At 34.7% G+C, this 55,960-nt stretch carries 49 protein-coding genes and 1 tRNA gene; 13 read left to right on the top strand and 37 right to left on the bottom strand.

Annotation, left to right across the window (positions count from 1 at the left end; genetic code table 11):
* Positions 1-24: 24 nt before the first annotated feature.
* From ACH2BV_RS06080 to aspS, 19 genes are all read right to left on the bottom strand, one after another.
* Positions 25-1,458: an MBOAT family O-acyltransferase gene (locus ACH2BV_RS06080; RefSeq protein ID WP_395049836.1), complete on the bottom strand. Its 1,434-nt coding sequence runs from the start codon at positions 1,456-1,458 to the stop codon at positions 25-27.
* 89 nt (positions 1,459-1,547) lie between these two features.
* Entirely contained in the window at positions 1,548-2,918 is a 1,371-nt protein-coding gene (locus tag ACH2BV_RS06075) for an NADH-quinone oxidoreductase subunit N (protein WP_395049835.1), read from the bottom strand.
* A 54-nt stretch (positions 2,919-2,972) separates the two neighbouring features.
* Positions 2,973-4,412 (bottom strand): NuoM family protein, encoded by a 1,440-nt coding sequence (locus tag ACH2BV_RS06070; RefSeq protein WP_395049834.1) that lies wholly within the window; start codon positions 4,410-4,412, stop codon positions 2,973-2,975.
* A 13-nt stretch (positions 4,413-4,425) separates the two neighbouring features.
* On the bottom strand, positions 4,426-6,297 hold the full coding sequence (gene nuoL, locus ACH2BV_RS06065) for an NADH-quinone oxidoreductase subunit L (RefSeq protein WP_395049833.1): 1,872 nt from the start codon (positions 6,295-6,297) through the stop codon (positions 4,426-4,428).
* Positions 6,298-6,303: 6 nt separating this feature from the next.
* Positions 6,304-6,624, bottom strand: coding sequence for an NADH-quinone oxidoreductase subunit NuoK (gene nuoK, locus ACH2BV_RS06060; protein ID WP_395049832.1), 321 nt, complete (start codon positions 6,622-6,624; stop codon positions 6,304-6,306).
* A gap of 1 nt (position 6,625) precedes the next feature.
* Positions 6,626-7,165, bottom strand: a complete 540-nt coding sequence (locus ACH2BV_RS06055; protein ID WP_395049831.1) for an NADH-quinone oxidoreductase subunit J — start codon at positions 7,163-7,165, stop codon at positions 6,626-6,628.
* Complete coding sequence (locus tag ACH2BV_RS06050; RefSeq protein ID WP_395049830.1) at positions 7,165-7,710, bottom strand: NuoI/complex I 23 kDa subunit family protein; 546 nt, start codon at positions 7,708-7,710, stop codon at positions 7,165-7,167. Before ACH2BV_RS06050 ends, ACH2BV_RS06055 begins: the two co-directional genes overlap by 1 nt.
* 98 nt (positions 7,711-7,808) lie before the next feature.
* Positions 7,809-8,861: an NADH-quinone oxidoreductase subunit NuoH gene (gene nuoH / locus ACH2BV_RS06045; protein ID WP_395049829.1), complete on the bottom strand. Its 1,053-nt coding sequence runs from the start codon at positions 8,859-8,861 to the stop codon at positions 7,809-7,811.
* Positions 8,854-9,903 (bottom strand): 2Fe-2S iron-sulfur cluster-binding protein, encoded by a 1,050-nt coding sequence (locus ACH2BV_RS06040; RefSeq protein WP_395049828.1) that lies wholly within the window; start codon positions 9,901-9,903, stop codon positions 8,854-8,856. Before ACH2BV_RS06040 ends, nuoH begins: the two co-directional genes overlap by 8 nt.
* A 98-nt stretch (positions 9,904-10,001) precedes the next feature.
* A complete protein-coding gene (locus ACH2BV_RS06035) occupies positions 10,002-10,874 on the bottom strand; it encodes a hypothetical protein (RefSeq protein ID WP_395049827.1) in 873 nt (290 codons plus the stop codon).
* Positions 10,871-11,287 (bottom strand): hypothetical protein, encoded by a 417-nt coding sequence (locus ACH2BV_RS06030; protein WP_395049826.1) that lies wholly within the window; start codon positions 11,285-11,287, stop codon positions 10,871-10,873. Before ACH2BV_RS06030 ends, ACH2BV_RS06035 begins: the two co-directional genes overlap by 4 nt.
* A 38-nt stretch (positions 11,288-11,325) precedes the next feature.
* On the bottom strand, positions 11,326-12,693 hold the full coding sequence (nuoF, locus tag ACH2BV_RS06025; RefSeq protein WP_395049825.1) for an NADH-quinone oxidoreductase subunit NuoF: 1,368 nt from the start codon (positions 12,691-12,693) through the stop codon (positions 11,326-11,328).
* Position 12,694: 1 nt separating this feature from the next.
* Positions 12,695-13,225: a complex I 24 kDa subunit family protein gene (locus tag ACH2BV_RS06020; RefSeq protein WP_395049824.1), complete on the bottom strand. Its 531-nt coding sequence runs from the start codon at positions 13,223-13,225 to the stop codon at positions 12,695-12,697.
* 50 nt (positions 13,226-13,275) lie between these two features.
* Complete coding sequence (locus ACH2BV_RS06015; protein ID WP_395049823.1) at positions 13,276-14,514, bottom strand: NADH-quinone oxidoreductase subunit D; 1,239 nt, start codon at positions 14,512-14,514, stop codon at positions 13,276-13,278.
* A gap of 18 nt (positions 14,515-14,532) precedes the next feature.
* Positions 14,533-15,057 carry an NADH-quinone oxidoreductase subunit C gene (locus tag ACH2BV_RS06010; RefSeq protein WP_395049822.1) on the bottom strand — a complete coding sequence of 175 codons (525 nt, stop codon included), beginning with the start codon at positions 15,055-15,057 and terminating at the stop codon, positions 14,533-14,535.
* 4 nt (positions 15,058-15,061) lie between these two features.
* On the bottom strand, positions 15,062-15,610 hold the full coding sequence (locus ACH2BV_RS06005) for an NADH-quinone oxidoreductase subunit B (protein ID WP_395049821.1): 549 nt from the start codon (positions 15,608-15,610) through the stop codon (positions 15,062-15,064).
* Positions 15,611-15,691: 81 nt separating this feature from the next.
* The gene (locus tag ACH2BV_RS06000) at positions 15,692-16,057 is read right to left on the bottom strand and encodes an NADH-quinone oxidoreductase subunit A (RefSeq protein ID WP_395049820.1); all 366 of its coding nucleotides are present in this window, start codon (positions 16,055-16,057) and stop codon (positions 15,692-15,694) included.
* 219 nt (positions 16,058-16,276) lie between these two features.
* A complete protein-coding gene (locus tag ACH2BV_RS05995) occupies positions 16,277-16,471 on the bottom strand; it encodes a cold-shock protein (RefSeq protein ID WP_007137066.1) in 195 nt (64 codons plus the stop codon).
* A 125-nt stretch (positions 16,472-16,596) separates the two neighbouring features.
* Positions 16,597-18,348, bottom strand: a complete 1,752-nt coding sequence (aspS, locus tag ACH2BV_RS05990) for an aspartate--tRNA ligase (protein ID WP_395049819.1) — start codon at positions 18,346-18,348, stop codon at positions 16,597-16,599.
* Positions 18,349-18,505: 157 nt separating this feature from the next.
* On the opposite strand from aspS, the gene ACH2BV_RS05985 reads away from it, so the two are divergent.
* The gene (locus ACH2BV_RS05985) at positions 18,506-19,507 is read left to right on the top strand and encodes a TlpA family protein disulfide reductase (protein WP_395049818.1); all 1,002 of its coding nucleotides are present in this window, start codon (positions 18,506-18,508) and stop codon (positions 19,505-19,507) included.
* Between the two features lie 325 nt (positions 19,508-19,832).
* On the opposite strand, the gene ACH2BV_RS05980 is transcribed toward ACH2BV_RS05985, so the two are convergent.
* The 7 genes from ACH2BV_RS05980 to ACH2BV_RS05950 form a co-directional block, all read right to left on the bottom strand.
* The gene (locus tag ACH2BV_RS05980) at positions 19,833-20,678 is read right to left on the bottom strand and encodes a class I SAM-dependent methyltransferase (RefSeq protein ID WP_395049817.1); all 846 of its coding nucleotides are present in this window, start codon (positions 20,676-20,678) and stop codon (positions 19,833-19,835) included.
* Positions 20,679-21,270: 592 nt separating this feature from the next.
* Entirely contained in the window at positions 21,271-22,188 is a 918-nt protein-coding gene (locus tag ACH2BV_RS05975; RefSeq protein ID WP_395049816.1) for an alpha/beta hydrolase, read from the bottom strand.
* Positions 22,189-22,314: 126 nt separating this feature from the next.
* Positions 22,315-25,797, bottom strand: coding sequence for an efflux RND transporter permease subunit (locus ACH2BV_RS05970; RefSeq protein ID WP_395049815.1), 3,483 nt, complete (start codon positions 25,795-25,797; stop codon positions 22,315-22,317).
* Between the two features lie 10 nt (positions 25,798-25,807).
* Complete coding sequence (locus ACH2BV_RS05965) at positions 25,808-26,947, bottom strand: efflux RND transporter periplasmic adaptor subunit (RefSeq protein WP_395049814.1); 1,140 nt, start codon at positions 26,945-26,947, stop codon at positions 25,808-25,810.
* A gap of 23 nt (positions 26,948-26,970) precedes the next feature.
* Complete coding sequence (locus tag ACH2BV_RS05960) at positions 26,971-28,311, bottom strand: TolC family protein (RefSeq protein ID WP_395049813.1); 1,341 nt, start codon at positions 28,309-28,311, stop codon at positions 26,971-26,973.
* Entirely contained in the window at positions 28,311-28,907 is a 597-nt protein-coding gene (locus ACH2BV_RS05955) for a TetR/AcrR family transcriptional regulator (protein ID WP_395049812.1), read from the bottom strand. The genes ACH2BV_RS05960 and ACH2BV_RS05955 overlap by 1 nt, the downstream gene beginning before the upstream one ends.
* Before the next feature lie 96 nt (positions 28,908-29,003).
* Positions 29,004-29,543: a YceI family protein gene (locus ACH2BV_RS05950; protein WP_395049811.1), complete on the bottom strand. Its 540-nt coding sequence runs from the start codon at positions 29,541-29,543 to the stop codon at positions 29,004-29,006.
* 162 nt (positions 29,544-29,705) lie between these two features.
* On the opposite strand from ACH2BV_RS05950, the gene ACH2BV_RS05945 reads away from it, so the two are divergent.
* The 3 genes from ACH2BV_RS05945 to ACH2BV_RS05935 all read left to right on the top strand — a co-directional run bounded on the left by ACH2BV_RS05945 (position 29,706) and on the right by ACH2BV_RS05935 (position 32,764).
* Positions 29,706-30,680, top strand: a complete 975-nt coding sequence (locus ACH2BV_RS05945) for a polyprenyl synthetase family protein (protein WP_395049810.1) — start codon at positions 29,706-29,708, stop codon at positions 30,678-30,680.
* A gap of 15 nt (positions 30,681-30,695) precedes the next feature.
* Complete coding sequence (locus tag ACH2BV_RS05940) at positions 30,696-31,049, top strand: hypothetical protein (protein ID WP_395049809.1); 354 nt, start codon at positions 30,696-30,698, stop codon at positions 31,047-31,049.
* 107 nt (positions 31,050-31,156) lie between these two features.
* Entirely contained in the window at positions 31,157-32,764 is a 1,608-nt protein-coding gene (locus tag ACH2BV_RS05935) for a family 16 glycosylhydrolase (protein ID WP_395049808.1), read from the top strand.
* Between the two features lie 44 nt (positions 32,765-32,808).
* Here the strand turns inward: ACH2BV_RS05935 and ACH2BV_RS05930 are convergent, their stop codons facing one another.
* Positions 32,809-34,140, bottom strand: a complete 1,332-nt coding sequence (locus tag ACH2BV_RS05930; protein WP_395049807.1) for an alkaline phosphatase D family protein — start codon at positions 34,138-34,140, stop codon at positions 32,809-32,811.
* Between the two features lie 3 nt (positions 34,141-34,143).
* On the bottom strand, positions 34,144-34,692 hold the full coding sequence (locus ACH2BV_RS05925; protein ID WP_395049806.1) for a hypothetical protein: 549 nt from the start codon (positions 34,690-34,692) through the stop codon (positions 34,144-34,146).
* 117 nt (positions 34,693-34,809) lie between these two features.
* Between ACH2BV_RS05925 and ACH2BV_RS05920 the strand changes: the two genes are divergently transcribed.
* Both ACH2BV_RS05920 and odhB read left to right on the top strand, forming a co-directional pair.
* Positions 34,810-37,584, top strand: a complete 2,775-nt coding sequence (locus tag ACH2BV_RS05920; RefSeq protein ID WP_395049805.1) for a 2-oxoglutarate dehydrogenase E1 component — start codon at positions 34,810-34,812, stop codon at positions 37,582-37,584.
* 76 nt (positions 37,585-37,660) lie between these two features.
* A complete protein-coding gene (gene odhB, locus ACH2BV_RS05915; RefSeq protein WP_395049804.1) occupies positions 37,661-38,896 on the top strand; it encodes a 2-oxoglutarate dehydrogenase complex dihydrolipoyllysine-residue succinyltransferase in 1,236 nt (411 codons plus the stop codon).
* Positions 38,897-38,942: 46 nt separating this feature from the next.
* Here the strand turns inward: odhB and ACH2BV_RS05910 are convergent, their stop codons facing one another.
* The 5 genes from ACH2BV_RS05910 to ACH2BV_RS05890 all read right to left on the bottom strand — a co-directional run bounded on the left by ACH2BV_RS05910 (position 38,943) and on the right by ACH2BV_RS05890 (position 46,031).
* Positions 38,943-39,644 carry a hypothetical protein gene (locus ACH2BV_RS05910; RefSeq protein WP_395049803.1) on the bottom strand — a complete coding sequence of 234 codons (702 nt, stop codon included), beginning with the start codon at positions 39,642-39,644 and terminating at the stop codon, positions 38,943-38,945.
* A gap of 32 nt (positions 39,645-39,676) precedes the next feature.
* Positions 39,677-40,114: a retropepsin-like aspartic protease gene (locus ACH2BV_RS05905; RefSeq protein ID WP_395049802.1), complete on the bottom strand. Its 438-nt coding sequence runs from the start codon at positions 40,112-40,114 to the stop codon at positions 39,677-39,679.
* Complete coding sequence (locus ACH2BV_RS05900; protein ID WP_395049801.1) at positions 40,111-42,732, bottom strand: CHAT domain-containing protein; 2,622 nt, start codon at positions 42,730-42,732, stop codon at positions 40,111-40,113. Before ACH2BV_RS05900 ends, ACH2BV_RS05905 begins: the two co-directional genes overlap by 4 nt.
* A gap of 143 nt (positions 42,733-42,875) precedes the next feature.
* Positions 42,876-44,840 (bottom strand): PKD domain-containing protein, encoded by a 1,965-nt coding sequence (locus ACH2BV_RS05895; RefSeq protein WP_395049800.1) that lies wholly within the window; start codon positions 44,838-44,840, stop codon positions 42,876-42,878.
* Between the two features lie 207 nt (positions 44,841-45,047).
* Positions 45,048-46,031: a hypothetical protein gene (locus tag ACH2BV_RS05890; protein WP_395049799.1), complete on the bottom strand. Its 984-nt coding sequence runs from the start codon at positions 46,029-46,031 to the stop codon at positions 45,048-45,050.
* A gap of 338 nt (positions 46,032-46,369) precedes the next feature.
* Here ACH2BV_RS05890 and ACH2BV_RS05885 point away from each other — a divergent pair, with 338 nt between their 5' ends.
* From ACH2BV_RS05885 to ACH2BV_RS05855, 7 genes are all read left to right on the top strand, one after another.
* Positions 46,370-46,954, top strand: coding sequence for an RNA polymerase sigma factor (locus ACH2BV_RS05885; protein WP_395049798.1), 585 nt, complete (start codon positions 46,370-46,372; stop codon positions 46,952-46,954).
* Positions 46,955-46,956: 2 nt separating this feature from the next.
* On the top strand, positions 46,957-47,679 hold the full coding sequence (locus tag ACH2BV_RS05880) for a tol-pal system YbgF family protein (RefSeq protein WP_395049797.1): 723 nt from the start codon (positions 46,957-46,959) through the stop codon (positions 47,677-47,679).
* Between the two features lie 130 nt (positions 47,680-47,809).
* Positions 47,810-48,577: a TatD family hydrolase gene (locus tag ACH2BV_RS05875; RefSeq protein WP_395049796.1), complete on the top strand. Its 768-nt coding sequence runs from the start codon at positions 47,810-47,812 to the stop codon at positions 48,575-48,577.
* Between the two features lie 62 nt (positions 48,578-48,639).
* The gene (locus ACH2BV_RS05870) at positions 48,640-49,776 is read left to right on the top strand and encodes a 1-acyl-sn-glycerol-3-phosphate acyltransferase (RefSeq protein ID WP_395049795.1); all 1,137 of its coding nucleotides are present in this window, start codon (positions 48,640-48,642) and stop codon (positions 49,774-49,776) included.
* Positions 49,766-50,794, top strand: coding sequence for an asparaginase (locus ACH2BV_RS05865; RefSeq protein WP_395049794.1), 1,029 nt, complete (start codon positions 49,766-49,768; stop codon positions 50,792-50,794). Before ACH2BV_RS05870 ends, ACH2BV_RS05865 begins: the two co-directional genes overlap by 11 nt.
* Before the next feature lie 62 nt (positions 50,795-50,856).
* Positions 50,857-50,941, top strand: a tRNA-Ser gene (locus ACH2BV_RS05860).
* A gap of 77 nt (positions 50,942-51,018) precedes the next feature.
* Positions 51,019-51,714 (top strand): porin family protein, encoded by a 696-nt coding sequence (locus ACH2BV_RS05855; RefSeq protein WP_395049793.1) that lies wholly within the window; start codon positions 51,019-51,021, stop codon positions 51,712-51,714.
* On the opposite strand, the gene ACH2BV_RS05850 is transcribed toward ACH2BV_RS05855, so the two are convergent.
* From ACH2BV_RS05850 to ACH2BV_RS05835, 4 genes are all read right to left on the bottom strand, one after another.
* A complete protein-coding gene (locus ACH2BV_RS05850) occupies positions 51,715-52,314 on the bottom strand; it encodes a hypothetical protein (RefSeq protein ID WP_395049792.1) in 600 nt (199 codons plus the stop codon).
* A gap of 12 nt (positions 52,315-52,326) precedes the next feature.
* Complete coding sequence (gene rpoN, locus ACH2BV_RS05845; RefSeq protein ID WP_395049791.1) at positions 52,327-53,802, bottom strand: RNA polymerase factor sigma-54; 1,476 nt, start codon at positions 53,800-53,802, stop codon at positions 52,327-52,329.
* A 19-nt stretch (positions 53,803-53,821) separates the two neighbouring features.
* A complete protein-coding gene (asnS, locus tag ACH2BV_RS05840; RefSeq protein WP_395049790.1) occupies positions 53,822-55,255 on the bottom strand; it encodes an asparagine--tRNA ligase in 1,434 nt (477 codons plus the stop codon).
* 144 nt (positions 55,256-55,399) lie between these two features.
* Positions 55,400-55,960, bottom strand: a 561-nt coding sequence (locus tag ACH2BV_RS05835) for an MMPL family transporter (protein ID WP_395049789.1), incomplete at its 5' end; no start/stop codon positions are given.

The following is a 55,960-nucleotide window of genomic DNA, read 5'->3' as shown; positions in this document are numbered from 1 at the left end:
CAACTACTATTATAAATTTTTGCATTAGAATTGAAAATAAATAAATTCTTTATAATCGGCATAAGTTCCCAAAGCGATAATTGCCAAGAGACATAAAGTCATTTTTAATCCGCTGTATTTTCCTGAAATGGGTTCTATTTTGTATCGGTTGTTCCATTCGACCAAGACAAAAGCGAAAACCAATAGCAGTATTTCGTAACTGTATCTTTGGTTTTGCAGAAATTGTGATGTGAAAGTTCCATTCGTAAAAATTTGTCCAATGTAATCAAATGCAATATTGATGGTTTTTGCCCTGAAAAATATCCAAGCCAAGCACGACAAGGTGAAAGTGGCAAGAATGCTAAAAAATACTTTTATGGAATTCAAATCCCAATGTAATTCGGCTGTTTCCATATTAGTTCGGTTGGTTCCCATTAACAATGAAGGCAAAAAATACAAGGCGTTGATGAAACCCCAAGCCAAGAATGTCCAATTGGCTCCGTGCCAGAAACCGCTCACGACAAATATGATGAATACATTGCGGACTTGTTTCCATTTGCTTCCACGGCTTCCGCCAAGAGGAATGTACAAATAATCCCGAAACCAAGACGACAACGAAATGTGCCAACGACGCCAGAATTCTGCTATATCCCTGGAAAAATATGGGTAGTTGAAATTGCGCAATAAGTCCAATCCAAACAATTTGGACATTCCCAGAGCCATATCCGAATAACCCGAAAAGTCACCATAAATTTGGAAAGCAAAATAAACTGCACCCAGAATCAAGGACAAGGAATTCATCGATGTGTAATTGTCAAAAATGGCATTAGCATAGGTAGAACAAGTGTCCGCAATAACCACTTTTTTGACCAATCCCCAAATAATTTGGTAAACGCCTTCTTTTGCTTTTTCGAAATCGAAGTTTCTTATTCGTTTTACTTGCGGCAATAAGTGGGTTGCTCTTTCGATAGGACCAGCCACCAAAAGTGGAAAATAACTAACGAACAAGGCATAATCAATAACATTTTTCTCGGAGTGTATTCTTTTGTAATAAATGTCAATCACATAGGACAAACCGTGAAAAGTATAGAAAGAAATTCCAACCGGAAGAATTACGTTCAGTAAAAGCGGACTGGAATGTATCCCAATAGTATTCAACGCTTCCGAGAATGAAAATGCAAAAAAGTTGTAGTATTTGAAAATTCCCAAGAAACCAAGATTGAAAACGATGCTCAACCAAAACCAAAATTTCCGAGATCTTTCTTGTTCACTTTTTTCTATCTGGATTCCAGTGAAATAACATAAAAGGGTTGAAAAGAGCAGTAAAAAAAGGAAGCGCCAATCCCAGCAGGAATAAAAATAATAACTTACCACAACCAGAAATGCGTTTTGTGCGGTTTTGGTTTTACTAAAAACAAACCAATAGAGTAAAAAAACTATGGGTAGAAAAATAGCAAATATTAGCGAGTTAAAAAACATATTTTGGTTGTCTGAGGTGTTTTATAATGAATACAAAAACCACCAAAATTGCTCTTGATGGTTCTTTATAATTTATTTTATATTTAAGATTATACCAATAAATCCAATACCACAGAAGGAAACAATCCTAAAACGATATTCAAAAGAATGGCAACGACACCTACTGCATAAAATACAAACGGCGTTTTCGCTGGTTCTTCATTTGGCTCTTTACCATACATCGCCAAGATCAATTTGAAATAATAGCCCACACTTATGATAGAGTTAATTACAGCTGCGATAACCACCACTAAATAACCTGCTTGAATGGTTTGGCTAAACAAAACCAATTTGGCAAAAAACCCTGCAAAGATTGGAATTCCAGCCATTGAAAGTAAAGCTGCCGTAAGAACTGCCGCCATTACTGGATTATTTTTACCCAATCCGTTGAAGTTAGCAATATCTTCGTTGTTCCTGTTTTTGCAAACGTATAAAATCACGGCGAAAGCAGCAATTCCAGACAATGAATAGGCTGAAGCATAATATAATAAATTACCGGCAGAATTGCTGATACTCAACAATGTCATCAACATAAAACCAGCGTGTGAAATTCCGGAGAAAGCCAACATACGTTTTACGTTGTTTTGTTTCAAAGCCATTATATTTCCAACTGTCATCGAAGCAATTGAGAGTACAATAATGATATTGATAAACGCAGCAGAAAGGTCAGCATTCATCGCAGTTAGTAATTTGTAAAGCGTTGCCACGGCAATCACTTTTACCAAAGTACTCATTGTAGCTGTTGTCAAAGTTGGTGAACCTTCGTAAACATCTGGTGCCCAAAAGTGAAAAGGGACAGCCGCAATTTTGAAAAGCATTCCAATGGTAACCAATGAAATTCCTATTGGAAACCAAATTGGTAATTCGGCGGAGCGAGACCAATCGGTGATTTCGGCAACGTCAAAAGTTCCCATTGCTCCATAAATTAAGCAAATTCCGAACAATATAATCCCTGAAGCGAAAGAACCCATCAAGAAGTATTTCATTCCGGCTTCGTTACTTTTAACATTCATTCTGTTACTTGCGGCAAGTATATATAAGGAAATAGACAAAACTTCAATTCCTAAAAAGAACATTGCCAAGTTCCCAAAAGAAACCATAGCAACTGCTCCGGCCAACAAAAATATTTTTATGGCAATGAAATCGGAGATTTTAGTTTGATGATCTTCGTAGAAATCGTGAGCCAAAGCCACCAAGAAAACAGTCAGGACAATAAACAAAGCAGAAAAGGCAGATGAAAATTTGCTCACCACAATCATATTATTGTAGTAACTCGCCGGAGTGTTAAATTCCGTATAGGTAATTCCAAGAACGGCCAATAATCCAATAATCGTTATGGGAACAATGGCTTTTCTAAAATTTAAAATTTCAAATAAAAGAGTTAAAACTCCAAGTGCCGTGATTGCTATTAATGTGTTCATTTATATGTTTTGTTTTAGACCTGACAGGTTATCAAAACCTGTCAGGTCCTTTAGCTAATTTCTATTTATATGTACTAAAATATTTTCGAGACTTGGCGTAATCAAGTCAATAATTGGTTTTGGATACATTCCAAAGAAGAATAAAACAGCGATGATTGTTATCAAAGACAAGCCTTCGTTGAAAGTTATGTCTGCAAATAATCTTGCATTGGTTTCGCCCAACATCACGTGTTGGAACATTTTTAACATATAATAAGCACCCAAAATTATGGTTGTTCCTCCAAGAAGTGCAAACCAAATATTTATTTGAGAAAGGCTGTACAATACTGTAAATTCTCCCACAAAGTTAAAAGTCGATGGCAAAGCTACCGAGGCCAAAACCAAGATCATAAACATCGAAGTGAATTTTGGAGATTGCGCACGAATACCGCCCATTTCTGAAATGTTTCTTGTTTCGTATCTTCTAAAAATGATTTCGGCAACCAAGAACAAACCAACCACAACAAATCCGTGAGCTATCATTTGTAAAACCGCACCACGAAATCCGTCAAGTGTTAAAGTATAAGAACCTGCTGCTATTAATCCAACGTGTGCCAAAGACGAATAAGCCAATAATTTTTTCAAGTCTTTTTGGCGTAAAGCCACGATAGAACCATAGATTACACCAGCAATTCCAAGTATAATAAATACGTCCATATATTCTTTTGCAGCCAATGGTGCAATTGGCAATTGCCAACGAATAACGCTGTACAATCCCATTTTTAGCATAATTCCCGAAAGTAACATTGTTCCAACAGTTGGTGCTTTTTGGTATACTTCTGCCTGCCAAGTATGGAAAGGAATCAATGGAATTTTGATGGCATACGCCAAGAAGAAAGCCAAGAATATCCAGAATTGTTCGGTTGACGATAATTTAAGTTGTGTCAAATCATTAATTAAAAAGCTTCCTGCTTTTTGGTATAAATAAATGAAAGCTACCAGCATAAACAACGAACCGGCCAGTGTGTAAATGAAAAATTTCACCACTGCTTTTTTGCGTTCTTCGGCATCACCATTCCCCCAAATTAAAGCGATGAAGTAAATTGGAATCAAAGATAATTCCCAGAAAATGTAGTATAAAAGTCCGTCAGAGGACAGGAAAGTTCCCGCCATCGCAAAGGTCATAAACAAGATTAATGCGTAGAAAGCTTTCGGATTTTTATAGGTATTTCCAAAAGAAGAATAGATTATAATTGGTGTCAATGCGGTTGTCAACAAGAGCATTGCCAAGGCCAATCCGTCAGCTTGTAAAGCAAAAGAAATATTTGGTTTTGCTATCCAAAGTTTTGCATAGTTTATTTCTTGCCCTAAATAGTATTGACTCAGCAAACAAATTGCACCAGCAAAAGCAGTCAAGCCAAAAAGAAAGGCCACTTTTGGAGCCCATTTATCTCCCGAAAAATAAGTAGCAAATGCGCCAACAAGAAGAATAATTAATAGTGTAGTTACATCCATTATGTAAAAATTATTATAAAAATAAATAAGTTATTATGGCAATAACGCCTATGACAAAAGCGAAAAGATACAATCCAACACTTCCGTTGTGCACTTTTTTTCCTTGTAAAGCGATTTCGTTCGTTACTTTCCCTAATCCAAAAACCATTGCTGATAAAGTGGTTTCCACAGAATCTCTAAAGAAACTAGAAAGCACATTGACCGGTTTTACGAAAATGGCATCGTAGACTTCGTCAACATAATATTTGTTGTATAATACTTTCGAAACACCGGTTATTTCGGCATCTTCACTTGGAATAGTATTGTCTTTCAAGTATTTTTTATAGGCAATTCCAATTCCTATAAGGGCACCAATTGTGGCAATTGCCATCAACACATATTCGGTTGTACCAAATGAATGTTCTTCTTGAGCCACTTTCGAAAATAATGGAGCTAAATATTCATTCAACCAACTGTGTCCCGGCAAGCTGATGATTCCACCAAAGAAAGACAAGATTGCCAATATAATTAAAGGCAAAGTAATCAAACCTGGACTTTCGTGTAAATGATGTTTTTGCTCTTCGGTCCCTCTGAAAGAGTTGAAAAAGGTCAGATAAATTAATCTAAACATATAGAAAGCCGTCATTATTGAAGCAATCGAACCAATAACCCATAAAGTTATGTTTGCGTGAAAAGCAGTCATTAAGATTTCGTCTTTCGACCAAAATCCTGCCAAGGGGAATATTCCAGAAATAGCTAATGCGGCAATCAACATTGTCCAAAATGTTATCGGCATCGCTTTTTTCAAACCACCCATTTTTCGCATATCTTGTTCTCCTTGCAAACCGTGAATCACCGAGCCAGAACCCAAGAACAGACAAGCCTTGAAGAAAGCGTGCGTGATTACATGGAAAACGGCAACTTCATAAGCGCCCAATCCTAAAGCCAAGAACATTAATCCCAGTTGTGAAACGGTAGAATAAGCCAATACTTTTTTGATGTCATTTTGAACTAAGGCAATCGTTGCGGCAACCAAAGCAGTAGCAGCACCGACAATCGCTATGATATTTTGAACACTTGGAGCCATATCAAACAGGAAGTTCAATCGGGTAACCATAAAAATCCCTGCGGTAACCATTGTCGCAGCGTGAATCAATGCCGAAACCGGCGTTGGTCCAGCCATTGCATCAGGCAACCAAGTATATAATGGAATTTGTGCCGATTTACCCGCTGCTCCAATGAATAATGCTAAAGCAGCCAATGCAATCCATAAATCATTGATGTCAGTTGCGGTAGTAATTATGTTTTTTAGAGAGGTAAAATCCAAGGTATTGAATAAAGAACCCACAATAAAAATTCCGATCAAGAAACCTAAATCTCCAATTCTGTTCATAATGAAAGCCTTTTTGGCGGCATCATTGAAGTCTTGATTTTTATACCAAAATCCAATCAACAGATAGGAGCAAAGACCTACGCCTTCCCAACCAATGAACATCATTAACAAGTTGCTTCCAATTACAAGCGTAATCATAAAGAAAATGAACAGGTTCAGGTAAGCAAAAAACGAATGCATTTTCTCGTCATCGTGCATATAACTGATGGAATACAAATGAATCAAAGACCCAATTCCGGTTACGAATAATAGCCAAATCAATGACAATTGGTCTATAAGAAATCCAAAACTTACTTCGAATCTTTGAATCGAAATCCAATCGAACAAGTTGATTACAACCGGTTCTTGACTTGCATTTCCAAATAAATATAAAGTTATCGCAAATGAAACTGCAACGGAAAGTGTTCCCACAATTCCCACGATGCTTTTGCCTGCTTTTTTACCCAGAAAAACATTAAATAAAAATCCTAAAAAAGGAGCTAATAGCAAAACTAAAACTAAACTTGTATCCATTGAAGATTATCCTTTTAAGTTTTTTAATTTCCCAACATCAATTGTACCTAAATTCCTGAAAATTGATACTAAAATTGCCAATCCTACGGCAACTTCGGCAGCAGCAACAGCCATAGAGAAAAACACAAAAATTTGTCCTTGTGCATCTTGATGATAGGTCGAAAACGCCACAAACAATAGGTTGACGGCATTTAACATTATTTCGATCGACATAAATACGATGATTGCATTTCGTCTGTACAACACTCCAAAAACGCCAATACAAAAAAGTATTACGCTAAGGAAGATGTAATTTTCGATACCCACTTGATTCAAAATATTATTCATATTATTTCTCTAATTTTTCTTTTTTAGACAATAGAACCGCGCCAATCATTGCTACTAAAAGCAATACTGAAGCAAATTCGAAAGGAACCATATATTCGTTCAACAGCACTTTGCCCAATACTTTTATAGATTGGAAATCTTCACCGGTAGTAGTATAGTCTCCAACAATTGGTTTCGAATTGATAAAAACAGCTATCAATACCAGACACATCAAGCAGAACAAAACAATTGCCCCCAATCGAGTAACTCTTGGTTTATGCACTTCATTTTCCTTGTTCAAATTCATCAACATCACCGTAAATAAAAACAAAATCATGATGGCCCCAGAATAAACAATTACGTGAACGATTGCCAAGAATTGAGCATTTAGCAACAAATAATGACCTGCAATTGAGAAGAAACAAATCACTAAATAGATTGCGCTATGTATCGGATTTTTGCTGTAAATTGTTAAAAATGCAGTTGCTAATGTAACAACAGATAGAATACAAAATAAAATTTGTATTGGTGTTGCATTTGCTAAATCAGGAATATGTATCATTAGTTAGCGTTTTTAAGTTGGGCATTTTTCATTGCGATATCCAAAGGCATTACTAATTTATCTTTTCCAAAAATGAAATCTTCCCTATTATAACTAGCAGGAACTAATTCTTTAGAAATTGTCAAATAAATAGCATCTTTCGGACAAGCTTCTTCACACAATCCACAAAAGATGCAACGCAACATATTGATTTCATATATAGAAGCATATTTTTCTTCACGGTACAAATGTTTCTCATCGGCAGTGCGTTCCGCTGCCTTCATCGTGATGGCTTCGGCAGGACAGGATAAGGCACATAAGCCACAAGCAGTACAGTTTTCACGACCTAGTTCATCTCGTTTCAACATATGCTGACCGCGATAAACAGGGCTCATTTCACGCACTTGTTCAGGATAATGAATCGTGGCTTTTTTTCTAAAAAAGTGCTTAATAGTAATCCACAAGCCTTTGAATATGGCTATAAGATACATTCGTTCGAAAAAAGTCATCTCCTTATTAGAGACTACCTTTTTTCTTCCGGAAAGTGATATTTCTTGTATTGACATTTCTTATTTTTTTTTGAAGCTTAATCCTGCTATCCGTTTCAATCCAAGCAAAAAAGCTTGGGATTTTCTCTTCTATCAGGGCTAGTGTATTTTCTTTATTAAAAACCTAAATAAGCCATTATTTCTACTCTCAAAAGAACAATTCCTGTAATTATGATATTAAAAATCGAAAGCGGGATCAAAATTCTCCAACCCAAATGCATCAATTGATCATATCTAAATCTTGGAATAGTCCAACGAACCCACATATAAAAGAAAATAAAACCACATAATTTTATGAATAAGGCTAAAACTCCTATAAGATTGGCAATGTTCACTCCCCAATTTTCAACAGCCCAACTCATTCCAGGATAATTATATCCTCCGAAGAATAAAACTGCCAAAATAGTTGATGAAACAAACATATTTGCATATTCGGCAAATAAATAGAAACCCATTTTCATTGATGAATATTCAGTATGATATCCACCAATTAATTCGGTTTCACATTCTGGTAAGTCAAAAGGAGTTCTGTTGGTTTCTGCAAAAGCACAAATCAAGAATATGATAAACGATAACGGTTGGTAAAAAACATTCCAGTGCATTCCGGATTGTTGTATCGAAATTTCTTTCAAACTCAATGTTCCTGTCATCATTAATAAAGCCACGACAGATAATCCCATTGCAACTTCATAAGAAACCATTTGTGAAGCTGCACGAACTGCTCCAATTAATGAAAATTTATTATTTGAAGCCCAGCCACCAATCATAATTCCGTAAACTCCAACTGATACAACGCCAAAAACATATAAAACAGCTATATCAATATCAGTAGCTTGAAGTAAAATGTCTCTTCCAAAAAGGTGAAATCTATCCCCCCAAGGAATCACGGCACTAGTCATCAAAGCGGTTCCCATTGCAATTCCGGGTCCTACTAGAAATAAAAATTTGTTAGGAGTATTTGGAGAAAACTCTTCTTTGGCAAACAACTTTAAACCATCGGCGAGAGGTTGAAATAATCCTCCCCAGCCCGCACGATTTGGACCAACCCTATCTTGAAGATAAGCGGCAACTTTTCTTTCAGCCCAAGTAGAGTACATTGCCATTAGCATTGTAAAGGAAAATACCACAAGGATTACAACACTCTTTTCGATTATAAATGTACTATCCATTTTTATTAGAATTTACTGGGTTACCATCTATTTTTTCGTTGTAATCAATCTCGGCCATACTTATTTTTTTCCGGTCTTGTTCTCTACCTAATAGAATAGTTTCTTCGGTATTGATTTGAACAGTTTCTAATTTACCAAAGTATTTGTTTTGATTTATAACCGAATCTTTTTCAAATTCTCTTGGCCCTTCAATAATCCAATCATTCACATCTTTATGGTCAAAACGACAACTGTTACAAATGAATTCATCTACTTCGTGGAACTCGTCTTTTCTTCCAGTAACTCTTTGAATTTCGTCACCAAACATCCAAACAGTTGTTTTTCCGGAGCAAGTTGGGCAATCTCTGTGTGCGTCGTAAGGCTTGTTGAACCAAACTCTAGATTTGAATCTAAAAGTTTTGTCAGTCAAAGCTCCAACGGGGCAAACATCAATCATATTTCCTGAAAACTCATTATCGATGACACTTGAAACACAAGTTGAAATATTCGAATGATCGCCTCTATCCATCACTCCGTGAACTCGGTCGTCCGTTATTTGATCGGCAACCATCACACATCGATAGCAAAGAATACAACGATTCATATGCAATTGAATATTCGGGCCAATATCTTCCGGTTCGAAAGTTCTTTTTTCTTCTATATAACGGCTTTCTGATTTTCCGTGTTCGAAGCTTAGATTCTGCAGGTCGCATTCTCCAGCTTGGTCACAAATAGGACAATCCAAAGGGTGATTGATCAATAAGAATTCCGTCACTGATTTTCTTGCTTCTTGTACTCTTGCCGAAGATTTGCTGTTCACTTCCATTCCCTCCATACAGCCGGTTACGCAAGAAGCCATTAATTTTGGCATTGGTCTTGGGTCGGCTTCACTTCCTTTGGCAACTTCAACCAAACAACAACGACATTTTCCGCCGCTTCCTTTTAGTTTAGAATGATAGCACATTGCTGGCGGAACTACTTCTCCACCAATCATTCTGGCTGCTTGCAGGATGGTTGTTCCTGGTTCTACCTCAATCGCTTGACCGTCTATGGTTACTTTCATTGTAGTAAATTATAATCTTTATATTTCTTAATTTTTTTATTTCTTAAGAATGTTATTTTTATGATGTTTTTTCACTTAACATCCTTCATTTAATTATATTAATAATCAATAAGCAGGTCATTATAGGAAATATATTTCTTTCCATTTTTTAAACCTACAAAAGGAGATATTTGAATTTTTTTCACCTCTTCACTAATTATTGGCAAATATTTATCTACTATATTTTTTTCAAAGTTATCTGAATTTGTCCAATATACATCAGTTATTTTACCATCTATATTAATAGTATAGGTTATCAATAATCTAGTAGTATATTTTCCTATATGTGGTACTACAGATATTATAGCACTTTTTATTTTTAATTCGTCATTAGTATTTTTATTATTTATTTTGTAATAAAAATCTGTATCTTCAATCTTTTTTATACTATCTTTTTTTTGATTTTCTCTTTCTTTTTCTTTTAACATTTTTGCTTTATATTCAGGACTATCTAAATATGTTGTTTTTAAATCCAACTTTTTTAACTCTTCTAATGTAGGTTTTATTAATGTTAAACTCCATTTACTATTACTATACGGTTTTGAAAGTAGAGTTTCATTTTTGGAAATAAAATAAGTTTTCCCTTGGCTTTCAAAACCTTTTTTATTCTTTAAAGGTTTATAAATTCTTACAATTTTTCTATCGTCAACTAAATCAGAATAGTATTTGGCTTGATGATTATAATTTACTTCAATTATACCTAATAAATATCCAACTTTACTGCTAGTTGAAAAAATAGCTCCACCAGTAATAATAACATTGCTTTTTAGATATTTAACATTACCATTCCACTCAGAAGCGTTTTTCACATCAAAATCTTCATTTGACATATGTGAAAAAACAATTAAATTACTTGGTGTTTTTAAAATTACAGGTTGACTAAAAAGATAATTGCCAATTAAAATAAAAGTTATTAAAACAATCTTTTTCATAATCTGTTAATTTTAAAAAAATCATCGTGTTTTTCAAGATGTTTAATTTCAGGAAAAAATATTTTATCTTTTGAAGCATTTAGCATCTGAATAATATATTTTGCTATTGTTTCATAAATTTGTTTTTCCTTCTCTTTTACAAATTGAATTAAACTTATACCTTTTGAAGAACTTAGATCTAAAGATTCAAAGTTTTGAATAAATGTTACATCGACTTTAATTATTTCATTTAAAAATAGAATTTCTTTTAAATCCTTAAATTCTAAAAACACCTTTGCATTCCCAGAATCCTTATATTTACCTCTTTGGAATATTAAAGATGAATGTTTATTATCTTCAATATCTATATTTATGGTTATAGATTCCCCAAGTTTATCAGTATACTCTATTAATAATTCTAAATTAATTTCCATTTTTTATTTATTATAGAATTTTATCTCTTCAAATTATTTTATACTATCACTTTACCCAATAAATGCTTCACTTGTTCGAAAGGCTCAGCAACAAAATGGTCTCTATTTTTTATTTTTTCCGGAAAACGGATATGATATTCAAATTCTTCTCTAAAGTGACGAATTGCCGCTGCCACTGGCCAAGCTGCTGCATCACCTAATGGACAAATCGTGTTTCCTTCGATTTTGCTTTGAATGCTCAAAAGTAAATCGATATCTTCTTCACGACCGTGGCCATTCTCAATTCTATGCAATACTTTTTCCATCCATCCCGTTCCTTCACGGCAAGGCGAACATTGACCACAACTTTCGTGGTGGTAAAAGCGAGAGAAATTCCAAGTATTTCGTACGATACAAGAAGTGTCATTGTAAACAATAAATCCTCCTGAACCTAACATCGAACCTGTTGCAAAACCACCGTCGCTCAAACTTTCGTAAGTCATTAAACGGTCTTCGCCATTGGCTGTTTTGTATATTAAATGAGCCGGTAAAACGGGAACTGATGATCCTCCGGGAATAAATGCTTTCAAAGGTCTGTCAGAACTCATTCCACCAAGATATTCGTCTGAATTCATAAATTCATAAACGCTCAATCCCATCTCAATTTCATAAACCCCAGGATTTTTGATATGTCCAGAAGCCGAAATTAATTTTGTTCCTGTAGATCTGCCTAAACCAATTTTAGCATAATCGGCACCTGAATTATTTACAATCCAAGGCACTGCAGCAATTGTTTCGACATTATTCACCACCGTTGGATTTGCCCAAAGTCCTGAAACTGCTGGGAATGGCGGCTTAATTCGAGGATTTCCTCTTTTGCCTTCCAATGATTCAATTAATGCTGTTTCTTCTCCACATATGTAGGCACCGGCACCACAATGAACATATACTTCTAAATCGTATCCGGTGCCTAATATATTTTTTCCTAACCAACCCGCAGCTTTTGCTTCGTTGATTGCTTTTTCAAGAATTTTGTAAACCCACATATATTCTCCACGAATATATATATAGGAAAGGTTTGCACCCAAAGCAAAACTGGAAGTAATCATTCCTTCAATTAATAAATGAGGAATGTGTTCCATCAAATACCTGTCTTTGAAAGTTCCAGGTTCCGATTCATCGGCATTGCAAACTAAATGTCTAGGTTTTCCTGATTTTTTGTCAATAAAACTCCATTTCATTCCTGCTGGAAAACCCGCTCCACCACGACCACGCAATCCTGAAGTTTTCACTTCTTCGACAATTTCGTCAGGTGTTAGTGTTTTTAAGGCTTTTTCTACAGAAGAATATCCGCCGTTTTGGCGATATACTTCATAGGTTTTAATCCCTGGAATATTTACTTTGTCTAATAATATTTTTTGTGACATATTATTTATCGTGTAACGTAATTTTATTATCTCTACAATCAGCAATGATCTGATCTACTTTTTCTTTTGTCAATTTTTCTTTGTAAAAATCACCCAATTGCATCATTGGAGCATAACCACAAGCACCTAAACATTCTACTCCAGCAATGGTAAACATTCCGTCAGCAGTGGTTTCACCCATTTTTATACCCAATTTTTCGGAAGTATAATCCATTAAATCTTCAGCAGCATTCAAACAACAAGGGGAAGTTCTGCAAAATTCGAACATATATTTCCCAATTGGTTTTTGGTTAAACATTGAATAAAAAGAAACAACCTCGTAAACCTCGATAGGTTTAATTTGAAGTATTTCGGCAACTTTATTCATCAATTCAAAACTCAACCAGTTGTCGTGAGCATCCTGAACTTCGTGTAAAATTGGCAACAACGCTGATTTTTGCTTGCCTTCGGGATAATGACTGATTAATTCATTGATGCGAGTCATCAATGTTTCAGTTATGTTTATTTCTTGTTTGTATTGTGTTCTTTCCATTTTTCTTTTAAATCTGAAATCTTAAATCGTTAATCAACAATCTGAAATCCTTATGCGTCTAATTCTCCGGCAATAACATTTAAACTTGACAAAATAACAATCGCATCCGAAAGCATTGCGCCTTTTATCATTTCGGGATAAGCTTGGTAATAAATAAAACAAGGTCTGCGGAAGTGCAATCTATAAGGTGTTCTGCTTCCGTCGGTTACCAAGTAAAATCCTAATTCTCCGTTTCCACCTTCAACAGCGTGATATATTTCGGCAACTGGAACAGGAATTTCTCCCATCACAATCTTGAAATGGTATATCAAGGATTCCATATCGTGGTAAACATCTTCCTTAGGAGGTAAATAATATTCTGGAACATCAGCGTGAAATACATTTCCTTCTGGCATTTTGTCTAATGCTTGACGAATGATGCTCAAACTTTCCCAAACTTCGGCATTACGAACGCAAAAACGATCGTAAGTGTCGCCAGATTTTCCAACAGGAACTATGAAATCAAAATCTTCGTAAGAGGAATAAGGATGCGCTACACGAACGTCATAATCAATTCCGGCAGCACGTAAATTTGGACCTGTAAATCCGTATGCCATTGCTTTTTCAGCAGAAATAGGACCGACATTTACAGTTCTGTCAATAAAAATTCTATTTCTTTCGAACAAGTTTTCAAATTCTTTCCAGGCAACTGGAAAATCTTTTAAAAACACGTCTAATTTGCGGAAAGCTTCTGGAGACCAATCTCTTTCGAAACCGCCCATTCTTCCCATATTTGTAGTCAAACGAGCACCACAAATTTCTTCGTAGATTTCGTAGATTTTCTCTCTAAATTGAAAAACATACAAGAAACCGGTATATGCTCCGGTGTCAACTCCAAGAATGGAATTACATATTAAGTGGTCTGAAATTCTGGCCAATTCCATCACGATAACTCTTAAATATTGAACTCTTTTAGGAACTTCAATATCCAATAATTTCTCCATTGTCATCCACCATCCCATATTGTTAATAGGCGATGAACAATAATTCATTCGGTCGGTAAGTGGTGTAATTTGGTAAAAAGGACGGTTTTCGGCAATTTTTTCAAAAGCTCTGTGAATGTAACCAATTGTTGGTTCCGCTTCGATAATTTTTTCACCATCCATTAACAAGACGTTTTGGAAAATACCGTGGGTTGCAGGATGTGTTGGTCCTAAATTTAGAATCGAAAGCTCGCTTCCGTCTTCATTCAGACTCTCTTTTATTCTTTTAGCATATCGATGCTCTGGTGGTAATAATAGTTCTGACATTTATAATGTTGAATTTTATTATTTATTTATTTGAGGCGTTCTTCCAAAGAAACGGTCATCTTTATCTGTTCTTCCTCCGTCTTCTAACGGAAATTCTTTTCGCATTGGAAAAGAAGTCATTTCATCCATATTTAAAATACGTTTCAACTGTGGATGACCAATGAAATTGATTCCATAAAAATCATATGTTTCTCTTTCCATCCAATTGGAACAAAGAAAAATATTAGAAATTGATTTTATTTCTGGTGTTGAACCATTGAGAAATGCCTTGATTTTTATGCGTTTGTTTTCATACCAATTGTGCATATGATAAACTACAGCAAATTGTCTTTCGGCCGCGTTATCCGGATAATGAACTCCACATAAATCGGTTAGGAAATGAAATCGTAGGTCTGGGTCATTTTTTAAAAAAAGAATAACAGCTGTAATTTTATCGGCTGCTACTTCAAACGAAAACAGGTCTTTTTCTTGATTGAAATGGAAAGTGCTTTCGCCAAATGTTTCCACTAATTTATCTTGAATTTGTGTAGTTTCTAAACTCATTTCCTTATTTGATATTATAAGATGCCAATAATTCTTGATATTCTGGAGAACTTCTTCTTCTTACAGATTCGCTCTTTACTAATTCTTGCAATCTCATCACTCCGTCTACAATTTGTTCTGGTCTTGGCGGACAGCCTGGTACATATACGTCAACTGGAATTACTTTATCTATTCCTTGTAAAACAGAATAGGTATCGAAAACTCCGCCTGACGAAGCACAAGCTCCAACAGCGATTACCCAACGAGGTTCCGCCATTTGTTCGTATACTTGACGTAAAATTGGTCCCATTTTTTTTGAAATGGTTCCCATAACCAATAGCATATCAGCTTGACGTGGAGAAAAACTCACTCGCTCAGAACCAAAACGCGCTAAATCGTAATGTGAAGCCATAGTTGCCATAAATTCAATTCCGCAACAAGAAGTTGCAAAAGGCAATGGCCAAAGTGAATTAGCGCGAGCTAATCCTACAACATCATTCAGCGTTGTAGCGAAGAAACCTTCACCAGACACACCTTCAGGTGGTTCAACCATTATTATATTTGAATTGCTCATTTTTTGATATTTTGAATTATAAATTTTGAATTATAAAATAATGTTTAAAACCATTTAAAATTCAACATTTAAAATATTTTTTTATTCCCATTCCAAAGCTTTCTTTTTGATGATATAGAAAAACCCTATCAACAATAAAAGCATAAAAATTACCATTTTTACCATTCCTTCCATCCCCAATTCCTTAAAATTGATTGCCCATGGATAAAGGAAAATAACCTCAACATCAAACAACACAAAAAGGATTGCAACCAGAAAATATTTTACCGAGAAAGGTATACGTGCATTCCCTAAAGATTCAACTCCACATTCAAAGTTTTGATCTTTAATTGTTGATGATCTTTTAGGGCCTAATTTTCCAGAAATTATGATTATAGCAGCAACAAATACAATGGCTAAGAGCATTTGCATTAGTATAGGAAAAAAATCTAATTGACTTGATTGCATAATGATTATTGTTTTATTCTAAAATACGGAACAAAGATAGGTTTCAGGGATTTAAAACACAAGCATAAAACAAAATTTAGTTAGATGGAAAAATACAATTAACTTATAATTGTGTTTTGTTTAATTTGCTTTTCTGAAATTCAGTTTTCATTAAAACAAAAAAGCGACCCAATATATCGGGTCGCTTTAAACATTCGTAGGCAAAAAATTATTTTTTGCTTAGATAACTGCTACTTTCGCAGCAACCTTTCCTTTTCTTCCTTCTTCTTCTTCATAGCTAACTCTGTCACCTTCACGAAGTTCTTCCGCGTTGATTCCTGATGCATGAACAAAAATGTCTTTTCCTGTTTCTTCGTCTGTAATGAATCCGTAACCTTTTGATTCATTGAAAAATTTAACTGTACCTGTACGCATTGTAATAGTAATAATAATTTATAATGTGGCAAATGTAATATTTAATATAATACGAAAGATAATAATATTTAGATTTTATTAAAATATTTGATTTCCAACGATTTCCGGCAAATTTTATCGATGAACTACGCTAAATCTAATTTTATATGCAATTCACTCAATTGTATTTCATCAATGATTGATGGTGCATCAATCATAACATCTCTTCCTGAATTATTCTTTGGAAAGGCTATAAAATCACGTATAGTTTCTTGTCCTCCAAGAATTGACACCAATCTGTCCAATCCAAAAGCTAAGCCTCCGTGTGGTGGTGCACCATATTGAAAGGCATTCATCAAGAAACCAAATTGATCTTCAGCCTGTTCCGGTGTAAAACCTAAATATTTAAACATCAATTGTTGGGTTGTTTTATCGTGAATACGGATAGAACCTCCTCCAATTTCGTTTCCGTTCAAAACCATATCATAAGCATTGGCACGAACCGCTTTTGGATCAGTTTCCAATAAGTGCATGTCTTCCGGTTTTGGGGAAGTAAATGGATGGTGCATTGCGTGATAACGACCTGTTTCTTCTTCAAATTCCAATAATGGAAAATCAACAACCCAAAGTGGTGCAAATTCTGTTGGTTTTCTCAATCCCAAACGATTGGCCAATTCCATTCTTAATGCAGAAAGTTGTGTTCTGGTTTTATCGGCTGGTCCGGAAAGAATAAAAATCATATCGCCGGCTTTTGCCCCAGTTGTTTTTGCCCAATTTGCTATATCTTCTTGATCGTAGAATTTATCTACAGATGATTTGTAAGTTCCGTCTTCGTTGCATTTTACATAAATCATTCCGCTGGCGCCTACTTGTGGACGTTTGATCCAGTCAATTAAGCCGTCAATTTCTTTACGAGTATAGTTTCCTGTTCCAGGTGCTGCAATTCCCACAACCAATTCGGCCGAATTGAAAACCGAAAACTCTTTGTGTTGTGTAAATTCATTTAATTCACCAAATTCCATTGCAAAACGAATGTCCGGTTTGTCATTACCATAGGTTTTCATTGCGTAATCGTAGGTAATTCTTGGGAATTTTTCTACTTCGATTCCTTTTATTTCTTTTAGCAAATGACGGGTCAATCCTTCGAAAACATTCAAGATGTCCTCTTGTTCCACAAATGCCATTTCGCAATCGATTTGCGTGAATTCCGGTTGACGATCCGCACGTAAATCTTCGTCACGGAAACATTTCACGATTTGGAAATATTTATCCATTCCGCCTACCATCAACAATTGTTTGAAGGTTTGTGGCGATTGTGGCAAAGCATAAAATTGTCCTTCGTTCATTCTCGAAGGAACCACAAAATCCCTTGCGCCTTCTGGAGTGGATTTGATTAAATAAGGAGTTTCCACTTCGCAAAAATCTAAATCCGAAAGGTATTTACGAACTTCCATTGCCACTTTATGGCGAAAAAGCAAGTTGTTTTTTACAGGATTTCTACGGATGTCCAGATAACGGTATTTCATTCGAATGTCTTCACCACCATCGGTTTCATCTTCAATTGTGAAAGGCGGAGTTAGGGAAGAATTCAGTATTTTAAGTTCTGTAACTAATATTTCAATGTCGCCAGTTGACATATTGGCGTTTTTTGCTTCACGCTCAATAACGGTACCTTTGGCTTGAATCACGAATTCACGACCAAGGGTTTTTGCCAATTCAAAAACTTCTTTTTGAGAGCGACTTTCGTCGAAAATTAATTGAGTAACTCCGTAACGGTCACGTAAATCGACCCAATTCATAAATCCCTTATCGCGCGATTTTTGAACCCAACCTGCAAGCGTAACTTCGGTATTGATGTGTGAGGCGTTTAATTCTCCACAGTTATGACTTCTATACATTATATTATTTTTAGAGTACAAAAGTAAAAACAAAAAACAACTTAATCTCTAAAACTGTGAACTTCATTATAAATTATTGGGTAAATTATTGTTAATCTTAATTGGCCTTCAAAAAATTAAAGTAGATTTGAACAACTAAAATCAAGATTTACACTTTATGAAAAAAATATTTTTAATTGCAATGGTGTTAGTTTGTTCTTTTTCTGGATATGGACAGATGATAAATTTCGTAACGTTTCAGGCTGAAATTGCCAATAGAAATAATGATTATATAAATATTATTTCATCGAACGGAACAATAGTTAAAAGAATAACATTAAATAAAAAAGGAATTTTCAAAGATACCTTAAAAGTGAAAGAAGGGTTGTATCGATTGAACGATGGTGAAGAATCGACGTATTTGTATCTTAGAAATGGATATAATTTAAAATTAAAAATGAATGCCAAAAAATTTGACGAATCTATAGTCTACTCCGGGATTGGTTCATTAGAAAATAATATATTGGCCCAAAAAGCTCTTGAATTTGAACGTCTTTATGACACTAATTTCAGAGAAATTGACGAATTGGCCTTCGAAAAAACGAAAAATGACATACGAGAAAAAACCATGAATCAATTAAATGATGATAGGCTGAATCTAAATTTTGTTGAAGCAGAAAAAGCAAATACAGAAAAAGCTTTAACCAAACTATCCAAATACTACACCAGAGTTAGAAGTGAAAATAAACTCAACAATACTGTATCAGCCTCATTCGATTGCGAAAACCATAAAGGAGGTAAAACGAAACTCGAAGATTTTAAAGGGAAATATGTGTATATCGATGTTTGGGCAACCTGGTGCGGACCTTGTCGTGCCGAAATTCCTTTTCTACAGAAAGTGGAAGAAAAATATCACGGTAAAAACATTGAATTTGTCAGTATTTCTGTTGATGTTTTAAAAGACCATGATAAATGGAAAAAGTTTGTAACCGATAAAAGTTTAGGAGGCATTCAATTGTTTGCCGATAAAGACTGGAATTCCGATTTTATGAAAAGTTATGGTGTTACAAGCATTCCGAGATTTATTTTGATTGATCCAAACGGAATAATTTTAAAATCGGATGCGTCAAGACCTTCTGATTTAGAATTACAAAAAGAGTTGGATTCGCTTTTGAACTAATTGTAAGACTAATATTGGCAAAAAGTTATTATTGTTTTCTTTTTAATTGAAACAGTCAAATTCTTTGTCAATTATTTTTTTTGTAAAAATTATTTTTTTAAATTTACTATATAGAAAGACGCTCATGTTAACAGAAATTTGAGAAATGATTTAGAAAACAAACAACTCTTTCTGTGTATTAAATCAATACTATAGCGTCTATAAAAAAATCGGCTGTCGCAAATTTTTGCAACAGCCGATTTTGATTTTTAGATTTTTAAGTTTTAAATCTTGCCAATTTCACTCGCCGGTTTATTCGATACCTATCCTGAAGTGCTGAATCAAATTATTTTTCACCATAAATTACAAGAGCACTGGAATCAATTATAATATTCCCATCAGGATATTTTTGATTCACTGCCTGAAAAACTTCTCTTTTTATTTTTTCTTTCATTTCATCATCAGCTTTACTAAGTGCCGCAACAAAAGGCGCGGCTACTTCTGTCATCATATTCCAATAAGCATCTGTTGTTTTAGTGTTTAATTTTCCGAGCACTTCTTTTTCGGAAGTATTTTTTAAGCCAGCTTGCTGAAACAAGTCTTGAAGCATTCCCTCTTTCGAGCATCGAAACATTCCTGGAGCTTCAGGTGGAGGCGCGGGTAATTGCATATTTCTATTAATTGTGCCTCCGGTTACTGTCACCCAGAAATTTTTTTCTGGAACATTCCAAACCGCTACTGCAATTCTACCTCCGGGTTTCAGTACGCGAACCATTTCCTTGGCAGCTAAAAGCATATCAGGAAAAAACATAAAACCAAAACGACAACTTATTGCATCAAATGTATTGTCAGCAAAAGGAAGTTCGCAAACGTCGCAAGCGCGAGTTTCAATATTGGTAATTCCTCTTTGTTTTGCATTTTCCTTGGCAATTTCAAGCATATTTTCCGAAAGGTCCGTAATAATTACTTTGCCACCCTTCAGCATAGTTGCTATCGTCAATCCTGGTTCTCCTGTTCCTGCTGCGATATCTAACACAACATCTTCACCTTTCGGATTTATTGACCGAATAATTTCATCACCCACTGGTTTTAAAAAATCCATCATTAGGTCATTCCATTTTTTCCATCCTGGAGAAAATTTATCCCATGATGCTTTTTGCTCTTCGCGGATTTCTTCAAGTTGTTTTTCCATTTTCATTTAGATTTAGTGGTTACTAATACTGTTTTTTAGTAGGTAAAAAACTTTCGCTAAAATTTGGGGTGGGGAATGATTCTGATTTATGCTGATAGAGATAAAAACAATATCTTGATAATCAGCAACATCAAATATAATTATTTTTTTTAAACTCAAATTAAAACAAGACATTTTTATCTTGTTTATGTTAAAAGCTTAAAAATGGTCAAGTTTTGTTCAATTCCAAATTATTATGGTTTTATTGGATTTGATTCTAAAATGGTTATGTTTTTTATTGTTTGCTCAAAGACTATTAATCACGGCTACGAAGTCGGGAGACTTCGCCTTTACTTTGTATTAGATAAAAAATGACTAAATTTATTCAAAGGAAAGCAGAGGTGAACTTTAGACTTCGCTAGTTAAGAACTATGCTCTGCATTAGTCCTCTGCCTTCTCCTTGAACCCGTTGAATTGCTTCAAATAGAATGATAGACATAGCGGTCTAATAAAGGCTCTAAAGAAGTTCAACAATTTTTGTTTATCCTAAAATCAAAGTTATGAAAAATTATTTATTTCACGTTGGCATTGATGTATCAAAGTTAAAATTAGATTACTTCTGTTTTAGCAGCCATTCAATTAATTCGTTATTATCAACAATACTCCAAGAATGTGGATGTCTATAGTTATCAGGTTTTCTAAAACCTTTGTTTTGTGTCGTTATCAAAACAGCGTCATTATTTCCAAGTCGATTAAGCTCATTAATCATTGCTGAACATTCTGTAACATTCATACTTGTAAAATCTGCTCCACGTTCTTTTAACCACCAGTTAATGTCAGGCTCCGAATAAATTCTTAATGGCATTTTGATTAAGTTTTTAATAGCTGTTTGTGTTGTATCAGAGAATGAATAAGGGGAAATTTTGTAATAGTTTGCCAAAGCAGATTTTGGTGTTCCATTCATTTCTTTTTCAATTCTATCAATCATATATAAATTCTCTTGATTTGGCTCTGTATTTACCGAAAGTCTAATGTCTCTTTTACTTGAATTATAAAATCGTTCAAAGTCAAGCGGAGGGTCAATTGCAAAAACTGCCGCTGGTTTTATTATTGAATTTTCAGCATATTTTATGGCGCAACTGCCACCAATTGAAAATCCGCCAACAAAAAATCTTTGGTCAATTAATTGGTGTTTACTTGTTACATCTTTTAAAATAGTATTGAATGATTGTTGGCTTAAACTATCAACTCCAAATGATAATACACCATCTTGAAAAGTTGGAATAATTGTCAATAGTCCATTTAGAGCCATTAATTTTGGTAAGTTTGTCTCTTCCAAAACAGTTTCAGCCGTTTCTCCAAAACCTGGAATTATGAAAACATAGCCTTTGCAAGGAAGTGTATCAGGATAAATAATAGTGTAACAATTTTTGGCAGCATCATCTTTGTCCAGAAAAACTTTTTCAATTTTCTGCCCAAATGAATTTGCCAGAATAAAAAGTGTAAATAATGATAATTTTAATTTTAACATTTAAAATATCTTGTATTTAGGCATAACAACCATTAGATTTCTTAACAAATATAGGGAAACATATTTATCAAAAAAAACCACCCAAAATCATATCTTGGGTGGTTTCAATATTAAAGTTTAAAAATATTATATTTCTATAGCTCTAGCGGCACGAGCTTCTCTTCGATCACGCAACCAGTATTTGGTTCTTTTTACCAAATAGAACATTACCGGAACCATCACCAAGGTCAACACCGTGGCATATGTCAATCCGAAGATAATTGTCCAGGCCAATGGTCCCCAGAAAACTACGTTGTCTCCACCCATAAAAAAGTGCGGGTTAAAATCAGTAATCAAGGTAAAGAAGTCAAAGTTCAATCCAATTGCCAACGGAATCAATCCTAAAACAGCTGTTAAAGCGGTCAATAATACAGGTCGCAAACGAGATTTTCCTGATTCGATAATCACTTCTTTTATTTCTTCAAGCGATAAATCATCGTGACTTTTTAGTTGTTTCTCGTTAACTTTTTTGTCTAATAATAAGACAAAGAAATCCATCAATACAATACCGTTTTTCACAACAATACCCGCGAGCGATATGATTCCCATCATCGTCATCAGAATCACGAAATCCATATTGGCAATCACATAACCATAGAAAACACCACTAAAACTCAAGATTACCGTGAATAAAATAACCACGGTTTTTGATACCGAATTAAATTGCAATACAATGATTAAAGTGATTCCTGCTAATGCCAAGAACAGCGCATACATCAAGAAACTTTGATTTTTACCTTGTTCTTCTTGCACTCCAGAAAAGGAATAGGAGACTTCTTTTGGCAATTCATAGTTTTTTAATTCCGTTTGAATTTGTTTGGTAATTTCATCTCCGTTAAAACCTGTCAAGACATTTGAATAAATGGTCATTATTCGCTTGTTATTCTTTCTTTTAATCTGATTGTAAGTCGCTGTTTTTTCGTTTTGGGAAATAGCAGAAATTGGAATTTGTACGATTTGTCCATTATTCTGGTTTCTAAACGTCAACGATTGATTGAAAAGAATATTTTCATTCTTGCGTTGATCGTCTTGCATACGCATTACAATATTGTAATCATCATCGCCTTCTTTGTAAGTCGAAATTTCTTGACCGTAAACTGAACGGCGTAAGGCAAAACCCAATTGACCTGTAGAAACGCCCATACTTCCGGCATTGACACGATCTACTTTTACTTCGAGTTCAGGACTGTCTTTGTTGATGTCAACACTCAGTTTTTCGATTCCGGGAATACTTTTAGAATTGACAAAAGCAATCATTTTATCGGCTTCTTTCAACATCAAGTCATAATCAGTTCCTTTCAATTCGATACTAATAGGATAACCAGCTGGCGGACCATTGGCATCTTTTTCGACCGTAATTGTTGCTCCAGCAATTGCTTTCACTTTAGAACGAATTTCTTCTAAAATATCTGAAGTATTGATGCCTTTACGGAATTTGAATTCCGAAAAACTTACCGTTACTTTTCCTTTGAATGGTGTTTCTGATGCTGAACCCGCATCGACATTTGGATTTCCGGCACCAATTCCCACTTGAGAAACAATAGACTCAGCTAGGAAGTTTTTATCCGTTTTTGGGTCAACATATTTTTGCAAGATTTCAATTACCTGATTTTCTACAAACAAGGTTGCTTTATTGGTTTTTTCGATCGAAGTTCCTTGCGGATATTCGATGTAAGCAATCACTTGATTTGGAATATTATCTGGGAAAAACAATACTTTTCTTGGAAAAATACCTAACAATACAAATGAGAAAACCAGCATTCCAATGATTCCTATTAATGCAACCCAAGAATTCTTTTTGGTCAGGATTTTGGCTAAAAACACTTTGTATTTGTCTTCCATTCTTGGAAAGAAACTGTGTTGGAAATCCTGTGTCCATTGGTACAATTTTAAGAAATACAACCACATTAATCCAGTTGAAATCAACAATAAATGTCCAATTCCTCTAATTAATTTACTGTCATAAGTATATTTTGATCCAAGAAAAGCAAATATGATTCCAAAAGATAAAAATAGTATCGTATAGAATTTTAAATTCTTTTTAGAAACATTTTTGTCTTCAATATCCATCGAACCACCAGTCATTGCTGCATTGACAACCATTGCCACAAATAATGAAGCTGTAAGTGTCACAGTCAAAGTCATAGGGAAATATTTCATAAATTTACCCATAGTTCCTGGCCATAAGGCAAAGGGTAAAAACGCCATCAAGGTTGTCGCTGTGGATGAAATTACAGGCCAAGCTATTTCGCCAATCCCCACTTTTGAAGCTTCAATCCTTGGCAATCCTTTTTTCATATTAGCAAAAACGTTGTCGACGACCACAATTCCATCGTCGACCAGCATTCCCAGTCCCATTACTAATCCAAACAGTACCATCGTGTTCAATGTTAACCCTAAAGCTGAAAGTATGGCAAAAGCAATCATCATTGACAACGGAATTGCTGCTCCAACAAACAAGGAATTTCTGAGTCCCATAGTGAACATCAACACAATCATTACTAAGATAATACCGAAAATAATGTGATTCGACAATTCGTTAACCTGATGTTCTACTCGGGATGATTGGTCGTTTGTCAATTCGATTTTCAGGTTTTTTGGCAAATAAGAAGTTTTTGCTTTTTCTATCCTTTCTTTCACTTGATCAATGGCAGAAATCATATTTTGCCCTGAGCGTTTTTTTACGCTAAGCATCACAACTTCAGCACCTTTTTCGCGAGCATAAGTGGTTTTTTCTTTCTCTTTGAAACTTACAACAGCAATGTCTTTTAGATAAACAGTTCCTCCATAAGATTTCACAATGATGTTTTCTAATTCTTTCGGGTCTTGGATTTCACCTACTATTCGAATGTTGTTTCGAGATCCTTGTGAAACTAAATTTCCTCCAGAAAGCGTCATATTTTCATATTTTACCGCATTCTGGATTTCGTCGAAAGTCACTTGAGCAGCAGTCATTTTGAAAATATCTACCGCAATTTCTACTTCTTTATCGTCAACACCAAGAATATCTACTTTTTTTACTTCGGATATTTCTTCAAGATCATCCTGTATTAATTCTCCGTATTTTTTAAGCTGTTGGGTAGTGTAATTTCCTTGTAAATTGATATTAAGAATGGGCACTGCTTCTGAAATGTTTAATTCAAAAACGTTGGGTTCTACTTTGCTTCCGTTGTCCAAATTGGGCCATTCGGTTTGAGCCTTCGCATTGTCAACTTTGTCTTTTATTTTTACTTTGGCGGCATCAATCGAAATGTCATCGTCGAATTCTGCGATAATCATTCCGTAATCTTGAAACGAGCTCGAAGTTACTTTGTTGACACCACTGATGTTTTTGATTTCTTTTTCTAAAGGTTTAATGACCAATTTCTCTACATCTTCGGCTGAATTTCCAGGGAAAACGGACGAAATATAGACTTTGTTTTCGATGATTTCCGGAAAATCCTCACGTGGCATCGTAACATAGGCGTAAACCCCCATGATTACAATTAAAACTGTTAGGATATAAACCGTGACACGATTGTCAACAGCCCAATTTGATATGCCGAATTTTTTATGATTAATACTGTGCATTTTTTTTAGTTTAGAAATTAAGTTTCATTCCATCAGAAATAGCATTTGCTCCTTCGGTAACAATTATATCCTCGGCGGATAATCCGCTTAAAACCTCGGTAATATTATTAGAAGATTGTCCAGGTTTTACGATTACTTTTTTTGCAATTCCTGTTTTTCCATTAGAATTGGTAACGATGTAAACAAATTTATTTTTTTGTCCATCTTCTAGAATCACATTGGTAGGAACAACTACAGCATTTTTATTGATGTAATCAGTGATTTTAAGATTGGCCACTTGGTTAGGACGCAATAAATTTTCTGGATTTGGAACACTTACTTCAATACCAAAACTACGGTTGCTAGGATTAACAAAATTTCCTATTTGACGCACTTTTCCTTTGTATGTCTTACCTAAAGAAGTCAATAATACATCTACTTCAGTACCCACTTTTAGTTTACCTATGTAAGTTTCAGGAATTGAAGTGGAAACATACATATTTGATAAATTCACGATACGCATTAATCCTTGAGCACTTGGGGCAACGACTTGTCCTTTTTCTACAAAAACGTCATCGATAGTCCCTGTAAAAGGTGCCCTTATTACTGTTTTAGATAATTGAGCTTTTATTTGAGCAACGCCTCTTTGAGCTGATATCATTTGAGTTTGTGCTTGTAAATATTGCATTTCTGAACCAATTTTTTGATCCCAAAGATTTTTTTGACGTTCAAAAGTAGTTTTTGCTAAAGCATATTGGTTTTCTAAACTTGCCACTTGCTGACTTAAACCTGCATCATCAATTCGTCCTAGAATTTGCCCTTTCGAAACTCTTTGTCCGGCCTTTACATTCAATGCAACTAAAGTTCCTTGGAATTCAGGTTGAACTAATATGTTTTCTTTGGTATTTACACTTCCTTGAATTTCGAGATAATGACTAAAAACGCTGTCTTTCACCGTAAGAACCGAAACCAAAGCCTCTTCTTTTTTAACATCTAAAATAGCTAAAGCGTCATCTATTTTCGCCAAATCGGCTTGGATTAAAGCTTTTTTAGCTTGCAATTCTTTTACGTTTTTAGACGAAATTAAAGCGTCAATATTGGCATTGTCTTCTTTCTTTCCGCAAGAAAAAAGTAGTATTGCAAGTGTTGAAATGATAAGTATTTTTTTCATTGGTATAGTTATTTATATTGGAATTATTGTTTGTTGATTATTTTTTCTAAAGCTGCTTTTTTGTTGATTACATCTACCATAGATTGCAGATATTTTTGTTGTCCAGAATACAATTGTCTTTGGGCATCATTATAATCAAAACTAGAAGACAAGCCTTCTGCAAATTTTATTTGTTGCTTTTTCTCGATTCTTTCAGCAAGATTCAAATTAGATTTGGCCGTAGCATATTCTTCAACGCTGAATTCATAATCACTTTTAGCGGCTGCATATTGTAATTTTATTTTTTGTTCTGTTTCGGACAATTGAGTATTGGCTTGATCTAAAGCGATTTTGGCTTGTTGAGTTCTGGAACTTCTGGCCAAACTACTAAAAATGGGAATGTTTAAATTGACGCCAACATTAGAATAATTAAACCAATTTTGATTTTTTGTAAAAAACTGGAATTCATCTTTAAAAGCGGTGTATCCAAAATTTGCATTGGCCGATAAAGAAGGTAAGGCCTTGCTTTTTTGTAGTTTTAATTCTAATTGTCTTTGCTCTTGAAAATTTAAAGCCATTTGATAATTTACATTATCTGTAACGGCAAATTCGCTTTTGGAAATAGCCAAATCTAAGTTCGAAGCCGTTAAGTTATCTAATTTGTCAGTCAGTTTTAAGTCGTCAGTAATGTTAATGCCTAAAGTGATTTTAAGCATCTTATAAGCCACTTCTAACAATCTTCTGTTATAATTTAATGTGCTGTTTATTGAGCTAAGCGTGATTTGAAGTTGCTCAACATTTTCTTCTTCAATCAAACCGTTTTTGAAAGTTGCTTTTGTGTCTGACAATGTTTTTTCTAAAGTTGCCTTGTTTTTTTCGAGAATGGCAATGCTCTCTTCGGCTAATAAAACATTTCCGTAGGAATTGATTACTGCTTCTTTGATTTCGATATCTGTTTTTTGTTTGGCATTTTGGTAATATTTCAAATAGGTTTTTGAAGCTTGTAATGCCACTACATAAGAACCATCGAAAATTATTTGGTTTAGTGTGGAGTGTGCAACCATATTATACTTTGTTCCAAAAGCTACTTCAGCATAAGTTCCTGGTTCTCCACCAAAAAATTCTGCCGGAACCACTGATTTTTGTAAAACAAAATTATCAGTAAAATCTACCCCAGCATTAATTTGTGGTAAACCTGCAGCGGTAGTTTCCCATTTTTTTTCTTTCGAAGCTTCAATGTCACGTCCTGCATTTATAACCGAATAATTATTGGTTAAGGCGTGACTAATGGCTTGTTCCAGACTAAAACTGAAGTTTTTCTTTGGTTCTTGTGATTTTGCCGTGAATGCAAAAACTAATAAGGGTATTAAAAATAGTTTCTTCATTATAGATTAAAATTTTGTAATTGTTTTTCGAGTTCGATTATTCCTTCTGGTGTTGCCATTGCTCTGGTGTGGTATTCTAATGCCTGTAATTCAAGTTCTTTCAGTTCTTTTTCTGAACTAGTGTTTCCATTAATGCTAAAAATCAAGGTGTAATAAAAGCCAACATAAGTATCAATTAGCATTTCTTTTCGATACAATCCCTGTTGGATTCCTTTTTCGATATTTTGTTTAAAAACCGTATTGCACTCGCTTATTTCACGGGACATTACCGTATTATAAATTTCTGGATAATGTTTTTTTAACTGATAAGCTGGAGAAGTGCCTCCTGCTTTAAACATTTCTTTAAACATCTTTCTGATTTCGAAATTTTCTTCGATGGCATTGTGATCTTTTGCCACAATTGTATCAATGCTTTGATGAATTGCTTTATGAACCGTTTCGGTAGTTTCTGCTATTAGAAGTTCCTTATTGCAGAAATATTTGTAAATTGTTTTTTTAGAAATACACATTTCGCCGGCAATATCATCCATAGTGACACTCTTGAAACCTAGTTTCAGGAATAAATCAGTAGCTTTGGCAATAATTTTATCTTTCATTTTAAAAAATTCAAAAAATTAAATTTCGGTTGCAAATAGCGATGGAAGCTTTTAAAGTTTGAAAAGTTTCCAAGGATTTTTACTTAAATTTAATAATTAGTTAATACTTGTGTGAGTTATAAATTCAAGATTAACTGTTAAATTCATATCTTGTCCTAACACAATACCACTATTTAGGTTGTATGCATTGTAGGAAAGTCCAAAATCTTTTCGATTTATATTCCCAAGAATTTCAAATATCGCTTTTGAATTGCCGTTGTATGTTTCTAAACCCGTTAGTACTACGTCTAGCTCAACTACTTTTGTGATATTGTTGATGGTAAGATTTCCCTTTAAGAAATTTATGTTTGAATTTACTTTTTGAAAAGAAGTCGATTTAAAACTAACGGTTGGGTTTTGCTTTGTATCGATAAAATCATTCAATTTAAATTTAGAATCAAATTGTTCTAATTTTCCTTCTTTAGCATTTATATCAAATAGAAATTCAACGGAGGCATCTTGCAGTTCATCGTCTACGACTGATATTGAACCATTAAATGTATTTGTTTTACTCACTAAATAGGCAATAATAGAATGCCTTGTTTTAATTAAAACATCAGATTGATCAGAATCGATAGTCCATTTTGCTGCTGTCATTTTAGTCTTGGTATTTAAAATTAAAATGCAAATCTACAAAGGAAACTTTAAACACCAAAATAGTTTCCGATGTTTTTTTAAATAATTTATTTAAGGTTTAAAGTTTCGTGTTTTTTGAGTTATTTTTGTAAACGTTAAACCTGAAACTTTAAACTAAAATTAATGCTTCCCATTCATCAGTATCAAGAGCAATTTCTACTCTATTTAGAAAACCAAAAAATTGTAAAAGAGCCTAAAAATCTATACCAACCAATAGATTACATCTTACAACTTGGCGGTAAAAGAATGCGCCCAGTTTTGACATTAATGACTGCTGAAGTTTTTGATGCCGATTACAAGGAAGCTTTGCCAGCTGCATTGGCTGTTGAGGTTTTTCATAATTTTTCGCTCATTCACGATGATATTATGGACGATGCGCCTTTGCGAAGAGGGAAAATCACAGTTCACGAAAAATGGAATGTTAATACAGGAATTCTTTCAGGTGATGCAATGCTTATTTTGGCGTACCAATATTTTGAACAATATGAGCCCGCTATTTTTAAGGATTTGGCCATATTGTTCAGCCAGACTGCGCTCGAAGTTTGTGAAGGACAACAATATGATGTAGATTTTGAAACACGCGATGACGTTACAATTTTCGAATATCTTAAAATGATAGAATATAAAACTGCGGTTCTTGTTGCTGCAGCAATGAAAATGGGAGCAATTATTGCAAAAACTTCCGAAGAAAATGCTAATTTAATATATGATTTTGGACTTAATTTAGGTTTGGCATTCCAATTACAGGATGATTATTTGGATGCTTTTGGCGATCCAAAAACCTTCGGAAAGCAAGTGGGCGGTGATATTATCGAAAACAAAAAAACATATCTTTACTTAAAAGCAATCGAGTTTTCTTCGAAAGAACAAAGAGAAGAATTAATGAATTTGTTTTCCGTTCAATTAGATGATAATTCAGAAAAAATTGAAGCAGCAAAGGAAATTTTCAACTCTACAGGCGCATCCGAAGCTACTCAAAAATCCATTAAGAATTTCACCTTGAAAGCTTTTGAGACCTTGAAAAAAATGAATATTTCCGAAGATAAAAAAGCAATATTGAAAGCTTTTGGCGAAAATTTAATGAGTAGAAACGTTTAGTTTCTTATACACACTATGAATTTCATCACTCCCATAAATACTGATTTACTTCTCGAAGAAGCCGAAAAAGAAGCTTTGTACTTGAAATTAATTGAGCAAATTAATAAGGATTTTAATTTGGCCAATGAAGGAATCGATTTTCCAATGAGTATTTCTCCCAATGAATTAAAAATTCAATTGCACGAAAAAATCTATCGATTGATTCAATACAAATTTGCTGAATACCTCAATTTGCTATACATAATCGACGTTTCTGAAGACCAAATAAAAAAACTCGACGGTTCCGATTTAGTGGTTCTATCCGAAAATGTTGCCTTTTTGATTTTGAAACGGGAATGGCAAAAAGTGTGGTTTCGAAATAAATATTAAATGCACCAATGTGAATTGTATAATTTTTGTATCGTTATGTCATATGTAGTTTTCATTAGATATTAGTAATAAAGGTTATTTTGGTAAAATAAATAAAAATTATTAAAATGAAGAAATTAGTATTAAGTTCCATTTCTATATTGGTAACTCTTCTTGTGAGTGGTCAAGCGATTCATGATAATTTTGAAGGGACCGGAAACATTACAACATGGTTTGGCGATGACTGTGGTCTAGAGCAGCCATTTTCTAATCCCTATCAATCAGGTATCAATTCATCCGCCAAGGTTTTAAAATACACTGATATCGGAGGCCAATATGCCAATATCAGGTTTGATGCGTCTTCAAATTTTAATTTATCTGCAAATTACACCTTTACATTAAAAATATATGTTTCCTCAAGTGGAATAACCGGAAGCCAACCGCTTCAAATTTCTTTAAAATTGCAAAATGGAACATTGGGAGCTCCTTGGTCTACTCAAAGTGAGATTATCAAGCCTATTGTACTAGATCAATGGCAGGAAGTGACTTTTAATTTTGCCAATGACCCTTATCTAAATCTTGATCCTACTTCTCCTCCTCCAATAAACAGAACAGATTTCAATAGAGTTGTCCTGCAAATTAATGGCGAAAATAATAGCAGTAATGTGTTAGCATTTATTGATGATTTTTATTATTTAGGAGTTGCTTTACCTCCTCCAGTTGTATTTGATCAATTGGTTTGGTCGGATGAGTTTGATACAAATGGAGCTGTTGATGCCACAAAATGGTTTCATCAAACACAACTCCCAGCCGGCGGAAGTTGGTATAATGGGGAAGTTCAACATTACACAAACAGAATTGATAATTCCGTTGTTACTAATGGGTTTTTAAGTGTCATTGCTAAAAAAGAGACTTTTCAAAACCAAGGCGTTACTAAATCATATACATCTGCCCGGTTAAATTCAAAGTTTGCTTTTAAATACGGCCGAGTAGAAGTAAGAGCAAAATTACCTTCAGGAGTAGGAACTTGGCCAGCTATTTGGATGTTGGGCAAAAATGTTAATGAAGACGGTGCCTATTGGGATTTACAAGGATTTGGTACTTCTAATTGGCCTGCCTGCGGTGAGGTTGATATTATGGAACATTGGGGAAGCAATCAAAATTATGTTCAAAGCGCCATGCATACTCCGTCTAGTTTTGGTGGAACTGCTAATTTAGGCGGACAAACCATTGCAACTGCTTCCTCAGAATACCATATTTATTCATTAGATTGGTATGTAGACAAAATGGTATTTAGCGTGGACGGCAAAGTACATTATACCTACCAACCGGAAACTTTAAATGCAGATACTTGGCCATTTGACAAAGAACAATACCTGCTTTTGAATATTGCAATCCAATCTAGTATATATCAAAGTTTTACACAAGCTTCGATGGATATTGATTATTTACGTGTTTACCAAGAAAAGACATTGTTCACAAATGATAATGCATCAATCAATGAATACATTCGATATAGTCCAAATCCAGTCAAAGATGTTTTAACCGTGAATATCCCTGCAAATTTTTCAGGGGCTAAAGTTTCTCTATTTTCTTTGCTAGGACAAAAAGTCGCCACTTTTAATCCAAAAGGCCCGACCTTAATCATTGATACATCAAGTTACAAATCCGGAATTTACCTGATGCAATTTTTGAAAAATAATCAAAATGCTTGTTTTAAAATCGTTAAAGAATAATGGGTGTCAATTTATAAAAAAGGTACTTCAAAAATAAATATTAACTACTCCAGCTCCTTTTTTAAAATTACTTTATTCCACAATTCATTCCCATTTTTGTCAAATAAAGTAAGTTTCATTTGCCTGTTTTCTTTGTTTCCGGAAAATGAAATTATTCCAAAATTATTTTGAACAAAGGCACTTCCCTGAACTTTATATTTATTGTCTTCATTCAACACTTTGTCGGATACGATTCCGGCGGTAAATGGTGAAACTGTCCAATCATAAATAGGATAACTGCCTTCACGAGGCAACATAGACATTTCGGCAAAATGGCGGTCTCCGGTTAAGAACAAAACACCTTTTATTTTATTATTTGAAATCTCATTGAGAAGTCTTTCCTTTTCCTCGGGATAATGTCCATAATTTTCTGTGTCTGGCACCGAATTAAGAACTTGTCCGCCTATCACGATTATTTTAAAACTGGCTATTGAAGAACTCAAAGCGTCAATAAGCCATTCGAATTGCGTGGTGCCTAACATCGTTTTATTACCTGTGACTCTTTCTTGTGGCGATCTAAAAAAACGATCGTCAATCAGGAAAAACTGAGCGTCACCCCAATTAAAGGTAGAGAAAACACCTTCGTTTTGTTCTGGACTGATTCCGTAACTTTTATTGGCCCAGAAATCTCTAAATGCTTTTTGAGTCACATTTTTATTATAAAAACTACGGTCACTATCATTGGGGCCATAATCGTGGTCATCCCAAATCGCAAAATTTTGGGTTTTGGCTAATAAAGGTTGAATTTCTTTGATGGATCTGGAGTGTGTATTGCGATGATAAATCCCTGTTTTACTATCCCAATCCGCTTCTCTTAAATAAGTGTTGTCACCACCCCAAATCATAATGTCCGGATTTTTCTTGGTGATACTTTCAAAAATGTTATATCCGCTTCCATAAGGTTTTCCGGGTCTGTCAAATTCAGTTTCATTGATGTACATACAACTGCCGAAAACAACTGTAAAATCAGGAGCATCTTCTCGCCATTGCCATAATTTCTTGGAAGAAAAGGAAGTCTCATAAGGCAAAACCACCTTTTTATTATTGATAAAAACGGTGTATGTATATTTTTTTCCAGGTTCAAGTTGGTCTAAAATGATATGATAGGTAAAAGCAACTTCTTTAGATGAATTATAATTATCAGAGGAGAATACTTTGGCTGGATTGTCTAATGCAAAATATTCAATTTTTACGGAAACATTTTCTTTGGTTTGCAACCAAATTAAAGCTTCTTTCATCTCGCAGTAACCCACCATTGGACCGGATTGCAATAGGGTGTTTTGAGAAAATCCATAACTCAAAAACAGAAGAAAAAACACTTGTATACTCTTTTTCATAATTTAAAAATAAACTCTTATAAACGGCATAAACGGGTCGCTGTAATAGCCGTTATTATTATTAAATAATACATCATAGCGAACTCCAATGGTTACATTTCCTGTTCTATAACCTGCACCAAGATATAGTGCAGTGTTCCAAATAGTATCGGTATTACTTCCTCCAGGATATTGATAATCTGTATTTACATTGATTTCTTCTAACTCTACTGAAAGTTGAACTTGTGGAATAGGATTTACAAGGCCTATTAAACTTGCTCCAAAAAGCGTAGAAGAATAATCGTTTTTTGCAGAAATATAGCCAAACTGTAATGAAGTTCCAACTGAAACAACTTGGTTAATATTATAAATGGCGCTAGGCGCAATAGTAATTTCGGTATAACCAGATCCAATACTCAATCCTATTCCGCCACCAAATTGCACATTTCTCCAGAAATTATTTGGGGGTTGTAGTCCATTTGTTGGCCCTTGTGCAAATATACCAAAAGAAAATAAAAAAGTTGTAACTCCCAAAATTGATTTGGCAACAATTTTCAAGGTGCTCTTTTTCATAAGCATTTAGGTTTTTAACAATATATGGCATAAATGTATTTAAAAAGAATTATAAACTTATTGTATTATTGTACTTTTGCCAGACTATTTTAACAAAAAAGCAGATTTTATACAATTATGGATAGGTTTTCATTCTTAAATGCGGCACATGCCGAATTTTTCGCACAATTATACGACCAATATTTAGAAAATCCAGATAGCGTAGAGCCAAGTTGGAGAGGTTTTTTTCAAGGTTTCGATTTTGGGATGTCAACCTATAATGGAGAAAATCCAGTAAGCCAAACAGAAAATGGAACTTCAGTAAGTCTTGAAGGTACTTCTGCTTCAGAGAAACTTCAGAAAGAGTTCAATGTAATCAAATTAATTGATGCCTATAGAAATCGTGGACATTTGTTTACGAAAACGAATCCGGTTCACAAAAGAAGAACTTATACTCCAACTTTGGACATTGAAAATTTTGGACTTTCAAAAGCGGATTTATCAACCATATTTGATGCGGCCAAGGTAATCAAAATTGCACCTTGTAGTTTGGCGGATATTCTTGGACATTTGGATAAAATTTACTGTCAATCTATTGGGGTTGAATATATGTATATTCGAAATCCAAATGATATTCAATGGATTCAAAATAAAATTGGGCATAACGACAATCACCCTGATTTTTCTCACGACGAAAAAAGAGCCATTCTCAACAAATTAAACCAAGCAGTTTCTTTCGAGAATTTTTTGCATACAAAATATGTGGGACAAAAAAGGTTTTCACTCGAAGGAGGAGAATCAATTATTCCCGCTATTGATTCATTGATTGAAATGGCAGCCGAAAAAGGAATTGAACAATTTGTGATGGGAATGGCGCATCGAGGTCGTTTGAATATTTTAGCAAATATATTCGGGAAATCAACTCAGGATATTTTTGGAGAATTCGAGGGCAAAGATTACGATCAGGATCAATTTGACGGTGATGTAAAATACCATTTGGGACTTACCGCCCAAAAAACAACTAGATCAGGAAAAACCATCAACATAAATCTTGCTCCAAATCCTTCGCATCTTGAAACCGTTGGAGCAGTTATAGAAGGAATTACCAGGGCCAAACAAGATAAATATTTCCCGGATGATTTTTCTAAAGTATTGCCTATTGCTGTTCATGGTGATGCTGCGATTTCGGGTCAAGGAATCTTATATGAATTGGTACAAATGGCCCAACTTGATGGTTATAAAACGGGCGGAACAATACATATTGTAATCAATAATCAGGTTGGTTTTACCACTAATTACCTTGACGGACGTTCCTCAACTTATTGTACAGATGTTGCCAAAGTAACACTTTCGCCAGTATTGCATGTCAATGCTGATGATGCCGAAGCGGTTGTGCACGTGATGTCATTTGCGTTGGATTTCAGAATGCATTTTGGACGTGATGTTTTTATCGATTTGTTAGGATATAGAAAATATGGACATAATGAAGGCGACGAACCACGTTTTACGCAACCTTTATTGTACAAAATTATAGCAAAACATAAAAACCCAAGAGATATTTATGCCGAGAAATTATTGGCTGAAGGAGTGATTGATGCCAATTATGTAAAAGGACTGGAGGTAGAATACAAATCGAATCTAGAGGTGAATCTTGAAGAATCCCGTAAAAAGGAATTGACAATAATTACTCCATTTATGCAAAATGAATGGGAAGGTTTTACAAAAGCTGGAGTGGCTCAGATGTTCAAAAAAGTAGACACTTCTTATTCAAAAGAAGGACTTACGGCTGTTGCCAATGCCATTTGTAATTTGCCAAAGGACAAAAAATTTATCAGCAAAATCCAAAAATTAATAAACGACAGAAAAACAATGTTTTTCGAAACCAACAAGTTAGATTGGGCAATGGCTGAACACTTGGCTTATGGATCATTGTTGCAAGAAGGTTATGACGTTCGTATTTCAGGTCAAGATGTTGAACGCGGTACTTTTTCTCATCGTCACGCCGTTGTGAAAGTCGAAGATTCAGAGGAAGAAGTTGTTTTGATCAATAATTTAGAAGGTAAAAAAGGAAAATTTAGTGTTTACAATTCTCTTTTATCAGAATATGGCGTTTTAGGCTTTGATTACGGTTATGCGTTGGCAAACCCAAATGCATTGACTATTTGGGAAGCACAATTTGGCGATTTCAGCAACGGGGCGCAAATTATGATTGACCAATATATTTCTTGTGGGGAAGACAAATGGAACAATCAAAACGGAATCGTTTTATTATTGCCTCACGGTTACGAAGGGCAAGGAGCAGAACATTCTTCAGGAAGAATAGAACGTTATTTACAACTTTGTGCCAGACAAAATATGGTTGTTGCCGATTGTACAACTCCGGCAAATTTCTTTCACTTGTTAAGAAAACAAATGAAAACGAAATACCGTAAACCGCTTATTGTGTTTACACCAAAGAGTTTGCTTCGTGATCCAAGAGTTGTTTCTGGTATAGAAGAATTTACTACAGGTACTTTTCAGGAAACTATTGACGATGAAACCGTGAATAAAAACGGGGTAAAAACATTGGTTTTCTGCACAGGAAAATTCTATTATGACATCACTGCCGAAAGAGAAATCAACGGTCGAAAAGATGTTGCAGTAGTGAGAATTGAGCAATTATTTCCGTTACCAACAGAACAATTAAAAAAAATAATTGCGAGATATCCAAATGTAGATGATTATGTTTGGGCACAGGAAGAACCGAAAAATATGGGTGCTTATGGTTTTATGTTAATGAATATTACAACCGTAAAATTTAGATTAGCATCGTTAAGAGCATCTGCTGCATCCGCATCAGGAAGTTATACCAGATCAAAACGCCGTCATGCGGAAGCTTTGAAATTTGTTTTTGACAAGAATATATCAAGATAAGAAAATTTGTTTCAGGTTTAATTTTATTTAACTTGAAACTTTAATAATTTAAAATTCATAATTAAAATAATATAAGATGATTTTAGAAATGAAAGTCCCTTCACCAGGGGAATCAATCAAAGAAGTTGAAATCGCAACTTGGTTAGTAAAAGATGGCGATTATGTTGAGAAAGATCAGGCTATTGCCGAGGTTGATTCGGACAAAGCAACATTAGAATTGCCAGCAGAAGCAAGCGGAATTATCACTCTAAAGGCCGAAGAAGGCGATGCGGTTGCCGTAGGATCCATAGTTTGCTTAATTGATACTGAAGGCAAAAAACCATCTGGTTCAACGCCAGTTGTCGAAGCAAAAAAAGAGGAGGCAAAACCTGTTGAAGTGAAAAAAGAAGAAGTGAAAGCTGTAGCTCCAGCTCCTGTAGCTCCAGTTTCTTATGCTTCAGGAACTCCATCTCCGGCAGCGAGGAAAATATTGAATGAAAAAAATATCCAGCCTTCTGACATCATTGGAACGGGAAAAGATGGAAGAATTACCAAAGAAGATGCTGTAAATTCAGTTCCAGCAATGGGAACTCCAACAGGAGGAAGCCGTGGTTCTGAGCGCACAAAATTATCAATGTTACGTCGCAAAGTTGCAGAAAGATTAGTCGCTGCCAAAAATGAAACAGCAATGTTGACTACTTTCAACGAAGTTAATATGACGCCAATTAACACGTTGCGTAATGAATACAAAGATGCATTCAAAGCAAAACACGGTGGAATTGGGTTAGGATATATGTCGTTTTTCACAAAAGCCGTAACCAGAGCTTTAGCTTTATATCCGGATGTGAACTCAATGATGGATGGCGATTATAAAATTGCTTTTGATTTCTGCGATATTTCAATTGCAGTTTCCGGTCCAAAAGGACTAATGGTTCCTGTAGTTCGCAATGCCGAAAACTTGACTTTCCGTGGAATTGAATCCGACATTAAAAGATTAGCGATAAAAGCACGTGACGGACAAATCACAGTTGACGATATGACTGGAGGAACATTCACTATTACAAATGGAGGTGTTTTTGGAAGTATGTTATCAACACCAATTATCAATCCTCCACAATCTGGAATTCTTGGAATGCACAACATTATTGAGCGTCCAATTGCCGTAAATGGAAAAGTGGAAATTCACCCAATGATGTATGTGGCTCTTTCTTATGATCACAGAATCATCGATGGTCGTGAGTCTGTTGGATTCTTAGTTGCTGTAAAAGAAGCATTGGAAAATCCACTAGAATTACTTTGTGAGGGCAATCCTAAAAAAGCTTTTGAACTTTAAAAAAATCTTATAAAAAGACCTGTTTAATATTATTAAACAGGTCTTTTTAATTTCTTTTAATTTCTACAAAATCAAAAAGAGCATAATTATTATTTTGAGGAATATGGTTTCCTATGAATTTTAAATTTTCGACACTGCAATAAATATTAAAATTCGTTTCGTTACCATAAGTCAGTTCGAGAGTTGTTAAAATAAGGTCATTAATTGTCCAATTTACTTGATAAAGACCATCTGGGTTTACTTTTATTTCTAAAGACAAATTGTACCATCGTCCTCTTTTGATTTTTTTTTGTATAGATTGATATGGATTTCCCTGAGAAGTCATATAAACAATAAGGTCATCAGATTGCGCCATTAATTGATTCCGAACAATTTGAGTTCCATACCCAATCTCGAAATCTAATTCGTGCATATCGTCATTATATAAAAATCCACTAATATTTGTCATATCTCCAATACCAATTTCTGGAATATAAACCCTCCAAATGTAAGTTCCTGAAGTAAATTTATCAATTGTTTTAACTTTCGGTCGTTCCCATGTATTGGCATTTGTAAATATCTTTAAATTCCCATTTTCAATAATATAATTAATATTTTGATTTGTGTTTAATGAAGCGTCTTCCCATTCAGTTAAATCATTAAAATCATAAATTTTTGTTATTCCACTTTCGTTGGTTTTATTTTTGGAGGAACAAGAAAATAATAATATTCCCAAGAGTATTAATTTAATTTTGAGGAAATTTTTCATATATATTTATGGTTCTTAGAAGTTAATTTGTATTATTTTAAATACAAAAAATGATTATAATAATCAATGATTCCCTTGCCTTTCATTAGAATATCTGCGCCAATAATGCCGTGAACGGGTTTTGCTTTGTGCTCGATCAACGCCTCATTTACATGGGATAAATCAAAAATCACGAGTTCAAAATCAGAGTGTTTCCAATTGCCCAATTGAAGTTGATTGCCAACAGCCATTTGGGTAAACATTCCCGTTGCACCAGCACCAGAAGCTTGTGTTTTGGATTTTTTCGCTTCCAAAAGAAATAATTCGATACTTTCAAAACCCACACAACTGGAACTTGCTCCAGTATCCAGAATAAAATTTCCTTTGATGCCGTTTATACTCGCTTTTATAAGTATATGTTGGGTTTTAGTCACTTTAAATCTTATTTTCTTGTAGCTTTCTTTTTTAAGAATTTCAGGAAGGGTTTTCATTTTCTGTAGCGATTAAAGACCAAAAATAATCCAATTAAAACTATTATTCCAAGAATATAAAAATAATAATTTGTTGGTTTTTCAGTAGTTTCAATTCCGCCATAATACACAAAAGCGCTCCAATAATAAGGCGTTTTTTTTGCATTTGAAATTGATTCGTCTTTCAGAAAATCTCTTTTGGCATTGGTGTTAGCCTCAAAATAAGGAATGTCTTTTTTAATGTTTTTATAAAAAGCATCCATAAAAACCGAAGTCGTATAGTCGTTTACTTTCCACAATGAAAACAACAGATTTTGTGCTCCGGCAAACTGAAATCCCCTGGCAACACTCATTGCACCTTCGGATTTGTAGAGTTTTCCAATTCCGGTTTCACAGGCACTCAAAACCACCAAGTCTGGATTGATGTTGAGATTGTAAAGTTCTGAATACAAGACTTCCTGATCATAAAATTTGATGCTCGCCGGAGTTTCTGTATCACCGGAAGTTGCGTGCGTGCTCAAATGCAAAATGGAATAATTGGCGGCATTCAACTTGAAATTATCGAAAGAGGCGGTTTCATTTGCGAAAAATTTTCCATCGAAATTGCTTTTTATGGATTGCATTTCGGATTTGGAAAATGTCAATTCATAAGCGGTTTTTTCAAAAACGGGGAAAATACCAAGAACTGTTTTTTTATCTCTAGAAGAGGTTTTTCCATTCAAATAAAGGGATGCTGAATTATTGTAGGCAATCTTGAAATCATTCAACAAATAATGCATTTGCGAAAAATTGGTCGTTGCGCTTTCTTTTGTAATCAAAGCCTCAAAAGGAAGAAAATTCAATAAGCCATCAGGAACAATAATTAGGTTTTGGTAAGTTGCATATGTTGGTAATTTCAACATTTTATATAATGAATTACCATAATGGTTATAGCCCGAAATATCATCGGTTATTTTATTGGCATCGCTGAAATAATCCAAAAACGAAATTATTCTTGGTGTTGCAGTATGGTTGTCCCAATAATAGTCCAGTTTTATTCTTTGGTTTGCCAAGGTAAAAACATACATTTTCTCAAAGCCCGAAAAATACTCCACCAGTATTGTTTTGTCTTTTTCAAGTTTAGAATACAAGGATTTCAAATCGATGTTTTCGGCTGTATTAACTTGATTTTCCAACCTGATTTTCTTTAGCGAAAGCATCAATTCATTTTGTTTTTTTATGGCTTCGTTTATTTTTGTAACGTTTGCCAAATCCCCTTTTTGTTGTTCTTTGACGATTTCATTAGTCCAGTTTTGCAGTTGCTCCAAATGTAGTTTTTCTTCTCTAGAAACTGTTTTTTTATTGGAAAGATAGCTTTTCAAAACACCTGATTTTGTTCGTTCAGAAAGCTGGAAAGCATTTTCGATATAAATAATTTTATTTTCTTTTTCGTAAAGAAAATCATAGATGGAAAGGCATTTTTCGGTTCGATTTCTAACGCGAATTTGGTTGATGATTTTGGAATTTTCATAGACTAACAAGTTCGAAAACAAATCCTCTATTTGGAACGAAAGCGTGTATGCTTCCAAGGCTTTTTTGGGTTGATTTTCTTCCAAGAAAACGTCTGCTTGTAAGTCTAGTGCATCCAATAAAATGGTTTCTGCGTAGAGTGAGCTTTGGTTGGGAATAATGTTTATCTGATAAGAATAATTTGGAATTAAAATCTTAAAAACAGATGCTATAATTATGCTTGCTTCAGCATATTTTTTTTGTTGAAACAATAAATTAGCTTCTTCATATTTAAATTTAGCTAGTTTCCGAGGTGAAATATTCGGAGTCGCAAAGAAATACTTTTTGGCTTTTTCAAAATAGGAATTGGCCAATTCAATATTTTGCCATTGTAGATTTAATGCGGATAAGTTGCGATAACAATTGGCCAGTGTTTCAGTTTGGGTTTTATCTGATTGCAATAATTGAATAGCCGCAAGATAGGTGCTTTCTAATTTTTTAAAAATATTAGGAATAGGTTTTGAAAAATCTGGATTTTTATAACTTAATACATAATTATTTCCCAAGTTAGTCAATAAAATTCCTTTCTGTGTTGAGGATAATTTTTGGGTTTTAATCGTTTTTTCTAGTAAAACGATGGCTTCATTTACTCGACCCGTGTTTTGATACACGTTCGACAAATTAAGAATTGCCGCTATTTTTTGGGGTTGGTTTTTCTCGGCATTAGCAATAAAATAATACTGTTTTATGGTGTTTTCGGCATTGTCATAATCGCCTATAATCGTGTAAAGATTGCCCAAAGGTTTTAGGCAATATTCTGTAATATCATAATTAGAAAGCTTGTATTTTTGATAGACTTGCCAGGCTTTTTCATAACTTGAAATAACTTGCTTAGTCTTTCCAAATTTGTTTTCATAATAGGCTTTGTTGCAATTTAAGACCACAATGGCCAAGAGTTCATTCTTGGATTTTGGTTTTGGATTTTTCCAGAAATTGTAATCAACAGTTTCTAAATTTTGTAAACCGTCAAGGGTTGGATTTGTAGAATACCCATCAACAACATTGTAAATTTTATCTTCTGGCGTAAGCGGATTTTGCCCTAAAACATTTAGAGTCGTGAATAACAAAAGATAAAAAATAGTTTTAATCATATAAGGAATTTAAGGTCATTTAAGTTTGTCATTTCGACGAAGGAGAAATCACATAACTAGAGCAACTAATGTGATTTCTCCTTCGTCGAAATGACAAAATAATTCTTATTTAAACGACGAAGTTTAATAACATAAATTGTTTCCTAAAACTTCCAAATGCCATACAACTGAAAATAATTAAAATTATCTTCGAAATTCAGTACATATCTCGCGCCAAAACTTGGGCCAATTCTTGCTGCTCCAATGGTTAAATCAAACAATAATCCAGTTTTAAAACTGGTAAAAGATTCTTTTACAGTATTGGATTCATTCGTTGTTGAGATTAAAAATTTATCGGTTATTCCTTCAAAAGTTTCTATTTTCAGGTTTTGTTCCTGTTGTTGCGAAACATTAATGTTGGCTTGCAATCCTGCTCCAATCCCTATAAAGTTATTGATGTTGTAGCGCATCAGCAATGGAATTTCCCAATTGATACTGCTGTTTTCTGATGAAGTCGTGGTGCGTTGCAATTGGCGAAAACCATTGGCATTTTGAATGAAGGTGTCTTCTGTTGTCGTTGTTCCATCATAAGAATGCAAGCTATTTACGAACTCGGCTTGCCAATAGAAACGATAGGATTTGAAGGGAGAAACTGTGGCTCCCACAAAATAACTTCTGGAATTTTCTAAATTAGGATACAAATTATAACCCGCTTTTGCTCCAATAGAAATTCCCGGCGAGAATCTTGTAGTGGTATAATTGGTGATTATGGGTTCGTTTTTGTCGAAAATAATGGCGGTTCTGCTTCTAGTATTAACTTTATGAAAGTCTTTATTGAATTTCATTGAATATTTTACAAACCCTTTGGTGCTGTCTTTTTCTTTGACGTTTTTCTGCTCGCTTCCCGGCAAATAAATGTTTTTGAAGGTGAAGAATATCTGTTTTTGTTTGATGATGGTGTCCAAACAACTTGTTGTAGGATCTTCGCCTTTTGGACAAATCGGACATTTGGGGTACATATCTTCGATTTGGAAAGTCTTTTTGTCGAACATATCCGGAACATCAGTTTCTAGGCGAATCATTCTTGCCGGTCCTTCGCCATTGTTTTGGAAACGAGTTTTGAAGTTGACCCTTTTGAAACGTACCAATCTGTAATTCATAAAACTTCCGTTGGAACCCATTTTATTTGGGTCGTGCGAGGTTACGATTTCCATTTCAAGGTTTTTAACTTTGTGGTTTTTAAAACTTCGGTTTGGAACAAAAACACTTCGCATCGTTACCGTAGCACTCGTGTCTTTAATCATTTCGGGAGTCGTTTTGTAAGTAAGGAAAATATTTCTGGTTTCGCCTGGATTTACACCATCAAACTCAAAAAGAGTGGCGTTTTTATAGGAGTTTTTCGCTTCTTTCAAAGTAGTGTCTAAGTCTGATTGAGTGGTTGTGATTTGATATTTTTTGGCTGTTGCCAAAGTATTTTCGGAAGCCAAATACGAATCCGAGTTTTCTAAATCATTTGTAAATACAACTAGGTCTTCCTTAACTTCTCTTTCGCCAGCATATGTCCTGAAATCGACCAATTCGAAGTTGTTGTTTTTGAATTGTTTTTCGTTGTAAAAAAGATATAATTTTCCGTCGGCCACGTAATTTTCCATATTTTGATAACTTACAATCACTTCCATTTGTTGGTCGGGAATGGGGTCACAATTTTTCTGGATGGTCAATCCGTTTTGGTCTTCGATGGAAGCAATATCAGTATAAACTTCATCAGAAATTTCGTTTACAGCCACTGCTTTTGGTCGTGTTGCGGGTGGTTTTCCGTTGTCGTAATTGTTGGTTACGGCGAGACGAGCATTGTAAGTTCCTTTGTTTTTATAGACGTGTTTGGGTTCGGCTTCTTTGCTGTAATGACCGTCGCCCATTTCCCATAAATAGGAATAGGATGGTTTTGGTGCGCCAGCAATCGGGATTAAAGGCGGTATTTCGGGTTTGAATTTGACCACATTTCTGTTTTGATTATAGGTAATCTTGGCTTTTCGAGTTACGGTATCTTTTACTTTGGTTTGTCCTTCGACAAGCTCAGGATGACAAAAAGAAAATAGAATGAAGAAAATAGATAGTAGGTTTTTCATAATCGATACGTTTTTAGCCCTGATAGCAGTGGAAATCCTTATGTGCCGGGGTTCGGCACAAAAGATTGCAACGGATAGCAGGATTAGCTTCTGATTGCCAAGTCGTTCATCTTCGCAATGACAAGCAAGATAAATTCATAATATTTTTTAAAAATAGAAAAAAGTGGTGAGCAAATCACCACTTCTTCTAAAAAATTATATTTTGTGTTACTGTATCGCGTTGATAGCGGCTACCATTTGGGCTTCGGTTACTACGGTAGTTTCGGTTAAAGTGAATGTGTAAACATCTCCTGCGGCAACCGTAACGGCTTTGATGGCGTATCTCCAGTTTCCATTGTCTTCGGTAGCAAAAATGACGTGCATTTGCAATCCAATTGGAATTTGTCCATAATGTTCGCTGAATTGTTTCGTGGTCGGATTGTAAGTGTCTAATTTGGCTAGGGCATTTTGACCTTCACCATCATAAGATAAATAAATAGCGCTGTTTGTGTTGTCGTATCCAGTTGGTACGGCTGCTAAAACTGTGGTTCTTGGTCTTGGATCGCTATAAAATTTATCGACATTTGTCCAACCAAAGTTGCCAAAAGTAACGTTATAACTGTTTTGACCAAATCCTACATTCCCGTCTTTTTGACCTCCGGTTCCAGCTGCGTTACGAGGATTTACCCAAGTAAGATTTTCATCATCTGTTGTATCACCTGCCCAAAAAAGCATTCCTGTGTCCATTGTTCCAGTTAAATTCACGGGAACTTGAAGCTGAATTACTCCTGTTGAGACTAAATCAACACCGCCTTGAGAAGCTTTGATGAAAAACTCACCACCTGATTTCAGCAAACTTTTTTTGCCGTCAGGCATCACTCCCATTGTAGGTTTGTTAGATATCAGCATATTTCCTTTATCAAAAAGTTCCACAAACGTGATGTCGATTGCTCCAGTAACGGGGTTTCCGTTTTTAGTAAGAGCATTTCCGTTTAGGGTGATTACCACTCCTTTTGCAGAAGTTAGTGTGATAACACCAGCTCCGGCAGTTGCGGTAAATTTTTGAATGTTTTTTTTGAGTCCATTTTCGTTAATTCCTTTGAAAGCGGCTGCTGTTGGAGGAATTGGAGTTGTGTTTTCATTGTTTGTACAGCTTGCGAAAATAATTGTTGCTAAAGCTAAAATTCCGATGTTTTTTAAATTTGTTTTCATAATTTCTAATGTTTAATTGTTGTTTAAATTTTTTTGTTTTTATATTGTTATATCAATTCGGGTTTGATATTGTTACCCTTTGTTTTGAATTTTATTTTTTTAATTCTGATTTCGTTGTTATATCAACTTGCCTTTTTATTTGTTACCCTATGTTTCGAATTATTTTTTATCGGGTTATTTTTGTCCAAAGTTTGATAATGAAATTGACTCCTAATTTTTTTAACTTTTTCATATTTTAAAAGTTTTAAAAAGCTTTAGTTTTTGTTTTATATGGTTATATCAACTTGGTTTTATATTTGTTACCCCTTTTTTTAGTATTTTCGATAAAAAGTTTTTTTATGTCCAAAACCACTATTCATCCAGACCAGATTTATATCGACGGACTTGCCAATAATGATTCGGCGATTATTCAATCTATTTACAAGAAGTTTGTTCCAAAAGTTATTCATTATATAAGGAACAATTCCGGCAATGAAGACAAGGCGCAAGACGTGGTTCAGGAAATTATGATTTTGCTTTTCAATCAGGCCAAAGCAAAGAAACTGCAACTCACTTGTCCGTTTGACGCTTACTTTTTTTTGTTGTGCAAAAGAAAATGGCTGAACGAAATAAAAAAATCTTCGAATAAAGGGGTAACAATCGATGAAGATCCGCTATCTAGTAATGAACCTACAGAGGAAATGGTTACGGAAACTGAAGTGTTTGACGAAAAACAAAAACTTTTTGATTTGATGTTTCTTAAACTCGGCGACAAATGCCAAGAGTTATTGAAATTAAGTTTTACCATCAAATCGATGGAGGAAGTTGCCGAAAAACTCAATGTAACTTATGGTTATGTTCGAAAGAAAAAATCGTTGTGCGTTGGTCAATTAACCCAGTGGATTCAGGAAACAAATCGCTTTAAATCTTTAAAAAGTACCTAGCCATGAACGAGGAACGCTACATATTATTTGGTCAATATTTCGAAAACGAATTGTCTGCAGGGGAAAAAACAAACTTCGAAGAACAATTGGCTGAAGATCAGGAATTCGCTTCAGCTTTTGAAATTTTCAAGGAATTGAATCTTCATTTGGAGCAAAAATTTGGAAATGAACAAGAATTAAAATCCTTTAAAAAGAATTTAAAATCCATTTCCAAGGAACATTACAAATCCAAAAAATCTAAAGTTGTAGCTTTCAAACCTTGGCAATATGCCATTGCGGCTTCGGTGGCTATTTTGGTTGGATTGTTCTTTTTTCAGAATATAAATCCATCTTTTGAAGATTATGACAATCCGGAAATTGCAACTTTCACCGAAAGAGGTGATGTAAACGACAATTTGAAACTGGCTCAAGACTTATTTAACGCCAAAAATTATCGTGCTGCAATTCCGCATTTTGAAGCTGTTTTAAATTCAACTAAATCTCCAGAAATTCAGTATTTCTATGCAGTTTCGCTTTTGGAAGATAATCAATTTCAAAAAGCCGAAACCAATTTATCAGAGTTAAAATCAGGAACTTCTATTTATAAAAATAAAGCGACTTGGTATTTAGCGCTTTCAAAATTGAAACAGAAAGAGTATAAATCTTGTAAAGAAACACTTTTGACAATCCCAGACGATTATGAGGATTACGACCAAGTGCAACAATTGTTGAACGAATTATATTAAATTTTTAACCATATAAGGTATTTAAGCTCATTTAAGTTTTTGAATAAATTTATTATCTGACCTTAAATTCCTTATATGGTTCATTTTTTTGAGCAAGATTGTATCTTTGCTGCTTTAATTAAAGTTTAAAATGATAATTACTGATACACACACCCATTTATATTCCAATGAGTTTGACGAAGACCGCAACGAAATGATTCAACGTGCCATCGCTGCCGGTGTTTCGCGGTTTTTTATTCCTGCGATTGATTCTGCTTATACACAGTCGATGTACAATTTGGAAAAGGCATACCCCAATAATATATTTTTAATGATGGGTTTACATCCAACTCACGTAAAAGACAATTATCTCGAAGAATTACAACTTGTTGAGAATGAATTATCCAAAAGAAAATTCTTTGCTATTGGAGAAATTGGAATCGATTTGTATTGGGATAAAACGCATTTACCTCAGCAGCAAGATGCTTTCAGAAAACAAATCCAATTGGCGAAACAATACAAATTGCCCATCGTAATTCATTGTCGTGAAGCTTTTGACGAAATTTTTGAAATTTTGGAAGAAGAAAAATCTGTTGATTTGTTCGGGATTTTTCATTGCTTTTCCGGAACTCAGGAGCAAGCATTACAAGCCATTTCTTATAATATGAAACTAGGAATAGGAGGAGTGGTAACTTTCAAAAACGGAAAAATTGACCAATTTCTGAATCAAATTGATTTGAAACACCTTGTCCTTGAAACGGATTCGCCTTATTTAGCACCCGTTCCTTTTCGTGGAAAACGTAATGAAAGTAGTTATCTGGTTAACGTGGTAGATAAACTTGCTGCGATTTATAATTTGCCTCAAGAAGAAATAGCCCGAATTACAACCGAGAATTCCTCCTCAATTTTTGGGATTTAACATAGTAATTGGCTATTTTTCATAAAAATTTTGTTAATTTGTTCTTATAAAAAATATGCTATATGTCAAAATTTGACGCTATCCGACCGTTTTATGATACTGAAGTAAATGATGCTATTCAAAATGTGGTTCATCACCCAATGATGAAAGCATTGATGAACTTTACTTTTCCGGATCTTCCAGACGAAATATGGAAAGAACAGCTTTTAAGAACTCATTCTACCAGGGATTTTCAATGTAATTTCATATACAAATCACTCCAACAAGTGCTGGAAAAAAAATCCGATGGATTAACAACCACGGGTTTTGAAAAATTAGAAAAAAACACTGCATACATGTTTATTTCGAATCATCGAGATATTCTTTTAGACACTTCATTGCTAAATGCTTGTTTATTCGAGCATAAATTAGTGATGACCGCATCGGCGATTGGAGATAATTTGGTAAAAAAATCATTTTTGAGAACATTGGCAAGATTAAACCGAAACTTTTTGGTTCAAAGAGGTTTGTCACCTCGAGAAATGCTGCAAAGTTCGAAATTATTATCAGAATACATTAGCAAATTATTGCAACACGAAAACCGTTCGGTTTGGATAGCACAGCGAGAAGGAAGAACCAAAGACGGAAATGACGCCACAAACCCAGGTGTTTTAAAAATGCTCTCCATGGCTTCTGATGAAGAAAATCTGATGGATTATTTCAAGAAAATAAAAATAGTTCCTGTTTCAATTTCTTATGAATATGACCCGACTGATGCTTTAAAAATGCCTCAACTTTTGGCTGAAGCCAAACAAGAAATTTACATCAAGGAAAAAAATGAGGATTTCATCAACCTGATGAGTGGGGTTATGGGGCAAAAAAAACGCATTCATATTCACGTTGGAGACGTTCTTGAAAACGAATTAGATCTTATAAAGTCGGAATTTGATAACTCCAATAAACAAATTCAAGCTTTGGCTCAGGTTATTGACGAATCTATTTTGCGCAATTATAAACTATGGCCAACTAATTATATTGCTTTCGATATTTTGAATAAAACCAATTCCCATCAACATTTGTACACAGAAAACGAAAAATCGCTTTTTGAGCGCAGACTAGAAATGCGAATAGACCATAATGACCCATTAGCTTTGCAAAGTTTCTTGGCAATGTATGCCAATCCTGTTGTCAATAAATTGAAATTTGAAAATGCAATCTAAAACCAAAATTCTTTTGATCTACACTGGTGGAACCATTGGTATGATGAAGGATTTTGAAACCGGAGCACTCAAGGCATTCAATTTTAGAAAACTACTTCAAAAAATCCCGGAATTAAAACAATTGGAATGTGATATTGAGACGGTTTCTTTTGAAACGCCAATTGATTCTTCCAATATGAGTCCCGAAAGATGGACGGAAATTGCGGAGATTATTGAAGATAATTATGCTCGATTTGATGGATTTGTAGTTTTACACGGTTCAGATACGATGTCGTATTCTGCTTCAGCATTGAGCTTTATGCTCGAAAACTTGTCAAAACCAGTAATTTTTACCGGATCACAATTACCCATTGGAGATTTAAGAACTGATGCGAAGGAAAATCTGATAACCGCAATTCAAATTGCTTCTTTAAGACAGGACAACAAACCAGTAATTAGCGAAGTATGCCTTTATTTTGAATACAAATTGTATCGAGGTAACAGAACCACAAAAATCAATGCAGAAAATTTCAATGCGTTTATTTCACCCAATTACCCCACTTTGATTGAATCAGGAGTGCTTTTAAAAACACATCCTGAATTGTTTCTGCCAAAGACAAGAGTTAAAAAATTGAGGATTCATAAGATTTTGGATACCCGCGTGGCAATTATCAAAATGTTTCCTGGTATTAGTGAAGCTTTTTTGGAAACAATTCTTGATATTCCGCAACTTAAAGGAATTGTTTTGGAAACTTATGGAGCCGGAAATGCTCCTACCGAAGATTGGTTTTTATCACTTTTGAAAAACGGAATAAATAGAGGTTTGCAAATTGTAAATGTAACACAATGTTCTATAGGAAGTGTGACTATGGGGAAATATGAAACGAGTACTGCAATGAAAGAAATTGGAGTAATTTCAGGGAAAGATATCACTACTGAAGCCGCAATTACTAAATTAATGTACTTATTAGCACAAAATGTTCCCCCAGATATTTTTAAAACACTTTTCGAAACTTCGTTGCGTGGAGAATTGTCATAAAAAGCGAGGATTAATTTTCTTAAGTCATATTTTTTCGTGTTCTTTGCAACCTCAAATTAAATAGAAAGGTGGCCGAGTGGCTGAAGGCGCACGCTTGGAAAGCGTGTTTATGGTAACATAACGTGGGTTCGAATCCCATCCTTTCTGCAACTTGATTTTATAATCTAAAAAAGGTAGCCTTACGGTTACCTTTTTTTTGTAAATTTATCCCACAAAAATTTAATATGCGTTTAGTACTCAAAACATTTTTTTTATTCACTGTGGTTAACGTTTTTTCGCAAACCACCAATCCTGTTTTGCCTACCGTTAAAATTGATTCACTTTATAGAGAGGATCAGTTTTATTTTGGATTCACCCTCAATACTTTACAAAAAAAGCCAGCGGGTTTAACCCAAGATAAATTTTCATCGGGATTTTCTTTGGGATTCCTTAGAGATATGCCCATAAATAAAAATAGAACTATTGCCATAGCTCCAGGACTTGGTTTTTCATACAACAATTACAATCAGAATCTAGCTATTACAGAACTCAATCAAACACACGTTTATACGATTATTGACCCCAATATCACCTACGATAAAAATAGATTCACGCAATTTCTGGTCGAAGTGCCTATAGAGTTCAGGTGGCGGACATCTACATATGACAGTCATAAATTTTGGCGAATATACGGAGGATTTAAAATGGGTTATTTGATTTATGATAAATCAGTTTATGAAGATGGACAAGGAAAAATAGTGGTCACCAATAATAAAGATTTTAATAAATTCCAATACGGAGCTTATCTTTCAGCAGGTTATAATTCGATAAATGTTTATGCTTATTATGGATTGAATTCTTTGTTTCAATCGGCAAAAACCAGCACTGAATCCATAGATATGAATTCGTTGAATATTGGGATTATGTTCTATATTCTATAGCTATAAACGCAGTAAAAGTAATTGCGGGATAACTCCCAAAAGAAATCCAACTACCAATTCTTTTGGTGTATGTGCTTTCATCTCCAATCTTGAGGAAGCCACAACACCATTCATAAGCACTAGAAATGCAATCAAATTGATGTTTCGAGTTTGATTGTGGAAGCTTAATCCAATAATAAAAATGGTTAAGGCACTTATGGCTACCATATGAAGACTTGCTTTTGTCCTGAAAAGTAACAAAACTAAGGCAAACACAGTACTTATCAAACCTCCCAAAAAGAAAAAATGAAATTCCGGAAAGTGTTCTAAAGTAATGCTTTTTCGAACCAATAAAATAGTCAATAAGCACTGAATAACCAATGGAATTTTGCGTTGTGATATTTCAGAAATCATTATGGAATCAACTTTTCCAGCAGTTCGCAACACGAAAAAAAAGAGAATAGGAAGCAGTATCGTGATAATCACTATTTGGAAAATAGCGAAGTATTTTTCAGGATTTGTATAATAAGAATCGTTGAAAAAAAAGTAAACCAAAGCCGCATATACCGGAATGAATATCGGATGGAATAAATAGGAAAAAAAGGGAAGTATTTTTTTCAAAATGATAAATTATTACATTTTCTTCCTCATTCTCGCCACAGGAATATCTAGTTGTTCTCGATATTTAGCAATGGTTCGTCTGGCAATTGGGTAGCCTTTTTCCAAAAGAATTTCGGCCAATTGATCATCTGGAAGTGGTTTTTGTTTGTCCTCGTCTTCAATCACGTTTTGCAGAATTTTCTTGATTTCAAGCGTCGAAACATCTTCCCCTTGGTCGTTTTTCATTGCTTCGGAGAAGAATTCTTTAATCAATTTTGTCCCATAAGGAGTTTCCACATATTTGCTATTCGCCACACGGGAAATGGTCGAAATATCAAGTCCAACTAAGTCTGCAATGTCTTTCAGAATCATCGGTTTTAGCTTGGTTTCATCGCCTTCCAGAAAATATTCCTGTTGGTAATGCATAATCGCATTCATCGTCACATAAAGCGTTTCCTGACGTTGTTTGATAGCGTCGATAAACCATTTAGCCGAATCCAGTTTTTGTTTAATAAACTGAACCGCATCTTTCTGTGCATTCGATTTGTCGCGGGAGCTTTTATAGGTTTGCATCATTTCCTGATAATCCTTGGAAACGTGTAAAGACGGAGCATTTCTTCCGTTTAGGGTCAAAACCAATTCATCGTCGACAATTCGTATGGCAAAATCTGGAACCACATGTTCCGTAATTTTGTTGCTTCCAGTAAAAGAACCACCCGGTTTTGGGTTTAATTTTTCTATTTCGTGAATGGCAGTTTTGAGTTGCTCATTCGATACATTGTATTTTTGCTGCAGTTTGTCGTAGTGCTTTTTGGTAAAAGCATCAAACTGGTTTTCGATAATGTCGATTGCCAAAGCCACATATTCCGTAGGCGTTTTGTGCTTCAATTGCAACAACAAACATTCCTGCAAATCACGTGCCCCAACACCTGATGGTTCCAATTCGTGAATGATGTGCAACATTCGTTCGACGGTTTTTTCGTCAGTATAAATACCTTGGGTAAACGCCATATCGTCCACCATATCTGGAATACTTCGACGTATATAACCCATATCGTCAATGCTTCCCACGAGGAATTCTGCAATTTCCAGCTCTGAATCATTCAATATAAAAGTATTCAATTGATTGATTAAATCTTGGTGAAAACTTATTGGCGCAACCAGTGGTGACTCACGTTCTTCGTCGTCATCACTGTAATTATTGGCTTGAGTTTTGTAATCCGGAGTTTCGTCGCTGCTTAAATATTCGTCAATGTTGATATCGCTCGTATCTTCACTTTCATTGTCATCATAATCGTCGAATTCGTCATTGGCATCATCATTGTCGAATTCGTCTTTATCGTAAATTTCTTCTTCTTCACTTCCTGTTTCCAATGCTGGATTTTCATTCATTTCTTCCAACAAACGTTGTTCGAATGCTTGCGTAGGCAATTGAATTAACTTCATCAACTGAATTTGTTGTGGAGATAATTTCTGGGATAATTTTAGATTTAGAAATTGCTTTAACATTTATATCGTTTAATCTTTATTAAAATTCTGCATTCATAGGCGTTCTAGGAAAAGGAATTACGTCACGAATGTTGGTCATTCCAGTTACAAAAAGTACCAATCTTTCGAATCCAAGTCCAAAACCAGAGTGAACAGCACTTCCGAATCTACGTGTATCCAAATACCACCACAATTCTTCTTCGCTAATTCCCAAGGCTTTCATTTTTTCAACCAAAACGTCAAAACGTTCCTCTCTTTGTGAACCACCAACGATTTCTCCAATTCCCGGAAAAAGGATGTCCATTGCACGAACCGTTTTTCCATCTTCGTTCAAACGCATATAAAATGCTTTAATATTTGCTGGATAATCAAACAAGATTACTGGACATTTAAAGTGTTTTTCTACCAAATAACGTTCGTGTTCTGATTGCAAATCTGCACCCCATTCGTTGATGATATATTGAAATTTCTTCTTTTTATTTGGGGTACAATCTCTTAAAATATCAATCGCTTCAGTATAAGAAACACGTTTGAAGTTGTTTTCCAATACAAAGTTCAATTTTTCCAATAAAGCCATTTCGCTTCTTTCGACTTGTGGTTTTGATTTTTCTTCTTCCAATAAACGTCCTTCCAAGAATTTCAAATCATCGCCACATTTCTCCATTGTGTATTTGATTACATATTGGATAAAATCTTCGGCCAAGTCCATATTGTCATTCAAATCATTAAAAGCCACTTCGGGTTCAATCATCCAGAATTCAGCCAAATGGCGAGAAGTATTCGAGTTTTCGGCTCTGAATGTTGGTCCAAAAGTATAAATCTGTCCCAATGCCATTGCAAAAGTTTCGCCTTCTAATTGGCCGGAAACCGTTAGGTTAGTTTCTTTACCGAAGAAATCTTCTTTATAATTTACTTTCCCGTCTTCGTTTCTTGGAGGATTGTCGAAAGGCAAAGCGGTCACCTTGAACATTTCGCCAGCACCTTCGGCATCAGAACCGGTTATGATAGGTGTGTTTACATACACAAAACCTTTTTCCTGAAAATAGCTATGAACAGCAAATGACAAAACCGAACGAATACGCATAATCGCTCCAAAAGCATTAGTACGAACTCTTAGATGCGCGTTTTCACGCAAAAATTCCAAAGAATGTTTTTTGGGTTGCATTGGAAATTTCTCTGCATCTGAGTCGCCAAGAATTTCTAATTTTTCGACTTTTATTTCGTATTTCTGACCAGCACCTTTGCTTTCAACTAAATCTCCAGTTACTGAAATTGCAGCTCCGGTGGTGATTCTTTTTAAAGTTTCTTCAGGCGTGTTTTCAAAATCGACAACACATTGTATATTGTTTATGGTTGAACCATCGTTCAACGCGATAAATTGATTGTTTCTAAAAGTTCTTACCCAACCTTTTGCATTTACTCCTTGAAGTGTCGTTGTACTGTTTAGTAAGTCTTTAACTCTTGTATGTTTCATTGTAATTATGTTATAATTATGATGCAATTGAATTACAAATATAATTGATTTATTGTGATTTTCGTAGCCCCGATAGCAGCGGAAATCCCACGCTTTTTTGCGTGGATTGCAGCGAATAGCGGGAAATAGCTCCAAATTAAAAAATTATTCCACGACTTCAGCATCCAAAAGGTCTTCTTTTATAGCTTTCTTTTTTTCAAAAGTCAAGACCAAAGCCGGCAAAACTAATAGGTTAGCAAACATTGCAAACAACAATGTGCAGGAAATTAAACCTCCTAGAGCAATCGTACCACTAAAGCTGGAAAGGGTGAAAATTGCGAATCCAAAAACCAAAACAATCGAGGTATAAAACGTACTTATTCCTGTTTCTCGTAATGCGCTGAATACTGATTTTTTGATTTTTCCTTCATTTTCAATCAAGTCAAGGCGGTATTTTGCCATAAACTGGATGGCATTATCTACAGATATACCGAAAGCAATACTGAATACCAAAATAGTTGACGGCTTAAGCGGAATACCAAAATAGCCCATCAATCCTGACGTGATACAGAGTGGAAGGATGTTGGTAATAACCGAAACCAATATCATTTTTACGGAACGGAACATATAAGCCATCAATCCTGCAATCAAGAAAATGGCAAAAATTAGGGATTCGATGAGATTGTCAATTAAGTAAGAAGTTCCTTTTTGGAAAACCAATGCTTT

This window comes from Flavobacterium sp., assembly GCF_043780635.1.
GTDB lineage: Bacteria > Bacteroidota > Bacteroidia > Flavobacteriales > Flavobacteriaceae > Flavobacterium.
Note: the sequence above shows the minus strand (reverse complement) of the source record. Positions and strands in the feature narration are given on the sequence as shown.

Bases quoted from the DNA above. Each gene is read 5' to 3' on its own strand.
- ACH2BV_RS06080 (WP_395049836.1), bottom strand. From the start codon at position 1,458: ATGTTTTTTAACTCGCTAATATTTGCTATTTTTCTACCCATAGTTTTT.
- ACH2BV_RS06075 (WP_395049835.1), bottom strand. From the start codon at position 2,918: ATGAACACATTAATAGCAATCACGGCACTTGGAGTTTTAACTCTTTTA.
- ACH2BV_RS06070 (WP_395049834.1), bottom strand. From the start codon at position 4,412: ATGGATGTAACTACACTATTAATTATTCTTCTTGTTGGCGCATTTGCT.
- nuoL (WP_395049833.1), bottom strand. From the start codon at position 6,297: ATGGATACAAGTTTAGTTTTAGTTTTGCTATTAGCTCCTTTTTTAGGA.
- nuoK (WP_395049832.1), bottom strand. From the start codon at position 6,624: ATGAATAATATTTTGAATCAAGTGGGTATCGAAAATTACATCTTCCTT.
- ACH2BV_RS06055 (WP_395049831.1), bottom strand. From the start codon at position 7,165: ATGATACATATTCCTGATTTAGCAAATGCAACACCAATACAAATTTTA.
- ACH2BV_RS06050 (WP_395049830.1), bottom strand. From the start codon at position 7,710: ATGTCAATACAAGAAATATCACTTTCCGGAAGAAAAAAGGTAGTCTCT.
- nuoH (WP_395049829.1), bottom strand. From the start codon at position 8,861: ATGGATAGTACATTTATAATCGAAAAGAGTGTTGTAATCCTTGTGGTA.
- ACH2BV_RS06040 (WP_395049828.1), bottom strand. From the start codon at position 9,903: ATGAAAGTAACCATAGACGGTCAAGCGATTGAGGTAGAACCAGGAACA.
- ACH2BV_RS06035 (WP_395049827.1), bottom strand. From the start codon at position 10,874: ATGAAAAAGATTGTTTTAATAACTTTTATTTTAATTGGCAATTATCTT.
- ACH2BV_RS06030 (WP_395049826.1), bottom strand. From the start codon at position 11,287: ATGGAAATTAATTTAGAATTATTAATAGAGTATACTGATAAACTTGGG.
- nuoF (WP_395049825.1), bottom strand. From the start codon at position 12,693: ATGTCACAAAAAATATTATTAGACAAAGTAAATATTCCAGGGATTAAA.
- ACH2BV_RS06020 (WP_395049824.1), bottom strand. From the start codon at position 13,225: ATGGAAAGAACACAATACAAACAAGAAATAAACATAACTGAAACATTG.
- ACH2BV_RS06015 (WP_395049823.1), bottom strand. From the start codon at position 14,514: ATGTCAGAACTATTATTACCACCAGAGCATCGATATGCTAAAAGAATA.
- ACH2BV_RS06010 (WP_395049822.1), bottom strand. From the start codon at position 15,057: ATGAGTTTAGAAACTACACAAATTCAAGATAAATTAGTGGAAACATTT.
- ACH2BV_RS06005 (WP_395049821.1), bottom strand. From the start codon at position 15,610: ATGAGCAATTCAAATATAATAATGGTTGAACCACCTGAAGGTGTGTCT.
- ACH2BV_RS06000 (WP_395049820.1), bottom strand. From the start codon at position 16,057: ATGCAATCAAGTCAATTAGATTTTTTTCCTATACTAATGCAAATGCTC.
- ACH2BV_RS05995 (WP_007137066.1), bottom strand. From the start codon at position 16,471: ATGCGTACAGGTACAGTTAAATTTTTCAATGAATCAAAAGGTTACGGA.
- aspS (WP_395049819.1), bottom strand. From the start codon at position 18,348: ATGTATAGAAGTCATAACTGTGGAGAATTAAACGCCTCACACATCAAT.
- ACH2BV_RS05985 (WP_395049818.1), top strand. From the start codon at position 18,506: ATGAAAAAAATATTTTTAATTGCAATGGTGTTAGTTTGTTCTTTTTCT.
- ACH2BV_RS05980 (WP_395049817.1), bottom strand. From the start codon at position 20,678: ATGGAAAAACAACTTGAAGAAATCCGCGAAGAGCAAAAAGCATCATGG.
- ACH2BV_RS05975 (WP_395049816.1), bottom strand. From the start codon at position 22,188: ATGTTAAAATTAAAATTATCATTATTTACACTTTTTATTCTGGCAAAT.
- ACH2BV_RS05970 (WP_395049815.1), bottom strand. From the start codon at position 25,797: ATGCACAGTATTAATCATAAAAAATTCGGCATATCAAATTGGGCTGTT.
- ACH2BV_RS05965 (WP_395049814.1), bottom strand. From the start codon at position 26,947: ATGAAAAAAATACTTATCATTTCAACACTTGCAATACTACTTTTTTCT.
- ACH2BV_RS05960 (WP_395049813.1), bottom strand. From the start codon at position 28,311: ATGAAGAAACTATTTTTAATACCCTTATTAGTTTTTGCATTCACGGCA.
- ACH2BV_RS05955 (WP_395049812.1), bottom strand. From the start codon at position 28,907: ATGAAAGATAAAATTATTGCCAAAGCTACTGATTTATTCCTGAAACTA.
- ACH2BV_RS05950 (WP_395049811.1), bottom strand. From the start codon at position 29,543: ATGACAGCAGCAAAATGGACTATCGATTCTGATCAATCTGATGTTTTA.
- ACH2BV_RS05945 (WP_395049810.1), top strand. From the start codon at position 29,706: ATGCTTCCCATTCATCAGTATCAAGAGCAATTTCTACTCTATTTAGAA.
- ACH2BV_RS05940 (WP_395049809.1), top strand. From the start codon at position 30,696: ATGAATTTCATCACTCCCATAAATACTGATTTACTTCTCGAAGAAGCC.
- ACH2BV_RS05935 (WP_395049808.1), top strand. From the start codon at position 31,157: ATGAAGAAATTAGTATTAAGTTCCATTTCTATATTGGTAACTCTTCTT.
- ACH2BV_RS05930 (WP_395049807.1), bottom strand. From the start codon at position 34,140: ATGAAAAAGAGTATACAAGTGTTTTTTCTTCTGTTTTTGAGTTATGGA.
- ACH2BV_RS05925 (WP_395049806.1), bottom strand. From the start codon at position 34,692: ATGAAAAAGAGCACCTTGAAAATTGTTGCCAAATCAATTTTGGGAGTT.
- ACH2BV_RS05920 (WP_395049805.1), top strand. From the start codon at position 34,810: ATGGATAGGTTTTCATTCTTAAATGCGGCACATGCCGAATTTTTCGCA.
- odhB (WP_395049804.1), top strand. From the start codon at position 37,661: ATGATTTTAGAAATGAAAGTCCCTTCACCAGGGGAATCAATCAAAGAA.
- ACH2BV_RS05910 (WP_395049803.1), bottom strand. From the start codon at position 39,644: ATGAAAAATTTCCTCAAAATTAAATTAATACTCTTGGGAATATTATTA.
- ACH2BV_RS05905 (WP_395049802.1), bottom strand. From the start codon at position 40,114: ATGAAAACCCTTCCTGAAATTCTTAAAAAAGAAAGCTACAAGAAAATA.
- ACH2BV_RS05900 (WP_395049801.1), bottom strand. From the start codon at position 42,732: ATGATTAAAACTATTTTTTATCTTTTGTTATTCACGACTCTAAATGTT.
- ACH2BV_RS05895 (WP_395049800.1), bottom strand. From the start codon at position 44,840: ATGAAAAACCTACTATCTATTTTCTTCATTCTATTTTCTTTTTGTCAT.
- ACH2BV_RS05890 (WP_395049799.1), bottom strand. From the start codon at position 46,031: ATGAAAACAAATTTAAAAAACATCGGAATTTTAGCTTTAGCAACAATT.
- ACH2BV_RS05885 (WP_395049798.1), top strand. From the start codon at position 46,370: ATGTCCAAAACCACTATTCATCCAGACCAGATTTATATCGACGGACTT.
- ACH2BV_RS05880 (WP_395049797.1), top strand. From the start codon at position 46,957: ATGAACGAGGAACGCTACATATTATTTGGTCAATATTTCGAAAACGAA.
- ACH2BV_RS05875 (WP_395049796.1), top strand. From the start codon at position 47,810: ATGATAATTACTGATACACACACCCATTTATATTCCAATGAGTTTGAC.
- ACH2BV_RS05870 (WP_395049795.1), top strand. From the start codon at position 48,640: ATGTCAAAATTTGACGCTATCCGACCGTTTTATGATACTGAAGTAAAT.
- ACH2BV_RS05865 (WP_395049794.1), top strand. From the start codon at position 49,766: ATGCAATCTAAAACCAAAATTCTTTTGATCTACACTGGTGGAACCATT.
- ACH2BV_RS05855 (WP_395049793.1), top strand. From the start codon at position 51,019: ATGCGTTTAGTACTCAAAACATTTTTTTTATTCACTGTGGTTAACGTT.
- rpoN (WP_395049791.1), bottom strand. From the start codon at position 53,802: ATGTTAAAGCAATTTCTAAATCTAAAATTATCCCAGAAATTATCTCCA.
- asnS (WP_395049790.1), bottom strand. From the start codon at position 55,255: ATGAAACATACAAGAGTTAAAGACTTACTAAACAGTACAACGACACTT.